Here is a 57,671-nt window from a genome sequence, read left to right on the forward strand (position 1 = left end):
GAGAATCACTAGGTTTCATCTCTCGCTCGTTCGACTTGCATGTGTTAGGCACGCCGCCAGCGTTCATCCTGAGCCAGGATCGAACTCTCATCTTATATCCGTGTTTCCGAAGGAAATTCGGATGCCGCCCAGCCGGCGAGGCTGGTTTCGGCTTTAGCCGAAATCAAACGAAAATGCCTGCGCAAAGCGCATTCAAATGGCATTTTCTCTGATTTCATGTTAAGAGATTTCTCTCTTTAAGTTCATCCCGTTCAGAACTCACTAGCTTAGCTTGTTCTGTCCGTTATTCTTTACTGCGAATAAATTCGCTTGACCTCTTTGGTCGTTTGCATTGAAGTCTTTCTCATATCACTACCGGAGGTCGCCATCCGGCTTGAGGCCGTCTGACGATCCTGCTTTCGCAGGATGGCGATTAGAAATCGCCACATATCGCTCCGAAGTTTTTCTTCAGAAAAACTTCTCCGCTCTGAAAATCTAATTCTTAGAATCTTCAGGGTCTGTGTATTAATCGATCTTTGATTTTCAAGGTTCTTTATGTGCTTTTCAGGAGAACTGTTGTTTAGCTCTCGCTGACAGCTTGTACACTATAGCAATTCAAAATTTGAATGTCAAACACTTTTTTGAAAAAAATTTCAGTCCACCTTCAGCATCCTGTAACCTATACCTATGTGTGTCTGGATATAATGCGGAGAATCCGGCATAATAATCTATCCTCAGCTTTCCGTTTGTGTAGACAGAACTGTCGGAAGAGGTATCGTTCTTCATCAAAGCAAGGCGCCTTACTGTAACGCGAAGTCTCGCAAGCAGCTCCTCCACCGAAAATGGTTTTGTCAGATAGTCGTCCGCACCTGCGTCCAATGCCTCTATCTTGTCGGCATCATCGCGTCTTGCGCTAATGAATATGACAGGCATGTTTGACCAGCCTCGTATCTGCTTTATGACTTCTATTCCGTCCATATCAGGGAGTCCCAGATCCGGAAAAACGACGTCAGGATTGTGTGATGATGTCATCATGACAGCCTCATTACCGTTCTTTGCTGTTAAAAATCTGTAATCATGAGTCTTTAATATGGACAGCCAGATCCTGCCAGATGAGGAAGCCGATTCCACCTATGATGATCAAAGAGGAGAACTGTAAGTAAAAAGGATGTGTCATGGAAATCCTGAGGCACATCCTTTTCCTGTACATATTTGATGTATTTATCAGTTTTCTGCGAGGCTCAGCTTCACCCTGAAGGATATCTGTCTTTCTGTAGGCATGTCATCGAACTTTATGGTGTAGGCATTCTTATCCATATCTATATCCTTTATGGTGCCGTCTCCGAAGGCTTTATGCCGGATCCTGTCTCCGATTCTGAAGAGATCAGAGTGAGCTGTAACCCGGAAGTGAGAATCCACGAGCTGTATATAGCTTCTGGTCTCGGACAGTAGTGAAGCCTTGGGAGCTTCAGTGTAGCTGAGAAGCTCCGGGTCTATATCCAGTATGAATCTGGAAGGGTACCTCGGTGATCCGTCGAAGTTCCGCCCCGCTGCTTCTGAAATGTAGAGTCCCTTTTCAGCTCGGCTCATGGCGACAAATGCGAGACGTCTCTCCTCTTCCATGCCTTCGAGAGTGTTGGTCTTCTTGGACGGGAATATACCCTCCGACATGCTGCAAAGGAAGACATATGGGAATTCAAGCCCCTTTGCGGTGTGGACTGTCATGAGACGGACCCTGTCAGTGGTATCCCGTACATCCATGTTGGAGAACATGGAAACATTTTTGAGGTAAGATTCAAGATCTGTCTCTTCACCTGCGCTGGTCTCAAATTCGAAAACCGACTGCTTTAATTCAGCCAGATTATCGAGACGTTCCTGCGAGCCTTCTGTACGGAGCATCTTTTCATAACCGGATTCGTTAAGGATGGAAATAAGCACCTCGGAGATGTTCTTCTCCTCATATGAGGAGGCGTATTTTTCAATGAGAGCTATGAACTTCTGAGCCTGAGTTCCCTTGAAGAGCTCATTATCCACATTCTTAAGAAGTGCTTCATAGAGAGTTCCTCCATGCTCCTGAGTATAGTCTTCGAGAAACTTCATGCGGCGGACACCGATGTTGCGCTTGGGAACATTGGCGATACGACGGAATGACAGGTCGTCCTTAAATACCACCATTCTGAGGTAGCAAAGGGCATCCTTTATCTCCATACGCCCGAAGAACTGAACTCCGGAATAAATGGTGTAAGGTATCTTTGATTTAAGGAACACTTCTTCTATGGTCCTCGTGACATAGTGGGCGCGGTAAAGACAGGTTATATCCTTATACTCCACTCCCATCTGGTGCAGGGTCTCAATGTTTTTCACTATCCATGTGGCTTCCTGCACAGAGTCGTCCGCCAGATGACAGACAACAGGAACTCCTGCCGGAAGGACCGGCTTCAGATCCTTGGACACTCGCTGCCTGTTCTTACTGATGAGAGAATTGCAGACCTTCAGGATCTCAGGTGTGGAACGATAGTTATCAAGCATCATGATGGTCTTTGTGCCGGGAAAATGCCTGTCAAAATCCAGGAGGTATTTAACATTGGCACCTCGCCAGGTGTAGATGGTCTGGTCAGGATCCCCAACTATGAAAAGATTCTTGTGATAGGCACAGAGAACCTCCATGAGACGGTACTGCAGAGGGTCAATATCCTGAAATTCGTCGATCTCTATGTACTCAAGCCTCTTTTGCCACTTAAGAGCTATGTCAGGGTGCTCCTGAAATATGTAGAGACTCAGTATGATGAGGTCGTTGTAATCCACAGCGAAGGTCTTACGCTGCTGGTAGAGGTAGCCATAGAAAAGGATGTCATTCACCTCAGTGGCGTCCATATACTTCTTGTGCAGCTGATCGATGGGAAGATTTATCATATCGAGAAAATATGAAGGCTCGGATATGCACTTTCGCATCTCGAACATGTCACGTGCGTTTCCGAAGGTCTTGTCCCGGAGGGTAAGCCCACGTTCCTCGTATATGATCTTCAGCATCTCGTCTATGTCGCCGTTATCCAGCACCATAAAGCTCTTCGGATAACCTATGGCATGGCTGTCCTCCTGCAGGATGTTCACGCAGAAACCATGGAAGGTATTGATATAGCCGGTGTCGTTGTCTCCGGTGAGCTTATGGATACGCTGGCGCATCTCATTGGCGGCCTTGTTCGTGAAGGTGACACACAAAATGTTCCCGGGGAGTACTCCGAGATCGTTTACGAGATATGCAAATCTGTGTGTAAGCGCCCGGGTCTTTCCGGAGCCTGCGCCTGCGATAACACGGACGAAGCCTTCTGTCGATGTGACTGCGTCAGTCTGTGCTTCATTTAATCCTGCCAGAATATCTTCCATATAACTTCTTCCCTAATAATGTATGGTTTTTGCTGCTATCATCAGACTGTTACCAGCGGAGACAGCTTGCCATCTGACAGAATGATGATCTTTTCTGTAGCTCTGGAGATGGCTGTGTACAGACGATGTCTGAAAAGCGGTCTGTCAGGATACTCTCCTGCTGTTACATCCGGGAGGATGACTGTGTCAAATTCGAGACCCTTTGCAAGCTTAAGCTCCATCATCACGACTCCGCTCTTAGGGAGCGCCTCGTAGGAACGGACTACGTGAGGAGTATCCTCTCCGAGACTTCTGGTGATGAGGTTGATGCCTGAACGATCCTCGCAGATGATGGCAGTGAGACCTTCCTCACGGGTATTCTCAGCGATGACGGCCTTCAGCTTATCCACATATTCGTCATGAGTCTCACAGGATATGATGGTCGGCTCTATTCCCTCTCTCTGAACAGAGTTTGTCTGTATGCGTATCTCCTTCGGAAGAAGTCCTGTGAACAGCTTCGTGATCTCCGGTGAAGAACGGTAGCTGGTCATAAGTGAAAGGTTCGTAACTTCCTTTCCCTGAGAAGTGAACCAGTTCTCGATATCCTTAAAGGTAGCTGTTCCGCTGTGGATAGACTGGAACTCATCTCCCAGCATCATGAAGTGGGCATTTTTAAAATATTTGGTCATGACCATGAGCTGTGCCTCGGTGTAATCCTGAACCTCATCCACGATGACATAGCGGGTATTATGGTCGCTGAAGCCTGTGAGTGACATCTTGAGGTAGGTGTACTCCGCAGGAGTCAGATCATCCTTTCCGAGTATATGCTTACCTATGGCCTGGATATCCAGCCAGTCGAGGCTTCTGATCTTCTCAGCCACGCCTCCGAACTGATTCTCGTCAGGATCCTGATCGTCGAAGCTAATGTCATCGGCCCCCAGCTCTTTGTTCTTACGTTCCATCTTTCTCGCGTTTTTACGGGCCAGTTCCTGAAGATCCTCAATTGCTGTCTGGATGATCCATGAGGTGGATGAAGAATTTCTGTATTTGCGAAGAACCCCTGCGATCTGCTTCTTATCGAGGACGCGGACACGCTTCAGGTTTATGTTGTGGAGGTAATGCTCATCCAGCTTAAAGCCCTTAAGTCCCTCGTCGATCTGATGAAGAGAATCAGCCTCGGTGATATCAGCCTCACCCAGACTGTCAACTCCCAGAGAATCAAGGAAGTCTGACCATGTCATGGTGGTAGGATTTGCCTCTCCCATCTCAGGAAGTACATGGTCTATATACTGCTGGAAAACCGGGTTAAGGGTTATGAGACATACCTGATTCGGACGGAGGTTTTTACGTCTTCTGTAGAACAGATAGGCTATTCTCTGCAGAAGCACTGAGGTCTTTCCACTGCCGGCGATTCCCTGAACCAGAAGAACAGGAACATCCGGGTGTCTGATGATGGCATTCTGCTCTTTCTGTATGGTCTCGGTGATGGACTGCATCTTGTCTGTACGTTTTCTGGTGAGAGAATGTATAAGGAGCGGGTCCTCCAGCGCGATCTTTGTATCGAAATAAGCCTTCAGAACATTTTGCTCTATATCGAACTGACGGCGGAGCTTCAGATCCACAGGGATCTTTCTGCCGTCAACCTCGTAAGAGGTCTCGCCCATCTGCTGATTGTAGTAAACCTCTGCAATAGGGCTTCTCCAGTCGATCACAACAGGCTCGTGATCTTCATTGGAAACAGAGGTGGTTCCTATATAATAGGACTCTTCCTCGGTTTCATCAGGGAACTGCACATCGATACGGGCAAAGTAAGGTCTCGGTAAAAGTCTGTTGACCTTGGACAGGGCTGTACTTACGGTACGGCTGCTGATATTAAGCTCTTCAACCGCACGGCTCATGGTCTCAAACTCAATGAGAGTCTCCTGAGACTCCTCGATACCGACGAAATCATACTGGAGATCATCACTTACGGTGTTCTTTTCCTCCTGAGCCTGGTTCTGGAGATCTATAAGCTCCGCCTCCATCTGAGATTTCATATTGGTGAGCTTGTTATAGAGCTCGTTCAAATGGTTCTGTTCTTCTGTAAAAATATTATCCTGCATATCCTCAAATCTTTCTGTTATACGGTGACTGCCCCGGGAAAAAATCCCGCTATTCTATTTTTATCGAGCTTTTCACCGATTATTATTAGTACATCTTCTGTATGATTAGCCATAGAGCTTAGGTTAATGCTCTCTTTTGTGGCATTGATCTCTAAAAATCCACTATCTGACAAGGCCATGAAGCCTTTGATCCTGATAATGTTTCCGGCGTCAGTATCCTGCAATAATTTACTGATACGATCCCGGATATCTGCTTCGTCTGTTCTGAAGCCAAAGTAAAAAAGGGACTGAAAGTCACTGTTATCAGAAAGCGGCAGCTTCACATGACTTGCATGCATGAAGCCTGCGTTCTTTATAGACTCAAAGTCCTGATCTGTAAATGTCTCCCAGTCCTTTGCTATTATGTCCTTTTCAACGGAAAATCTTCGTCTGCAATTATACTTTTCCAGTGTTTCGTTCAGGTGGTTTACTATCCTTCCGGAAACGCTGACCGTGTCTTCTGATTGCAGCTTGCTGATAATCAGTTTTCCGGCACAGGCGCTTTCAGACATGAGAAGATACTCAGCTTCCGGAGAAAGCAGTTCTTCCCGGCTTCCGTCAACTATGCTGATGACAGAGCCTATCTCATACCATCTGTCCAGTGGACTCTCGCAAAGAGTATCAAAGAACTCATCGATATCGTAAATGCCGCTTGGCTCAATGATGACTCTGGTGTAACCGAGCATCCCCATGCTGATGAGCTTGGTCCTGAATCTTCTCTGGTGGGCTTCATGTCCGTCGCCGCCAACCACCATCTCGAGCTCGCAGTTAGAACCAAGAAGATCGTTCAGCATGACCATGTCAATGTTTATGGCGCCGTAGTCGTTCTCAAGTATACAGATCCGCTCACCCTGGTCTATCAGATATTTTGCGTATTTTTTTATAAAGCTTGTTTTTCCGGAACCTAAAAATCCGGTAATCAGGTCAATTTTGATCAATGTGCTGGATATTCCTCCAAATAAGTTTAGGTTTCTGAATGCAGCCGCTTTCTGTCAGTTCAGCTCCTGACGAAGCTTTTTTAGTGCTCTTTGCTCTCTCTGACGGATGGCTTCGATGGAAACACTGTAAAGTCCCGCAATCTCCTTTAAGGTATGCTGCTTACCGTCATAAAGTCCGTAACGCAGTACCAGGGTGTCCCGCTCATCGTCGGAAAGAGTGTTCAGAGAACGATACAGCTCCTGATGAAGTTCCTGCTCTATTACGGTATCCTCTACATTTTCCTGAGACATCTCGAGGTCTCCGAGTTCAGAGGCATCATCCTCGTCTTTTCCTATCTTTCGATTCAGAGAAGTTGTTCCCAAAACTATATTGCTGAGGCGAAGACACCTCTCTACCTCTTCTTCTGAGAAACCGGTGTCCTGCATGATGGCGTGGACCATCTCCGTACCTTCGAGATGTTCGAGGTCATATTTTCTTACTACAGACTGAACCTTAAAGATTCTCTCAAGCTGATGGTTTGAAAGTCTGATTCCGAAGCCTGCATTGTATATCTCTTTTACTATACTGTCGCGGATCCAGTAGACCGCATAGGTGGAAAACTTGGTTCCGAAGGAAGGATCGTATTTTTTTGCAGCTCTGATGAGACCGATCTTTCCGACACTCTCCAGATCCTCTCCGCTAAGAGTGTGGTTTGAAATATTAACATAGTTTCGGACGATCTGCATGATGAGACCCTTGTTCCTGTTGCAAAGCTCAGCTTCCGCTTCGGATGCACCTGTACCATTCTGGATCGCTTCCACCAGTTCTCTATTCTCTTTTTCAAGTGCTTCGTAGTCGATGGTTGAGTTATCCAAAATAAGCCTCCGAAAAATGGAAAAATTTAGTTTTGTCCGAAATAATCTATCTATTGTAACATCACAAAAGTTACATGTGAAGTGGTCCGATACCGACTTTTGACAGTCACGTCAAAATATGGTCGTGTATCGTGGTACTTTTATAGAATAGCATATATAAATTAAAACCGAAAGAGTGTTCTTTTATATTCTTCGTTATAGCGATAGAACCGGCTATGATGTTATGACGAAGGAGAAAACGAGCAATAAAAAATGCAGTTCCGGATCTGTCCGGAACCGCATTAAAAAAAATCGGTTTAATCGTGATGCGGTGTCATATGCATCGCCATTCACTGATCATGCTCTGTACACAGCATGTACAATCCGCAATGGTTTATTTATTTCTTCTTGAGTTAAGGCTGATAACGTTTGAGCCTTCCTCTCCGTCTGTTCCGGCAGCAGGAGCTTCAGGTGCAGACTTTACAGGAGCCTGAGCCACTTCTACAAGCTGAGGAGCCTCACGGCGCTCGATGACCATGCCCTGTCCCTTAGGGTTGATGATGATACCGTTGTAGTTTCCGATAAATCTGTTAACTCCCTTAAAATCAGCGCGGATAGGCTTGAATGCTGAATCACCGAAGCTCTTTGAATACTCAAAGATATCAGTGAAAACAGGAAGCATGTTCTTGTTGTTAATGTTTATGACAGGAAGCTGAATGCGGTTGTTGTTCTTCTGTGCATCAGCTGCAGCTGCCTCTGCATCTTCTGTAGCCTGATTTGCAGCAGCTGTGTTCTCCGGAACATCTGAAGAAGCTGAATCATCATGCTCGTATGGGTTATCATCGTTAGTTGATGAAGCGTCCAGTGCGCGGAGCGGAATGATGAAGGTTGACTTAGGAACAAGCTGCATGATGCGGTTGAACTTGCCCTGAAGGATCTCCTGACGCTTTCCGTAATTTACAGGCCACTTGATCTCTGCAACATAGTCGATAAGAGCAAAGCTGAGTGCCGGATTGTATGGAGGGATCTTTTCAGGATCCTCATTGATATAGAACGGAGCTGAAATCTCGCTGCGGCGAAGGAAGCCCTTGTACCAGCCGTTGTCTACGATCACGTTCTCGAGACCAAGGAAGTACATGAAATCAAAGATCTTCAGCTGAACCTTTCCGTCAGGTCTCTCAGCATTGACAGACATACCTGGAACCTCGATGACACGAGTCATACGAAGCTGCTCGTCATAGAGCTTTGCTGCGATGTTTGCGTGCTCCTCGTCGAGGTACATCTGAGCGTAGCCTCCGTCCAGAAGTGGATAGCCGGTTCTTGCATCATAGATAACATAAAGCTTCTCAGCTGAACGAACGAGGTTCAGGAACTGATTACGGATCTTCTGATGATTCTGCTCGTAGTTGTCGAGAGCCTTCATTCTGTTGGCTGTAACCATAGCTACCTCAAGGAAAAGAACCTCCTGAAGTGAAAGCTCCTTAAGCATCTCAGGCTTTATCTCGGGCTCGAAGATGATCTTTCCGATCTCTGCCTTACGCTCCTCTGTGAGAGGGTCCTCGATGTTGGTTACAGGCATAACAGGCTGCTCGTTTGTTTCAGGTTGAGTCTCAGCCTGAGTCTCTGTCTGTGTAGCTGCTTCCGCTGTTGTCTCCTGAGTCTCTGCCGCCTCTTCGTTTCCTGCTGATCCGTTCACAACTGTGAGATGCGGCTTCTCCTCAGGCTTACGAACGAAAAGGTTTATAGGCATAAGACCGGGCCACTTAAGATCCTTATGCTCCTCTTCCTGACGCTTCACAGCCTGATCGTGCTGTTCCTGCTTCTGCTCCTCTATTTTCTGTTCAGCCTCAGCCTTTTTCTTGTTTCCACCAAAAAAGTCAAATAATGCCATTTTCTATGCTCCTGTAGATTTATTTTGCGGATGCCGTTGCTTATTTCGTAAGGTGCAAGCTCCTCATCCAGCATTTGTGCTGTGTGTAAAAGATTTACATACTTTCGAAGATTGCCTTTGTTAATCCACCAGTCATGCTGCTCCTTTTTCCCCTCACATTTCCCTAAACGAATGTACTCAAGCTGCAGCTTTCCGGCCCTAAGGCGAAGAGTTTCCAACTCCTGTTTCTTTCTTTCGTAATATTCTTTGGTCATTTTAACCCCACATGAGTGTTTATTATAACAAAAAAGCCGAAAGCTTGCATTAGTTTTAATGCAGGGCTTTCGGAAAAAATGATTACAGTTTTCTTTAAGCGTAAATAGTGTTTCCGGTATGGTCACACTGCATACCTGGTGGAGCTACGTGAGCTCGTGACTGTTCATATCATCACAGAAGCCCCAGTTCCTTCATGGCATATGCTATGCCGTCCTCTTCCACCCGTTTGGTTATAAAAGGGTCAAATGCCTCAAGCTCGGGAGCGTGCTTGCCCATAGCGATATTGTTGCCGCAGGCCTTGAACATCTCTATATCGTTAGTGCTGTCACCGAAACCGTAGGCTTCGTCTCTCGTGAGTCCGAGGTAGTTGAGCATGCGGTCTACAGCATTGCCCTTTCCGTGCCCTTTCGGGACATTCTCGTAGAACCCCTTTCCACGGTCTATGATATGGAACATACCTGAAAAATCCTTTATAAATCCCTCAACATCAGAGGGATTATGGCTTGCCCAAGACTCTCCCTTTTCGTTTCCCAGTCCATCATCCGAATGAACGCAGAACTTTGAGATCTCGTAATCACTGTCATAATCCGATGCATCAAGACCGTTTTCCGAGCGAATGAAGGCATCCATGTAGGTGTAATACTCCCTGAAGATGGGATGCCTGTCTAAAAGCTCCTGAGAAGGCTGACAATGCCATCCGTCCCTGCCTTCAAGGTAGAGAAGCATGCCGTATTTGTCTGAGACCTGTTTGAGCTGCTCCTTCATTTCTCTTGATAATTTATAGTAGTAGACCGGAGAGCCGTTATATATGAGCTCCGTTCCGCAGCCGCAGAGAAAACCGTCAACATCGACAAGCCCCTGTATCTTTTTCAACATGCCGCTGGTCCTGCCGGAATTTATGAAGACCTTGTTTCCAAGCTCTCTCGTTCTCCTGATGGCCGAAAGTGCGCTTTCCGGTATCCTGTGTGTTTTTTCGTCAAGTAATGTTCCGTCTACGTCAAAAAATAATGCTTTCATATACTGTGTCCTGAGATGTAATTTATATAGATTCGTCCTTTATTTCCACCACCTGTATGCAGCCGTTTCTTTCCTTCTTTGCACTGTAAAGAGCCTTGTCGGCATTCTGGAAAAATGCCCATTCACGGTCGTTTTCCGTAGGAGTTTTGATATAAAGACCCTGTGAAATGGTGACAGGATCCTTGAATTCGATGCCTGTCGAATCTATGTATTTCTTAAGGAGAGTCTTTATGGTCTCTGTGTATGAGATCATCTCCTCGGGATGCATACCGTAGTACAGAATGAAAAATTCGTCTCCGCCGAACCTGGATACTATGATCTCCGAATCCTCAAGAAGCTGTAAATGCTTCTGTACGGAATTCGTAGCGGCACTTTGAGCCTCGAACTTTTCAGCCTTGTGCTGCTGATGAATAAGTATCAGCTTTTTCAGAACCTTTCCCAGTGTTTTCAGGACAATGTCTCCTACCTGGTGGCCGTAGTTGTCATTTATCTCCTTGAAATGGTCGAAGTCAAGCATTTCCACTCCGAGAGGTCTCAGATTGTAGGAAGCCTCAAAATATTTTGTCAGCTTCTCTTCCATGACACGTCGGTTGGGGATCTCCGTAAGGGTATCCATGCGGACTTCTATCTCCAGATTCTTCTTCTCCTTACTGATCTTTGCGATCTCCTCCTTGGAGTCAAAATATGAAAGGAGCATCTTGCCACTGGCTTTTTCATCAAAATCATGAAACTTCCAGTAGCGCTTAAGCTCAGGCAAAAGCTTTTCTGTGTTGCCGGTCTCTTCGTAGTAGTTTATCCGCTTTCGGCTGATATCCTGCAGATGCCAGTAATAGTTCGTGTTCTTAAGTATCCCCTCGAACATGTCTGCCACTTTGAGCATATTGTCGTAATGCTTTATTTCAGAAAGACGGTTCAAAAAGTCGTTGATTATCAGGAGGTACTCTCCTGCATGGTCTGCTATCTCCAGACAGTTATCTATGGCCTGCTTCTCCACAAGTGCTGCGTCTGGAGCATTGGTCCAATACTTATAGAAAAACTTCGGAACGTAGTTATACGGCGATTTTTTGAACATGGGCTTCAGTTTCAGGATATTTTCAAAAGGCTCCAGGTAATATTCGACCTTATCGTACTGCTTAAGGGCAGTGAGGGTCATGATGAGAGTCGCATAATGTATGGGAAGTGAATCTGTCTGGTTGATGAATTCCGGATACTTCTTTACTATCAGGTCTGCCTTCAGGGAATATTTCAATGATTCTGCATACAGGTTTTTGAAGTAAAGGCACTGTGCGAAATGCATATAGCTTTTATAGATGGATAGCGGCAGGTTCTGCTGCTCTGCGATCTCCAGCTCCCTGGAATAAGCTTCGAGAGCGTTTGCGAGATTTCCCTGATTCATATATGATACGCCCAGCATGGAGATTACATGGCAGGCTGTGTCGTAGTCCTTGTAACTAAGTAAAAAATGACTGGCTGTGTTGAAATATCTCGTACAGTTGTCGGTGTCTGACAAAATAAAGTAGGCATAACCAAGGGAGTAGTAAAGCTCGCCGAGAACATCATACTCGTTTGCGGCGTTTGCTTCTCTCATGATCTCAGAAATAAGAGTTATACATTTTTGCGGGTCAGAACGGGAAATTTTTTTGATCTTAAGATATTTCTTTCTGAAGGTTTCAGAGTATTTTCCCAGGGTCATGGTTCACCTCTAGTAATGCGCAGATAATATAAAAATCGGGGTCTTAAACGTCCTTTTAAAAGGAAATAATAAAATCCAACTCCTTATACTTTACTATATTTTGAGCGAGGGCTCAATCCGATTTGATAAAATGACCGTACGTGCAGCCTGAGGCTGATGTCGATCCTTTATAGAAAGAGTAGATGATTCGGGATTGAAAAAGATCCGCGGAATGATTTATGGTCATTCCGCGGATCTTTATAAAGGAAAAGAATTAATGTGAAGGTACAGATTGATAAGGTACTTTGCTCAGATCCGGCCCGTTCCGGTATCTCAGACATCATCGATCAGAACAGCAGGTTCGGTATGAACAAAGTAAGGTTCGGGAAGTATGTGACTATAAAGAGCGCCACCAGAAGTGCCACGATAAACGCCATATCTTCCTTTACAAATTCAGGAATGGTGCACTTTGTGATGCTGCACACAGTGAACATCATGGAACCGAAAGGCGGTGTCAGACCACCGATCATGATATTTACGATGATGATGAGACCGAAATGAACGAGGTCAACACCCATAGTTGAAACTACAGGAATAAGGAGCGGTGCAAGGATGATCATAGCAGCTCCGCCCTCCATGAACATACCTACGATGAGAAGTATGCAGTTAATGATGAAGAGCATCAGGTACTTGTTTGATGTAATGCTGAGAAGTGCCTTGGAGATAAGTCCGGGGATTCCCTCCCATGTCATGTACTGGCCGAAAACATTGGCAGCTACGATGATGAGAACTACACCTGCCGTACCCTCTACAGTTTCTTTGAGGATAGGTGCGATGTGCTCAGGTTTTAATTCCTTGTATATAAATGAACCAACGATTATACAGTAAAGTACTGCTACTGCTCCGCACTCTGAAGGTGTGAAGATACCGATACGCATGCCGCCGATGATTCCGAAGGGGAAGAATATAGCCCAGATGGAATCGAGAGCCTGCCGTCCTATCTCCTTTGCTGTGGCTGGCTTCTCTCTCGTTGGCTTATAGCCTCTCTTTTTGGAAATGATGTGTACTGTCACCATAAGGCAAAGTGCCATGAAGATGCCGGGAATGTAACCTGCCATGAACATCTTTCCGACGGAGACATTGGCGATAAGAGCGTAAATGATGAGATTGATTCCTGGCGGGATGACCGGTGTTACTGCGGATGAAGCAGCTGTGATTGCTGCGGCAAAGCCTCTGTCATAGCCACGGCGTTCCATCTCTGGAACCAGCATCTTCGCTTCCATGGCAGCGTCTGCATTGGCTGAACCGGAAACACCTCCCATAAGCATGCTGAGAAGTACGTTTACCTGTGCAAGGGCACCCGGCATATGACCTGTCAGTACGTCCGCAAAGGACATGAGCTTCTTACTGATTCCGGCATAGTTCATAATGGAACCTGCCATTACGAAGAAAGGGATGGCAAGAAGTGAGAAGGACTGTGAGCTCGTGATGAACTTCTGAAGGATAAGATGTGAAGGTGATCCTGTGTTGGCAAATGCAAAATAGGTAAGGGTCGCGCCGAACAGTGCATAGGCGATGGGAATACCGGTGAAGTATAAGATCAACACGATAAAAAGCGGGGTTAATCCTGACATCGTTTAGACCTCCTTTTCTGTGTTTTTCGGGAAATCTTTGACCATCTTTACCAGATGAAGGATCGTGTAAAGAGTTGTAAGCCCGAAGCCTACGATAAGGGATGAGCTTACCCAGGCTGAAGAAATTCCGAGAACGGATGTAGCGATTTTGTGGGTCTTGTCAACGTAAATGCAGGCAAGGTAAAGAATATATGCATTTACGGCGAAAAGCACCAGCTGAACGATTATCTTCACGATCTTCTGTAGAGTCTTCGGCAGCATGTTCACCAGCATGTCGATGCCGAGCTGTGTACCATTCCGATATGCTCCGGCACTTCCGATGAAGATCGCCCATACAAAGCAGTTTGTGGCGACTTCTTCACTCCAATATATACCCTTGTTCAGAAAATATCGGAAAAATACATTTGTGAGGACCAAAACCGTCGTGATGACAATCAGGAGGGCTGCAATGGCTTCCTCTGGATTCTGTCGTATGAATTTTTTCATATGCGCTCATCTCCTGTTTTTAAAGCTATATAGAAAGTCACATCTCCACAAACGTGCAGGCACGTTGTGGAGAGTGACCTTTGGCACAGTTATTTCATGTTCTTGATGTACTCCTGGAACTTGTCATAGAGACCAGGTGTAACACCCTTGTTTGTCTCCATATCCTTGTAAAGAGGAGCGATCTTCTCCTGGAATGCAGCAGAATCAACTTCGTTAAATGTGATTCCCTGATCCTTCTCGAGAGCTGCCATCTGAGCTGCTTCGTTTTCAGTGATCTCCTTGACCATCTGAACTGCACCCTTGTCGAACTCCTCCTGAAGGATAGTTCTGTACTCTTCAGGAATGCTGTTGTAAACGTCAACGTTGATGTAAGCGCCGCAAACACCGAGGAGGTGCTTTGTAAGAGCCATCTTCTTTGCTACTTCTGCGGAACCGTTTGAACCGTAAGCGTCGATAGTACCCTCGAGACCGTCAACTACGCCCTGCTGTACAGCTGAGATAGTGTCTGCAAATCCCATAGGAGTTGCTGTAGCGCCCATAGCATTGATGGTGTTTACATAGAGCTCTGACTTAGGTGTACGGATCTTCATACCAACCAGATCGTCAGGAGTCTTGATTTCCTTGTTTGTCATCATGGAACGGAAACCGAAGATATATCCGAGGTTAAGGATCTTTATGCCCTGCTTCTCGAGCTGAGCTTCCATATCCTGTACTTCAGGTGTTGTGAGAAGGTACTGATACTGATCATAGCTTGTAACAAGCATAGGTCCTGCGAGTACGTTGAAATCCTTAACATAGTCTGCAAGGTAGCTTGGGTCCTCGACTGAAATGAAGTTTGCGCCCTGAGCAACCTGTGCTACACCGTCCTGATATACAGGAAGCTGTGACTGTGGGAAGCACTGGATGTCGATAGCACCGTTTGTCTTCTCTCTTACGTTGTCAGCGATCTTCTGCATGTTCTTGGTAAGTGCCTCATTTGGTGCGAATACGTGGCTTAATTTTAATTCAAGGTGGTAGTCGCTTGGCGCTGCCTCTGCCTGAGCGGCAGTTGTTGCAGCCTCTTCTTTCTTTGCTTCTGTAGCAGCTGCTTCAGTTTTAGCTGCCTCTGTTGTTCCACCTGCGTTTGATCCGCCGCATCCTGCGATGGTTGCTGCAGTCATAGCTGCTGCCATGATAACTGCAAGTGCCTTGTTCATTTTTCTCATAAATGACCTCCTTGTAAAAATGATTTATTGATAATGCTTATCCGCACATCTCTTTTCTGATGGCTGAGATCCTGTCAGGGAAATTTCCGATGATGGTGTCCACTCCTACATTTATCATCTCACGGATATCCTCTTCGTTGTTTACTGTCCAGGTGTTGATCTCTATACCCTCTTTTTTGATTCCCTCAACTATCTCCTTTGTATTACTGTAAAAGATAGGATGATAACACTCTACTCCGGCGTCCTTCACATACTTTCCGGGATTCAGTAACCATGATTCCGTAAGGAATCCGCACTTTATTTCAGGACAGATCTCCTTCGTACGCATAACGCTGTAGTGGTTGAAGGATGAAATGATGATCCTGTCTACCATGTCAAATTCACGAACCAGATCCAAGACCTTCTTTTCTATGCCTTCATAGACAAATATGCCGGTCTTCAGCTCTATGTTGGTAATGAGCTTCGTCGGCTCAAAGAGCTCCAGATACTCACGAAGAGTCATGATTTGCTGAGGCTCGATCTGACCTGCAAATCTGAATGAAAGGTCAGCCTTTTTCAGTTCATCAAGGGTGTAGTCCTTTACATATCCCTTCATATTCACACATGTACGATCCAGAAGTTCGTCATGAATGATGACAGGTTTTCCGTCCTTTGTGAGGTGGACATCCATCTCTATGCCGTCGCACCCCGGAGTTTCTATAGCTTTCTGAAAAGCAAGCCTGGTGTTTTCCGGATACTCGCCGGAGAAACCTCTATGACCGAAATTTTTGACCATTATATTTCCCTTCCGCTGTTTCACTTTTCCGCGTTTAAACTTCTTTGCAGATGAAGATTCGCCATTTAACAGCTATAAAAATACAGTGTGGTGTCTGCGATGACGTGAGTGTCAAAAGTATCTGCTCTTTTCAGCATGTAATACAGAAAAAGATTTGTCCTACAATCCGGAAGGACTGCAAAAAAATAACGTCAAATGTAAAAATCACCTGTTTATGCAAATGACCCTTCAGTTGAACGTCTCTTGTCTCCCACAACCGCAAAATATTTTCATGAGATAATCATAACTCATACAGAGGCTTTTAACAACACAAAATTGTGCTATGTGCACAATAAAAATAATGATTGTTAATAATTAGACATTAAAAATATACAATAATACTATGGCATTAAATGAGAAAGGTGAAAATAGATATAGCGGCATAGGCTTTAAGACTTAATAATTTGGCATGATTGACGATGTATAAATTGAAGTGGATTGCGATTGCGGTGGTTTTTTCTTAAATTCTCGCCGGAAAGGAGATTAAGTAATGATAAAAGTGTTCAAAAAGCGAATCGCCATTATCATGGCTATGACTATGCTGCTGGCTGCTCTCCCGTTTACGACGGCCTATGCTAAAACAAACAAAAAAACCGGAATTTCCGAAGGCTCTTCTGAAAATAGTTCATCGAGCTCCTATGTAGGAACTACTAAGGATAATGTTTATGAAAATGAATATATAGGTTACAGGGTCGCACTTCCAAAGGGATATTCTTATGCAGGCGCAAAGGCTCTTGCTGAAGAAAATGGATATTCGGTTGATTTTATTACTGACAGCGATGCGGTACTAAAAAAGATAAGAAATGGTGAAACAATTACTGTCGCATATGCTGAAAGTGATACAGACTATGGAAATATGAATATCGGCCTGGTGAAGGACGATACCGTGTATTCAAGTGAGAAGGAAGTCTTTGAGCTTGTTCGGGACGAGATAAAAGAAGGTCTTCAGGGAGCAGGAATGACTCTTCGTGATTCAAGTATCAATAAATCCTATATCGCCGGAGAAAAACGAAATGTCATTTATCTGCATTCGACTCTTGATGAGTATGATGTAGATATCCATCAAAAGATAGTTATGCTGTCAAAAGACGGGTACTGGATGATCATAACTGTTTCGGTTTTTGGTGATGAAGCGGCAGCGGATGAATTCTTGGACAAAATAGAAAAAATCGGCAATACGGCTTCATCTGAGAATATTGTTGGTACTGTAAAGAAGAACGTCTATATAAATGAGTATGTTGGATATAAAGTAACTCTTCCTGACGGATACAAGTTTGCAGACTCTGAGGAACTTGCCGAAATGAATGGAGTCACAACGGATGTTATGGATGATTATGATGAGATCATGAAGGTAATCAATTCAAACAATTCATTTGTTGCGGCCTATGCAATGAATGATGCTAAAGAGATTTTTGAATTAAGAGTATTGAAGTACGATGATCCGGCTTCTATAGACGATTATCTTTTTGGTGATGATATGCAGAATTATTACAGGCAGTTTTATAAAGATACCGGCTATACAGTTAAGGATATAAACATAAAAAAAGAAACTGTTGCCGGAGACAAACATAAGGTTATGTCCATACAGACTGTAAAGGGAGAAACAACATTTTGCGGAAAGAGCTTATATGTTGGAGAAAAGGATTATTTCCTATTCATCAGCACTTCGAACTACAGTAAGAACGGTGCAGATTCTATGCTGGGATCAATTGAAAAACTGTGAGATATTAAAGAGAAAGAGCCGAAACCGGGACTGGGCTGGTTTCGGCTCTGTTTAAATATAGTTTTATCCTGCGATTGAGATATTTCTTGTGGCAATTACAGAAACTCCTGTATCAGCCACGTTCTCGATAAGTATATCTCCGATGTTTATCGGAGCCTTGCATACTGCATGATTTATGTCATGCATAACGGAAAAAATCTTGTCCTTTGGGATATCGCTGGCGGTCTTACAGGAAACACGCTCCTTGTCGCCGTCCTTTACAGCTATGGTTGAGGTCACGATTCTGGTAGGATCAGTGACCTCTTTTCTTGCGTATATATCACCTCTCTTACAGGTGTTTCCGGAAACGGATACGACCTCGCCCTTTTCCATCTCGACTGTTACCTGGCAGCCCATCGGACAGCCGATACATGTTAAATGTCTCTGTTCCATATGATTATTCTCCTTCCGAAAATTCTGGAACTATTATAACTATCTATAACTCTGTTCTTGCTTGCTTTCCGGATCAAAACTTAAAAACAAGCCTCAGGAATTTACATAAATTAAGGATGATTCCAAATCCCCTCTGTTTTACTCTTTTTCTATCTTAATGGTTATGCTGTCCATATCAGGTCTTGCCAATAGATCTTCCTTCTTAACGATTACCTGTTCCATTTCGCCCGGCGCGAGGATCTGACGCTTTCTGTGCTGAACACGCTCCTCACCGTAGTAGACGCTTACATAGGAATCCTTGTAAACATCACCGACTCTGAAACGAACTGTGAGGTTATCATCCATACGGCCCGGATCGATGGTTGAAGGAACTGTATATCTTGCACCGTCTGTTGCAGCGAGCTTGATTATTTTACCTGAAGCGTTGCTGTCGAGAAGTCCGTTCACATATTTAACGGCATTGAGACCTGCACGGCCTGCCTCTTCAGAAACATAGTCAACGAGATCATGAACGTGGAGAACATTACCACAGGCGAAAACACCCGGGATGTTTGTCTCCAGACTCTCATTAACAACAGGACCAGAAGTGATGCGGCTCATCTCAACACCTGCTGACTGTGAAAGCTCATTCTCAGGAATGAGACCGCAGGAAAGAAGAAGTGTGTCGCAGGTGTAGCGCTCTTCTGTTCCCGGAACCGGCTTTCTGTCAGGACCCACCTCAGCGATGGTAACTGCAGTGATGTGCTCTCTTCCCTCGATATCTATAACTGTGTGTGAAAGCTTGAGAGGAATGCCGTAATCGTCAAGACACTGAACGATGTTTCTCTTGAGACCGCCGGAGTAAGGCATGAGCTCTGCCACTACCTTTACCTTTGCGCCTTCCAGTGTCATACGTCTTGCCATGATGAGGCCAATGTCTCCGGAACCGAGTATTACGACCTCTCTTCCAGGCATATATCCCTCGATGTTAACAAGTCTCTGAGCGGTACCTGCCGAGAAGATTCCTGCAGGTCTGTAGCCAGGGATATTGAGAGCTCCTCTCGGACGCTCGCGGCAGCCCATGGCGAGGATAACTGACTTCGCCTGGATCTGGAACATACCGTCTTCCTTGTTCATGGCGGTGATGACCTTTTCAGGTGATATGTCCATGACCATGGTATTTAACTTGTATTCGATTCCCAGCTCAAGCGCCTGTGTTATGAAACGTCCTGCGTACTCGGGACCTGTGAGCTCCTCCTTGAAGGTGTGGAGACCGAAACCGTTATGTATGCACTGATTGAGGATTCCTCCGAGCTCTGAGTCTCTTTCAAGGATCAGAATGCTGTCGCAGCCTGCATTCTTTGCGGCTACTGCTGCGGCAAGACCTGCGGGGCCGCCGCCTACTATTACGATGTCAATTGTATTCATTCTGCTACCTCCTTGGAGTGTTCAAGAACAATGTTTGATTTTCCGCCGCTCTTTGTGATCTCTGTGAGCGGAAGTCCCAGCTCTCTGGAAAGGATATCCATGACACGAGGGCTGCAGAAGCCTGACTGGCAGCGTCCCATGCCGGCACGGGTCCTTCTCTTTACGCCGTCAAGAGAACGGGCACCGAGAGGTCTGTGGATCGCATCAAGTATCTCACCCTCTGTAACTGACTCGCATCTGCAGATGATCTGTCCGTAGGCAGGTTCCTTTTTGATGAGCTCGTTTCTCTCTTCAAGTGTGAGCTTCTTTGGATCGAGGATATCTTTTCTTGTGCCTATCCAGTTTTCCTTCTTTGTGAGCCCCATCTTGTCACGAAGGAGATCTGCGATGTACTCTCCGATGGCAGGTGAGCTTGTGAGTCCAGGAGACTCGATACCTGCACAGTCGATAAAGCCCGGTGCATCCTTGACTTCTCCGAGGATGAACTCGTGATGATCTTCATGGGCACGAAGTCCTGAGAAGGATGTGATAACTGATCTTAAAGGCAGGTTCTTTACGTTCTCGGAAGCCTTTGCTGAGATCTCATTGAGACCGAACTGTGTAGTATTTGTGGCATCCTTGTCTTCCTGATCTATAGCTGTAGGACCTACCAGAAGGTTACCGTGTACTGTAGGTGCTACGAGGATTCCCTTACCGTACTTGGTAGGCTGCGGGAATATGGTATGACTTACGTGATCGCCGACTGTTCTGTCCAGGAGATAATACTCTCCGCGGCGCTCGATGATATTGATCTTTTCGGAGCTTACCATGTTGTGGAACACATCTGCGTAAACGCCGGCAGCATTGACAACATATTTTGCTGTGTACTCGCCGTTGTTGGTGCGGATATGCCAGAGACCGTCTTCCTTTCTCTCGAGCTTCTCAACACGGGTGTTGAAACGGAAGTCTACGCCGTTGACATTGGCGTTCTCAGCCATGGCGATGTTCAGCTTGAAAGGACATATGATACCGGCTGTTTCTGCGTAAAGAGCGCCCTTCACATCATCGGAGATGTTCGGCTCCATCTCGAGAGCCTCTTCTCTTGAAAGAAGCTTCATGCCCGGAACACCGTTCTTCACGCCTCTGTCATAGAGATCCTTAAGTCCCGGAAGCAGCTCCTCGTGGATGCATACAACGAGGGAACCGTTTCTCTTGAAAGGAATGTCCAGATCCTTGCATAACTGGTCCATCATCTCGTTTCCGCGGACATTCATCTTTGCCATATTGGAGCCAGGCTCACAGTCATATCCTGCATGGATGATGGCACTGTTTGCCTTGGAGGTTCCGCAGCATACATCTTCTTCTTTTTCAAGTACGCATACTTCGGTCTGATAGCGGGAAAGCTCTCTCGCCACAGCCGCGCCGGTTACGCCGGCACCGATAACGATTACATCATAAGTCATATTCTATCCTCCCTTTTAAGAACTTATGCCCATAATATTTTGCTTTGCAAAGGGCTGTCTAACTCAACAATTTTCTCTGTCCCATCCGAAGGTGGACTTCACTGCCTGATTCCATCCGCGGATCTCTTTTTCTCTGTCCACATCCCTCATATCGGAATTGAACTCTCTGTCTATCTGCCAATTCTTTTTGACATCTTCCTTGCTCTCCCAGAAGCCTGTTGCAAGACCTGCGAGGTACGCCGCACCCATGGCTGTTGTCTCAACGCACTTTGGTCTGTGTACAGGAGCGTTGATGATATCTGACTGGAACTGCATGAGGAAGTTGTTCTTGCAGGCTCCGCCGTCAACCTTAAGTGATGTGAGGTGAATGTCAGAATCCTTTTCCATGGCTCGAAGAACGTCGTTTGTCTGGAATGCCAGAGACTCAAGTGTTGCTCTGATGATGTGGTACTTGTTTACGCCTCTAGTAAGTCCTGTGATGACTCCTCTCGCGAACGGATCCCAGTAAGGTGCGCCGAGTCCTGTGAATGCAGGAACCACATAGCAGCCGTTGGTGTTCTTGACTCTCGTTGCGAAGTACTCGGAATCCGAGGAGCTATCGATGACACGAAGTTCATCACGAAGCCACTGTATAGCGGCACCAGCCACATATACGGAACCTTCCAGTGCGTAATTTACTTTACCGTCCAGTCCCCATGCTATGGTGGTGAGAAGACCGTTACTTGAGAAAACCGGCTTTTCTCCTGTGTTCATCAGCATGAAGCAGCCTGTACCGTAGGTGTTCTTGGCTTCTCCGGGTTCGAAACAGGTCTGACCGAAAAGTGCGCACTGCTGATCTCCGCCTGCTCCGGCGATCTTGATAGGACCTCCGAAGAATTCCGGATCGGATTCGCCGTAGATATAGCTTGATGGCTTGACTTCAGGAAGCATACATTTAGGAATGTTCAGCTTCTTCAGGATATCCTCATCCCACTCAAGTGTATTTATATTGAAAAGCATGGTTCTGGAAGCATTGGAATAATCGGTCACATGAACTCTGCCCTTTGTGAGCTTCCATATAAGCCAGCTGTCTACGGTTCCGAAAAGAAGTTCGCCCTTTTCTGCACGCTCCTGAGCGTTCGGCATGTGGCTGAGGATCCACTGGAGCTTGGTGGCTGAAAAATAAGGATCTATGATGAGACCGGTCTTTTTCTGGAATGTTTCCTCAAGACCTTCTGCCTTTAACTTCTCGGCTTCTTCAGCTGTTCTTCTGCACTGCCATACGATGGCGTGGCATACAGGCTGACCTGTTATCTTGTCCCATACGATGGTGGTCTCTCGCTGATTTGTGATTCCGATTGAAACGATGTCTTCGAAGGTAGCGCCTATCTTCTGCATCGCCTGACGGGCAACCGATAACTGTGACTGCCATATCTCTGTGGCGTCGTGCTCTACCCAGCCCGGCTGTGGGAAGAACTGTGTGAATTCCTTCTGTACTACTGAGCAGATATTTCCTGCCTTGTCGAAAAGTATGCAGCGGTTACTGGTTGTTCCCGCATCCAATGCCATTACATATTTAGCCATATCCTAGATGTCCTCCTGTTCTCGGATAGTTGATAATTTAGTTAGTGTTCTTTTTATATAGTATTTGCATATTCCGGACTCTTCCGTCAGTGCTTCGATATTTTCTTTATGAGATGAAGCTGTACTGAGATATCACCGGTGAAAAATCGTGAAGGGCTTTCATAGAGTGGGCCGCTTTACATTTCCCAGATAGACTGATTTGTGGTTGATATCGAAATAACGCCGTTGTTCAGGGCGTTTAGCACCTCTGTCTTGTTGGTGATGAGTCCGCTGGCCATAAGGCGAACTCTCGATATCTTTCTTATCTTCTCGAAAAATTCGGGAAGCAGTATGCCCGGAAGTACTTCGATGATGTCGGGCTGTACATCTGCATGGCTCTGTTTTTCCACGTTCTGAAGAGCTATACTGTCCAGCATGAAAAATCTCAGTATGGTGTTGAGCCCCAGCTCCTTGGCATGCTTTATGAGGTTTGGCTTTGTGGTGATGATACCGTCTGCCGCAGTGTAGTTTCTGATGAAATCAAGAGAAACTTCTTTTGAAGAAAGTCCGTTTATCAGGTCAACATGGATGACCACGGTCTTTCCTGCATTCTTGATGCGATCCACGATCTTCGGGATGCTGCAGACATCACCATAGAGAACGAATATGACGCCAATGTCTGTTTCCAGACACTTTTCAAGTCCGGCGTCATCCTTGATGGCTGCGATGATCGGATTGTTTTCAATTTGTTCGATGAATTCTTTTCTTTGCATAGATGATTCCTCAACATGTAAATTTTTCGCTGCTTGAACTGAACGTATCCGAATTTACGCACAAAAAAAGAGAGTATACGCAAGTAAGCAGCCTGTATAAACTGCTCACTGCCATACTCTCTACTCTCTACGGCAAAATATTTATGAACCTATTTTAGCACCTGAAGAAAGGCAATACAACATAAAACAGTTTAAAGATTAAAAAAAACTTCTATATGGTCGTAAATGACCTGCATAATCTGCCACAAGTCATATGATAGCTTATTTAAACTGTTCTTCCAAGAATCGAGTTAAATGATTTCCAAAGTCTCTATTCCCTCCATATTTTCGAAATCCTGAAAGAGGGAATCAAATTGAGCATTATCAACTTTTATGCTGTGAGATTCCAGATAGATAACAGCGGAACGCAGAGAAAAGTCACCTGTGTTCTCGCCTCGGCTGAGTTGGATGCTCTCGATACCTATCCCCTTCTCTCTCAGCATGGAGAAGACTTTGTCAAGGATGGTATCCGAGGAATACTCTATGTAAATGATCTTTTTTGGCATCCGTTTGGTGAGCCAGTATTCCAGTCTTGAGAAGACTAGCTCCGACAGGAGTATAAGAATGGTTGCCAGTATACCGCCCTCATAGAAGCCGCCTCCGAAGCAGAGACCTATGATGGCACAGGTCCAGAGTCCTGCTGATGTGGTGAGTCCGCGAACCTGATTTTTCGGGGTCATGATGATGGCACCGGCACCGATAAAACCTATACCCGCCACCACCTGGGCACCGAGACGGGACATATCCGTACTGTAGTGGAGATTTATGGAGAGATATTGTCCTGTAAGGCTTGTTATGCAGGCGCCAAGGCAGATCAGTATGTGGGTACGGAAACCTGCAGGACGGCGTTTGTATTCGCGTTCAATGCCTATGATCCCGCTGCAGATGACCGCCAGAAACATTCGGAAAAACACGGATGTAAAATTTATATCTCGAAAATAATATAACTCATTGATCATAGTTCTATACCTCATCAATCATGGAAATGCAGTCAAGCTCTGAAAGCTTTTTGATGATATCTGTGTGGTTCATCCTTTTGGGGAGCTGCATGAGAAGGACTGCGCTCGGATTGATACCGGTCTTCGGCTGTCCCCTGTCCACATCTACATCATATATCTTTATACCCAGACGTTTAATATAGAGAAGGATCTGTTTTAGATCCGTTCCGTAGGAATACTCTATGAATATATTGATATTTCTTGAGTTGGAAATGATACTTCGTGAGATGGTCCCGAAAAAGACATTGCATATGAGGATCATGAGGAAAGCGAAAAGCACACACTCGTAGAATCCGGCACCTATCACTATACCTGTACAGCCGGAAGCCCAGAGACTGGCTGCAGTGGTGAGTCCACGGACCTTCTGCTTTTTGTTGACGATAATTGTACCGGCGCTCAGGAAACCGATTCCGTTTATGACCTGGGCGGAATATCTGGATACATCAAGCTTTATGGAGTATGTGTTTATGATATCTGTCCAGTGTGAGTACATCATAAAAATTTCATACTGACTCAGGAGCATGGTGAGTGCTGCGCCGATGCAGACTATCATGTGCGTGCGCATGCCGGCGGCATTTCTGGTGCGTGTTCGTTCCATGCCGATAAAGGCACCCAGAAATAAGGCCAGTATAAGCCTCAGGGTGACAGAGAAAAAATTGAACTGGTGGATATAAATATAGAAATCACGTGCCATAAATAACAAAGAGAGACCCTGAATAAAAAATATACCAGCAGTCTCTAATCTCCTTACAATATACTATTCTCACGAACAAGTTAATGATTTAAGTATAGCACATAATAAAAACCCCTCAAGCTTAAGATATAGGGAGGACAAACTTGAGGGATTCTTACTGTAATCGATGCCATTGGATTGGTCACATCAATTTTTGTTTTTCTTTTGTGACTTAAGTATAGCAACATAAATGTCACAATAGTGTCACAAATTAAGTAAAACATTGCGATTTGTTTAAAAAAATTACAAATATTTTACTTTGCATTAAGTATATCGACAGAGGGATTCGGAGTATTAGCACAAAATGAAAAAGATTTTGAGTTTATTTGAGACCATGCATATGCGCATGGTCTCAAATGATTTAGCTGTATATGATTCAGTTCGCAGTATCTTCGTGCACTATAATTCCGTTGCAGATGATTCAGTTCGCAGTATCTTCGTACACTATAATTCCGCGGCAGATCGTGGTTTTTATCTTTCCGTACAGACTCATCCCGATGAAAGGAGAATTTGTGGCTTTCGAAGCGAACTTTTCGGGTACGGTCCACTGCTCTTCAGGGTCGAAAATGACCATATCGGCAGTAGCACCTTCCGAGAGGGTGCCTGCATTAAGCTTATAAAGCATTGCCGGATTTATGGTAAGAGCCTTTATGATCTGAGAAAGGGAAAGCTGTCCGGTTCGTACCGTGTGAGTGATTACGAGTCCGAGAGCGGTCTCCAGGCCTATCATTCCGCTTGGAGCCTCTGCTATGGGCTTTGACTTTTCTTCGATGCTGTGAGGTGCATGGTCAGTTGCTATCATGTCGATGGTTCCGTCTGCGAGTCCGCGGATCAGAGCCTGACGGTCCTCTTCTGTTCTGAGTGGAGGGTTCACCCTGGCAAGAGAGCCTCTTTCCAGAACCAGCTCTTCAGTTGCCGCAAGATGCTGGGGAGTTACCTCGCCATAGACCTTTATGCCCATCTTTTTTGCAGCCCTGAGAACGTCTACTGTAACTCCGCTTGATATGTGCTGTATGTCGAGCTTCGCCCCTATCTTTCTGTTGAGCATCACGTCTCTCGCTGCGAGAACATACTCTGCTTCATCCGGAGCACCTCCCAGACCCAGCCTGTCGGAGACTGTACCTTTGTTCACGCCGGCGCTCTTCATAAGAACCGGATCCTCCTCGTGAAGTGAGATGGGAACGTCCAGTTCTTTGCATTTTGCCAATGCTTCCACCATGAGCTTTTCGTCGGCAATAGGCACGCCGTCATCGGTGAATCCCACTGCGCCTGCAGAAAGCAGCGCATCCATATCAGTAAGTTCTCTGCCCTGCATGCCCATAGTGACATTGGCAGTCTGAAGTACATGGATAGGAAGCTGCTTCTCTCTTTTTACGAGCTCCGTAAGAATTTCGACAGAATCAACGGGTGGTTTTGTATTTGCCATACAGATGACTGTTGTGTAGCCTCCGGCAGCAGCTGCTGCAGCACCGGTCTGGATGTCTTCTTTGTAGGTTAACCCCGGGTCGCGGAAGTGGACGTGGACATCCACAAAACCGGGAGCTACCACCTTTCCATTTGCGTCTATCACCTCTTCGTAGGATGCTTCCGGATCCGAAGCTCCGACGCTTTTGATCTTTCCTGAATCGTCGATGACGATGTCGGTAATACAGTCAATATTGTTTGCAGGATCAATGACTCTGCCGCCTTTTATCAGTTTCATAATTGCCTCCCGGGATTTTCTTATATACAACAAAAAAGAGGTAAGCCATTGTATTGGTCACTTACCTCTATATTGCTGTAGGTTTCATTGGTCCCTACCTCCTACTTATCGTAGAATTTTGCTTAAATTTAGTATAGAGTATTGCAAGGACTTTTGCAAGATTTTCGTAAGATTTGCGCTATAAAAATTATATATGGCGAGCATATAAAAGTTAGATAAAAGATAAATCAGAAGTTCTTGACACCATATCTATGTGAAATCGGAATCAAGAACCCAATATACATTTTAGGTGACTGATGAGGGAAAAGCATGTAGAAAGGAAGTTAACATATAACAAAAATACGGTAACTGTGGGGATCACAGCTACCGTATTTTTGTTATATGTATGCTCTCAATGATTCTTTATTTTGCAGATGGACTGAGTCATTGTTCCCATAGGACAGAATGTACACCAGCTTCTTGGCTTGAAAAGGAGCATTACGATGATTCCTATGAGAGTCGATGTAAGCATCAGACTGTAAAATCCGAAGCTGAACTGGGCTATCCAGTCATAGGTCATGCCCTGAGTGTAGGTCCAGCCCCAAGGTACTTTGAAGGTCCAGAAAAGCTTGATGACCTCACGGAGATTTTCTGCGCCGGATGCCACCAGCCATGTCTGGAAGACGATATTACCGAACATTGTCAGGAAAAAGATGAGGAAGCCGTAGCGGAACCATTTTGAGACCATCCACTTTGGGGTCTTACGGTTGCGTGAACACTTCAGATCAGTGCCGATTTTGTTTAAAAGCTGTCCTCTTCCGCACATGTTGTTGCAGAAAAATTTGTTTCCGCCGAAGATAGCGAAAATGAGTGGCAGCATAAAGTCTATCATGCCCAGCCATGCGAAAAGAATGTTGAAAAATCCAAGTGCGAAATACACTATGGACCATATCCAAAGATAATCATACCATTGTTTCTTCATGATGCTCTCTCCTTTATAAGTATGCAGTCCGCCGGGCATGTTTTGGCGCATTTGCCACAACCGACGCACAGGTCTTCGTTAACAAAGGAAAAGCATCCGTTTATTACGGATATCGCCTGTCTCGGACATACTTTGGTGCATGCGCCGCAGGCAACACATATGTCCTTTGAGACTGATGCTACATTTTTTGATGCCATTGTACTCTCCTGAATAAAGTGATTTTATGGTTGATTTCGGACTTCTCCACACACTGGAGTGTATGGGAAATCAGTCCGCGTATACTCCTGATAAACAGGATGAATCGCAATAAAAAAACTGCCTATGGGGGGTGATCACAGGCAGCTTATACTTGTAAAATTCAAAAGTTAATGGTGGCTCAGATGAGCTTGTTAAGCTTCTCTTCGAGAGCTTCCTTTGAAATAGCGCCAACAATGTTTTCTACTACTTTACCATCCTTGATCAGGAAGAATGATGGAATGCTGCGTACCTGGAAAGATGTTGCGAGATCCATCTCTTCGTCGGAATTTACCTTACCGACCTTGATCTTTCCGTCATACTGCTCTGCAAGTGCCTCTACTACAGGGAACATCATCTTGCATGGTCCGCACCAGTCTGCGTAGAAATCAACCAGTACAGGAATGTCGCTCTCTAAAACTTCCTTCTGAAAATTATCCTTTGTGAACTTGTATTCCATATTTAATACCTCCGTTAATACTTAAACCATTACTGATATTACAGGGCTGTAATTGCCTTCCAACAGATCAACAGCACAATTAAGTTGTGCACTATTTAACTGTATAACATAAGTATACACAGAATCGAAAACTAATCAAGTACTAAGTTGAATTTTTTCCTGCCAATCTTTTGGTTTCCTTTCTGGCCATAACACTGAGCACTATACAAAATGCAAGGAAAAATAACGCTGTTGTAAGCATTACTGTTGCTGTATAGAGCCTGTCTCCTCCTTTTATTTTTTCGTAATTAAAGGCAATGGTCGTGATCACAGTGGCTATCGCTGATAGTATCGTTCCTAAAACTCCCGCTATAAGCACATTTTCAGCTGCTTCTTCATTATATTCAATGCTTTCTGACATCTTGTACATAATGAGCCATATAACAAAAAATACGGATGCCATGGCTCCAAACATAAATGTCTGTCTTGTCAGTTCTTTACTTCCATATAGCATCACATCAGAATTATCTTTTTTCCGCCAAGCAGTTTTACTATGTTAAACATTTTTTTCCTTCATAGATCCTGGAATATTTTTTCTTGTTTGTTTTTAAATTAAATAATTACAATCAAAATTTTACAACAGGCTCATACAAAATCCAATTGGTATTTAAATTACAGATTTGGTTAAAATTCCTTTCCACAATTTTTCCCCAAAATCACCTACGGAATTGTTCCGTAACTTCTATGGAATTATTCCGTGGATATTCCGTAGCAGGATTTTCCGGAAACAAAAAAGGCCACAACTGACGGAAAAACGTCATTTTGTGACCTAAAACATATTGAAAATACAGAAATAAAAAAAGCTGGTAACCGGAATCGGACCGGTGACCTCCGCACTACCAATGCGACGCACTACCGACTGTGCTATACCAGCAATATTCTCTCAGTGAGAACTTATTAAAGTTACCATATGAACAGCATAAAGTCAAATGGAATTTTTGTTTTGAAGGACAAGGGATTATTACTTCTTCACCGGCAGGGGCGAAAGAACCAGGCGGTTGTAGGTTGCGATAACTCGCCCTACTCCTATAAGTGACAATAATGTTCCTATCCCGATGCCAACGAGACTTCCTGAAAGCAAGAAGCTCATCACACAGGTAATGGAAACGCATACCGCATCCAGACAGTTCTTTACAAGACCTATATCCCTTTTTGTAAGGTCGGAAAACGCCTGTACCATGCCGTCTGCAGGATTTGGGATGATTCTTGCATTGAGCATCATTGCTGCCCCTACACCTGTGAGAACTATGCCTAAGCCGAGAAACAGGATGCGGCTTGGCATACTGCCCCAGACTGAACCGCCGAGATCAGTAAGGAAATCCGGGCATATATCCTTAAAGATATTTAAAAATCTTGTGAAAACAAGACTGAAGGCTATCTGAAAAAGATCAACTATGATATCCCGATGCTGCTTTAAATAGAGATGTATCAGGATCTCAATGAACACAAATATCACATATATGATCAAAGTCACATTTCCATAGTCTTTACCAAGTATAACTGAAAGACTGTAGGGCATCGACATCACGGGCGCTACTCCCAGATGTGTTTGGGCATTCAGCGTGAGTCCCATGGCAAGGACAATCATGCCAATGCAGTATGCGGTTATTCGTGAAATATTCTTTTTACACTTTATATTCATAATTATCCTATAAATGAACGTACCGTAATTTTGTTATATATTGATATTAATGCGCGGAAAGATTCTATATCAGATCATGACGTCAATATCAAATCTTAAAATACTTCTCTTTCACTATCTCCACCGGCATCTTCTGTCCTGTCCAGAGTTCGAAAGCGGCAGCCCCCTGATAGAGGAGCATATACATGCCGTTAAAAGCATTGAGACCGCACTCTTCTGCCATTTCAAGAAGCTTTGTCTTCCTTGGATTATAGATCACATCCGAAACGGCGAGGGGCTCAGTGATACCGGGCGCTCTCTCAGTGAGCCATGAGGCGTCCTTTATGAGATTACCCTCTGTATTTGGTGCCATGCCGACATTAGTAGCGTTAATAAGAAGTGCTGACTCTGAGATCTCCTTTTTGAGACTTGAATCATCATAGTCAAGGACATTTACTCTGCATGAAGTACGGGAATTCAGTTCGCTGACAACCTTTGCGGTACGGTCCTTAAAGCGGCTGCCTGCGCGTTCGAACACAGTGACCTCTCCTGCTCCGTCAAGGGCGAGCTGAACAAGTATGGCGATACCTGCTCCTCCTGTTCCAAGCAGTGTAACTTTCTTTCCTGCGAAATCCACACCGGACTGACGTGCTGACTCGGTAAATCCTATACCGTCAGTGGTGTGTCCTGTCACAGTTCCGTCCTCTTCTATGACAACAGTGTTTACGGTTCCGGCGATCTCCGCAGCGGTGCTCATTTTATCGCAGAGACTCACCATCTCTGTTTTCAAAGGCATGGTCAGGTTGAAACCTCTCACACCCATTCGCTTGAAGCTGTCCAGAACACCCTGAAGCTCCCCCTCTTTGATGTCGAAAGCGAGGTAGCTGTAATCGAGATTCAGTTGTTTGAAGCCTTCGTTATGCATGGCAGGTGAAAGGCTGTGGGCAACAGGGCTGCCGAGAAGGCAGATCATTTTGGTTCTTCCTGAAATTTCCATAAGGCAACTCTCCTTCAGATTATCATCAGATCAAACATCGTCATAGTCAGTTGAAACTGTCTCTGCTACACGGAATAAGGTGCGCAGGTTAAAAACTTCCCGGAACATAGCTATCAGTGTCCGTGGGGTGTAACGGCAAGCAGCTCTCTTTCGTAGGTTCTGTCAGCATAAAGCAGTTTTATAAATACAACGAAAAGTACTACCCCGGCACCCCAGATGGAATGATAACTCATGAATTTGCAGCCCAATGTTCCTGCCAGAACTCCTGTGGCAAAGATGAACATCATGCTTCCATGGAGCCTGCATTTCCTGCCGACCGAGCTGTTTTTACTGCGTAAGAACTGTACCATGTACGATCCGAACTGTCTTAAGTGGTTGGTACAGAAGGTCGTTGCCATACCTATTCCCTCAGCCTGTCTGAAGGTGTTGAACTGCATGGCGCAGATGAAATTAAGAGTCACCTGGCAGATCTGGTCCGGCCAGGATGCAGGCATAAGTCCTAACAAAATTACGGCAATAAGTTCTATGCCCACAAGGATGGTGTCCCAGCGAAGGAAATGATATTTTTTTATCTCCTTTGCGAGAACCTCAGAAATAACAGTTCCTCCAAGATATGCAGAGAAAGGAATCAGGTAATAGGCAGCCTGACGCCACTCTCCGTTGCCGAGATGCATGCTGAAGAGTACGATGTTTGCGGTCTGAGCATTACAGAAAACACCTCCCCTCAGACTGTAGGTATATGCACCATAAAATCCTCCGACGAAAATAAGAGCCCAGAAGACCCAGATCTTCTCGCATTCAAGAAATTCAGTCTTTTCAGATTTTTCTTCCATGATTTGATTCATTATTACCTCCATGGGTCATGCACGAATAGAGTTCACTCGAGTTTATATTTGCCCCACAAATTTATTTATACATATCATGTAAATGACCTTATATGCATCAGGAAAATGAGTTAAAAAGGTATCCTGATCAGCGTTAGGTATAAGGATACGACTTTTTTAAAAAAAAGAAAAGCCGGACGACATGCCCGGCTTTCATGTTTGCTATAAAATACTGTTTTCTGATAAAAAAACTTAATTCAGTCTCTGTCTTACGATTTCATACGCGAGGACACCGCAGGCAACGGAAGCATTGAGAGAATCAATGTCTCCGAACATAGGGATGGATGCCACCATATCACACTTCTCCTTTACGAGACGTGAAACTCCCTCGCCTTCGTTTCCTATAACGAGACCGATTGCGCCCTTAAGATTGAGGCGATACATGCTTTCTCCGCCCATATCGGCACATACGAACCAGAGACCTTCCTTTTTGAGTTCTTCGATGGTCTGTCCGATGTTTGTTACCTTTGCGACTCTTGTATGCTCGAGAGCTCCGGCAGAAGTCTTCGCAACAGTTGATGTGAGACCTACTGCACGTCTTTCGCGAATGACAACGCCATGAGCGCCTGCGAGATTTGCTGTACGTATCATGGCACCAAGGTTATGCGGGTCTTCTATACCGTCAAGTATGAAGATAAAAGGACTCTCGTTCTTTGAACGGGCATACTCCAGGATTTCCTCTACACTGCTGTAGTGGAACGCTGCGAGGTACGCTATAACGCCCTGATGAGAACCCTGTCCCGCTATCTCATCAAGTCTCTCTTTTTTTACGAATTCCGGCTTGATTCCGGCTTTCTTTGCTTCTCTTATGATGGTCGATACAGGACCGTCATGTATACCGTCCTGGAGGAACAGCCTGTCAACAGCTTTGCCTGCACGGAAAGCTTCAATGACGGGATTTCTTCCGATTATGGTAAATTGTTCGTCTCTCATTTTTACCTCTTACTTGTTTAATTCCTGCAAATGTTTAATTCCTGCAGCTTCGATCTCCAGTACTCTCTCGTACTGCCCCGTCAGATACAGGTATCCGATCAATGCTTCAAAGCCTGTGGCTCTGCGGTAATCCTGAATAGAGCTGTTCTTACTGTGTGTAGTAGACTTATGGTTCCTTCCGCGTCTGTACACAGACATCTCTTCCTCTGTCAGCATGTCGTTTCCGATGAGCCAGCCCATGATCTCAGCCTGGGCACTGGCGCAGACGAATTCGGTTTTCTTACGGTTGATGTCATTGACATTGCCGGGAAAATGAGTCAATACGTACTCACGTACTGCCATGTCATAGATGCAGTCGCCTATGTACGCAAAGACAAGCGGTGAAGTTGTCTGAACATCCACCGCTTTGAGATCCAGTTTCTCTTTGTAAAGTTCAAAAAAATTATCTGTCATAAAATACCGGCTTACGCTCTGCTCCACTTAACGCCTTCGCGGGTGTCCTTGAGAACGATACCCATCTCGAGAAGCTTGTCGCGGATTTCGTCAGCCTTTGCAAAATCCTTTGCCTTGCGGGCTGCCTGACGCTCTTCGATGAGCTTTTCAACAGCACTGTCAAGGTCATCCTTTTCTACTACTGTTCTGATACCGAGTACGCTCATGAGAAGCTCAAGCTTTTCGAGGACGTAATCTGTAAATGCCTTTGTGCTCTGTTCTGTGGCAGAGACATTGGCGATCTTCACGAGCTCGAATACTGCTGTGATGGCGTCTGCTGTGTTGAGATCGTCATCCATCTTCTGGTTGAACATCTCCTGCTGAGCATCAACGGACTTGATCATCTCCTGCTCATCAGCTGTCATCTCTGTTTCTGCAGCCTTTGCGCTCAGCTCTCTCAGACGCTCGATGGCTGTCTGGATACGCTCAAGTGAAGTCTTGGCACTGTCCATAAGGTCTCTTGAGAAGTTAAGCGGATTTCTGTAATGAGCGCTCAACATGTAGAAACGAAGCACGCGAGGGTCATACTGTGAAGTGATGTCACGTACTGTGAAGAAGTTTCCGAGAGACTTGGACATCTTCTGGTTGTTGATGTTGATGAATGCGTTGTGCATCCAGTAGTTGGCGAATTTCTCGTGGTGAGCCATCTCGTACTGGGCGATCTCATTCTCATGATGAGGGAAGATGAGGTCCTCGCCGCCTGCATGGATGTCGAGACGTCCGCCGCAGTACTTTGGAGCCATGACACAGCACTCTGTGTGCCAGCCCGGACGACCATCGCACCATGGAGACTCCCAATAAGGCTCTCCTTCCTTCTTTGGCTTCCAGAGAACGAAGTCTGTTGAAGTTCTCTTTCCGTCCTCTCCTGAAACCTTCAGGTCACGGAAACCTGACTGAAGCTCGTCGATGTTCTTGTGGCTGAGCTCACCGTAGTCCTTGAAGGAGGTGGTGTCAAAGTAAACTGTACCGTCCTTTGCCACGTAAGCTGCATCTCTGTCAACCAGATCCTTGATAAGGTCGATCATGCCCTGGATCTCTTCTGTTGCCTTTGGATGAACAGCTTCCTCGATGTTGAGGTCTGCCATATCCTTCTCAACTTCTGAGATGAACCTCTTTGTGATATCAGAGCATGGAACACCCTCTTCGATGGACTCCTTTATGATCTTATCATCTACGTCTGTGTAGTTTGAAACGTAGGTGACCTTGTAGCCCTGATACTCCATGTATCTTCTGAATGTATCAAAAACGATCATAGGACGAGCGTTGCCGATATGGATGAAATTGTAAACAGTAGGTCCGCATACATACATACGGATCTTTCCGGGTTCGATCGGCTGAAACTCTTCCTTCATTCGAGACATTGTATTGAAAATCTTCATAACTTTCTCCTTTGCCTTTGGGAGCCTTCATGCTATCCGTTCCTGAAACAGGCTTTTCTGTATAAAAGGTGCATGAAATGACCATATTCGCCAAGAATTGCGCGTCTCTCCGCAGGCTTACATGCCAATTATTGTAATATTTAAGCCACTATGAGTCAATAATAAGAAAAAGCGGACAAAAAAGACGCAGCGGAGTTTTACCGCTGCGCCTGTCAATATAATCGATTCAAAGGCGTTCTGATTTGCCGGCATCCGGTGCCTTATCTAAAAAGATAGGCTTATGATATGACTTGAGTCAAAAGTCGATATCGGTCGGATAAATCAGGATCATCTCTGATACTGGTTTATAAAATCCTGGAAAGCCTTCATGATGTCGTCTGCGCTAATGCTTCCGTCTCCACTCTTCTGACCATCCGAGCCGTTGTTTCCGGAATCACCGTTACCATTGTTTCCGTTGTTTCCGTTCTGTCCGTCAGGGTTGTAATCTCTTGAGAACGGGTCATTCTTTCCGCCGGAAGCACCGGATGAATTGGAATCGTCCTTTATAGTAGATGATGTCTCGGCTGTTCCGAGAATAACCTCTACATTAAGCTCATCATACTTGTCGCCGTTTGGACGCTGAACTGTCAGGCGAACCTTCTCTCCGGCTTTATATCTGGAAAGAATATCTGCGAGCTCGTTGAAGTTAGTTACACTCTGATCTTCGATGGCGGTTATGATGTCCTTCTCGTGAAGATCTTCATTCTTTGCATCGGAACCCTCTGTATGCTTGTAAACGAATATACCTTGAGGCATATCAAAGCTTGCTGCTGTCTGCTCGTCGATGGTTTTTACAGATACACCGAGATAACCGCGCTCTTCCTTGGAAACCTCTGCACGGGTCTCAAGCTTGGAAAGCTTTTCCACTACCCTCTTGGCTACAGAAGAAGGAATCGAATAGCACATTCCCTCGATATCTGTTGAAGCGGACTTCGCAACATTGATACCGATGACCTCTCCCTTCATATTGAGAAGTGCGCCGCCGGAGTTGCCGGGATTGATAGCTGCATCTGTCTGGATAAGACCGGTCCTTGACCCCTTGTTTGTAGCGATGTCTCTGTCCTTCGCAGAGATGATACCTGTGGTCACTGACTGTCCATAGCCGAGAGCATTACCGATGGCAACTACCTGTTCTCCGATCTCTGCTGCGTCGCTGTCACCGAATGTGGCGATGGAGATAGCCTCCATAGTCTTGGTCGGGATGTTCTCAAGCTTGATTGAAAGAAGCGCGATATCTGCTGAGACATCGGTTCCCTTGATCTCTGCCTCTAGAGTTTCGTCATCCACGAAGGTCACAGAAAGAGACTCTGAAGATGTGATTACATGGTTGTTTGTAACTATGAGAAGCTCTGTATCATTCTTACCGATGATCACACCGGAACCGCTGGCCGGGATCTCTGTCTCATAGCTCTGGAAATCTCCGAAAATAGAGAAACCGTTCTGACGGTACTTCACCATATTTGTTATGGAAACAACTGACGGCATGGTGTTTTTGACTACATCTGTCACGCTGCCGGAGATGTTTGAACCTGCAGCTGATTTTATGACTGTAGTGTTGCTGCCGGTGCTGCTGTTGTCGGCAGGGGCAGTGTTCTCAGGCTGTGCTGCGGCTGTCTCCTGCTGTGGCTTTGTTTCAGCTATTACGTTTGCAGTCTGCTGATATGCTATACCTGCTCTCTGAGCGGCAACATTGACACCTACCATAGAAGCGCCGGCAACTGCGCCGAAAAGGATCGCTCCCCCGATTATTCCTGCTACTCGTTTCATTCTATATTACCCTCCTGAAACTGATCAATTCACATTCTGATTTTGCTTGTATGATACCTATATTCTGTGTTCAATTTGTGTTTTCAAAAATAAAATTTTCATATAGTGAAAAAGGGCAATTTTTGATTTATTTTTATACTTATTTTAGAAAAAATCCGGTGGTTCGATGCTATACTCTGTGTGTGTCATTACTGGAGGTTCAATGTATTATTTCATCGTAAATCCGCATGCGTCTGAAGGCAGAGGACGTAAAATCTGGGATAAGGTTCTCAGATATCTGAGTAAGACTCAAAATGCCGAAAACTTTGAGGCTTATATAACCGAAAAGAGCGGAGACGCAAGGGAATTTGCCCGTCAGCTGTCTGATAAGTGTCAGTTTGAGAAAACCATCACTGTCATCGGAGGAGAAGGAACCTTCAACGAGGTGGTGGACGGGATAAATATGGATTGTAACAGGATATCCATTGCTTATATTCCTACGAAGTCTGACAACGACATCGCCCGCTCCTTCCGAAGAAAATACAATTTAAAGGCCCAGCTCAAGAGACTGTTCAGTGATTCCGATGAGATACTTCTGGATTACGGAGTGCTTAACTGTTCTGCTCTGAACCGGCGTTTCGCCATATGTTCGGGGATAGGTCTCGATGCTGCCATATTTGATGATATCTATGCAGTGAAGTGTACCTGTGAGAATCAGCCGAAGAAACTGAATCATTATAAAAAACTGAGATACCTGAAGACCATGATCAGGGAGTTCTTCAAGCTGAAACCCACTAAAGGTTATGTGATCCTGGATGGAGAAAAGAGACACGAGTTCAACAACATCATGTTTATCTCTGCCCATGTACATCCCTATGAGGGTGGTTATCTGATCTGTCCAAATGCCAGCGGCGTTGACGGAAAGCTGGATATCTGCATAGTCAGCACCAGACATAAGTGGCGCTTACTGTGGATCATGCTTTCCAGTGTTTTCGGGACTCATGTTACCCGTACAGGATTTCATCTATACAGATGTAAGGAGGCGGAGATCCATACTTCAAATCCTCTTCCGGTTCATGTGGATGGAGAAGTCGTGGGAAAGAACTGTGATTTCACTCTGAATTGTATTCCGAAGAAGCTTAGATTGAAGATATGAGCGATAAGTCCTGTATCAGGTGGCTGCGAAAGCGAAGCAATGCGGTGGACTTATCAATTATCATTATAAAAAAAGTAGTGGGAAACGTTTCCCGCTACTTTTTTCGTATTACACCAGTAATGCAACAGCCTGTGAGCTGATGCCCTCTCCTCTTCCTGTGAAGCCGAGGCGTTCCTCTGTTGTGGCCTTTATGGAAACCTGACTTATATCGATGCCGAGGGCGTCTGCGACGTTCTTGCGCATCTCAGGGAGATAGCTCATGAGCTTTGGCTTCTGGGCTATGATGGTGGAATCGATATTTCCAACCTGATAGCCCTCTTTCGCCAGGATGTTCCCCACCTCTTTTAAGAGGCTGATGGAATCGGCACCCTCGTATTTCGGATCATTGTCAGGAAAATGCTGACCTATATCACCCAGCGCAGCAGCTCCGAGGAGTGCGTCCATGATGGCGTGGGTGATGACATCTGCATCACTGTGACCTAAAAGTCCCAGCTCATAAGGAATCGTAACGCCTCCCAGGATGAGCTTACGATCCGTCACTAATTTATGTACGTCATAACCTGTTCCTATTCTCATAGCAGTCCTTTCTGAAAATATATGTGCTTTATTACACTTATATCACATCATAACTTATTTTTAAATTTGACAGTTTCAAAAATCAGCGGATATTTTCGATCAGTACCTCTACTGCCTTCTGCATCTGCCTGTCGTCTTTTAGTTCCACCATATAATCCTCGGCATTGCTTCCGAGACTGACTTCAACATCCGGTTTGATACCTACCTTGTGAATGTTTAGACCGGATGGAATATAGTAGTAATGTGTAGTGAACTCCACTGCAGATCCATCCTTAAGTGATGTAATGGTCTGGACTATGCCCTTTCCATAGGAGACGGTACCTACTATAGAGGCACGGTCATAATCCTTGAGACAGCCTGAGAAAAGTTCGGCAGCAGAAGCAGAATTCTGATTTTGGAGGATAACTATAGGCAGGTCGATCTCATGTCCGTCATCGGCATACCATTCACTGCCCTTTCCGTTTTTGTCTCTGGTATATAGCAACAGAGTCTTTCCCTGAGCAAATTCTGTCTTGCCTTCCGTATACATCGTGAGATCGTCGGGCAGTATGTAGTCGATAAGTGATGTAGCTACTTCTATATTTCCGCCGCTGTTTCCTCTCATGTCAATGATCAGCGCCTTTATCTTTGCAGTGTCCACAAGTGTGTCCAGAGCCTGCTTTGTCTGACGTTCCTCGGCATCATGAAAGGCTGAAAAAGCTATGTAGCCGATATCCTTTGCTGAAAGCGATGAATCGGAGGCAGAAGCGTTGGCAGAAAGAGTTTTTAACTGTTCGTCGGTTAATTCGATTTCAAACTCATCCAGAGTTCCGTAACGTACACGAGGTATCTCCACAGTTCCTCGTGATATACGCATGGAAACTTCTTTACCATAACGCTTTACGGTGCAGTCAAAGGAGGTTCCGTCTTCACCCTGGATCAGGTTCTCAACCACATAGGAAACGGACATCTTTGTAATGTCTATTCCGTCGATCTTGTAGAAAATGTCTCCAACCTGAAGACCTGCCTCATCAGCGGGACTTCCTTCGTAGACCTTTGTGACTACTATCTCATTGCTGCCCTCAAGTTGCCGGACCAGAGCTCCTATGCCGTGGAAGGAAGACTGCTTGCTGGCGTTGATTTCCTGCATCTCCTCAACACTGTAGTAGTGAGCGTAAGGATCCTCGGCAGTCAGTGAAGCAAGGAGTCCCTTATAGATGTAGGTTGCTGCCTTGTCCGGATCCTCGGGGAAAAGGTAGTTCTGATCGATGAGCCCCTGAATCATGCCGAGTTTCCTGGAGATAGCCGCCATATTGAGAGAGCCTGTCACCAACCCGTTGGAGTTTTCTGATGCAGATTCTACTGCCGATGTATAGCCCCTGTCTCCTGACTGAAGCTCTGAGGCGCTCGCCAGAGTCATGGAAGCATTGCCCGCACCGCGACTGACGAGGAGGTCGTTGATAAATGGCGGTATACCGAAGAAGTATACGTAAAATGTGCTTCCGCCGACTATAAACATGACCGCAAGTCCCAAAAGGAAACCGTAGACGAAGTCGAAGTTTCCAAAAATCGGCTTCTTCTTATTCGTTGTCGGAGCATCGGTTTCGATATTTTCTGTTTCTTTGTTTAAATTTAAATCTTTGTCTTGCATACCCATCATTATATGTCTCTTTTTTCTATAATGCCAAAGGAATTTTTCTTAAGGTGTTCAATAGAAAAAGCGACAGATCTGAAGTCTGGTTTCAGATCTGTCGCCTGTGATCACAGGTAGCTTTCCGGGTCTACATATGAGCCGTTCTTTCGGATGCCGAAATGAAGGTGTGGGCCTGTAGAGTATCCTGTTGATCCTACGGCGCCGATGGTGTCCCCCTGGGAAACCTCGGTTCCCTCTGAGACATTGAGACTGGACATATGCATGTAGACGGTGTAGGTACCGCTACCGTGGCTTATCATGATATAGTTTCCGGCACTTGCGGAATATGTGGCGATGACTATCTTTCCGGACGCGGCCGCGATGACCCTGGAGCCGGTAGAGGCTGCGATGTCAATGCCTTTGTGATAGGAGCTTGCACCCTCCGTCGGTGATTCGCGGGAACCGAAGTGACTTGAGATGGTGCCACTTGAAGGGCATGGCCACTTGAAGCCTCCTGTCATGGTTCTTTCCTTATATTCGGAACCGTTTTTCTCGGCCTTCTTTCGCGCCTCTTCCTCCTGACGGGCAATCTCTCTTTCCATGGCTTCGATATTGGCCTCCTGAGCTTTGATGGCTGCCTTCAGATCATCTATGCTGTTCTGCTGCTCCTCGATTTCATTCTCAGCATGCGCGATCTTTTTCGAATAGGAAGCAAGCTCCTTATTTTTTTGATCGAGTAGAGTCTGTATGCTCTGCTGCTTTGCCTGAGCCTGAGTCTGTAGTTCTGTGAGCTGTGCGTTCTCAGCCTGAAGCTGGATTCCGGTGTCCTCCACCAGCTTTCTTGTCTCTTCAAATTCGTTGAGCTTTTCTCTGTCGTATCGGGTGATCCTGGATATGTACTCAGCCTTGTTCAGAAGCTCTGACCAGCTTTTTGCGTTCAGGATCATGTCGATGAAGCTGGTATCGCCCTTTTCGTACATAAACTTGATACGGAGCTTCATGCTGGCATACTGATCTGATGAAGTCTGGGTTGCTTTAGCCAGCTGTTCCTGAGTGAACCTGATGTCCTGCTGCTTCTTTTCGATGGCGTCGTTGATGGACATGAGCTCAGTGGTGATATCCGTCATGCTCTGGTCGAGAGCCTTTATATAGGCTGCGGTATCGGCTTTGAGATCCTTCAGTTCATCTATCTTTTTGTTGACCTTTTTCTGCTCTGCTTTTAGGGTGTCTATCTTTTCCTTGCTGTCACTGATTATCTGTTTTGAGTCCTTGATGGACTGCTGTTCCTTCTCTGCCGCAGTGACAGGCATGGAGGTACAGAGAAGTGACATGAGGGCCATCACAGCGAATAATTTTAGTTTTTTGATCTTATATTTCTTCATAATCAAACTCTAAGGGATTTCCGTATGGTGAAAAATGATACTACAAATCCTACACCTACGCCGAGCCCCATTGCCGCTGCCACCATCAGAGGGAAAACTGTTCCGATGGGAATAGGTGCAAAGAGGGTGCTGATGCCGAGGAAGTGATCATTGACATAGGTTACAGCTCGCTCATATATAAGGTAAATGCCTACGAGCGGAATAACTGCGCCTGCAAATCCCAGTACCACACCCTCCACAAGGAAAGGAAGGCGTATCATGAAGTTGGTGGCGCCTATCATCTTCATGATTTCATTTTCCTTGCGCCTGAACTGAGCCGCAACGGAAATGGTGTTGGAAATGAGAAAAACGGAAACCGCCAGAAGTACGCTTATTATGACAGCGCTCAGTGAGGAGATCAGATGCTCTAAGGAGCTGAGACCCTCTATGGCGGCGCTTGAGTAGTTGATCTGCCTTACTGCGTCAAAGCTGTAGAGCCAGTCAACTATCTCCTGTTGATCCGCGATGTTGTTGAGGAATATTTCGTAGCTCTGGGAGCCGGCAAGAGGATTGTCCTCAGCAAAGGCTCTGGCCATCAGTTCATTGTCATGAAAGTAGTCTGATTTAAACTCTTTCCATGCATCCTCCGCAGAGGTATAGTTCCAGCTTTTGATCTCGTCTCTTGTTTCGATTTCATGACCTATGGTCTTTATTTCTTCTTCCGTTGCGTCATCATCGAAGAAAACGGTGATGCCTACGGTAGTTTCTGCGGTTTTTGCCATGTTCTGGACATTGGTCAGTATCGCAAAGAAAAGGCAGAAAAGAAAAATGCAGGCCGAAATGGTGGCTGTGGATGCAGCCGAAAAAAGCTTGTTATGGAAAATGTTTTTGAAGCCGGAACGTATACAGTAGATCCATGCATTGGCCTTCATCATTTCGTGCCCTCCTTTGCTGATTTATGGTGTGGGCGATGGGCGCCCCTAAGGCCGCGGGTCGGCTTTTTTTCACTGTATACCGGAGAGTCAAATTCATCATCCAGCCAGTCCTCTTCTTCGTCCCAGTCTTCTTCCCAATCCTCTGTCCAGTCTGTTTTTTCTTCTGAGTCGATAGCTTCTTCAGGAGTTTCAGCCATAAATGGCTTGCGAACCGACAGCTCAGGCTTCTCAAAAGGCAGCAATATGGACTTTTTGGCTGAGTCTTCAGTATAAGTAGCAGAGCCGGAAGCGGTTCCCGGAATACGGTCAGAAATGATCTCTCCCATGGACATGGAAACCGTGCGTCTGTTCATGCGGTTTACCATTTCTCTGTCATGGGTGATGACGATTACGGTGGTGCCCTGAGCATTGATCCTTTCCAGAAGTTTCATTATTTCTTCGGCATTTTCGTGATCGAGGTTACCTGTAGGCTCGTCGGCGATAAGGATCTCCGGACGATTGACCAGAGCTCTGGCTATGGCTGTGCGCTGCTGCTCTCCGCCGCTTAACTGGCGTGGATAGGAATCTGCCTTGGAGCTGAGTCCTGTGAGTCCGAGTATCTTAGTGACATTTTCAAAGATCTCGGCATCGGATTTTCCTATGATAAGCTGGGCAAATGCTATATTTTCGTAAACCGTTCTGTCCTCAAGCAGTCTGAAATCCTGAAAAACCACCCCCAGACGTCTTCTGTAGGCGGGAACTCTGCTCCTTCTTAGCTTTCTTAGGTCAGTGTCATTGACGATTATACTTCCGCTGTCTGTATCAAGCTCCTTTGTAAGAAGACGTACCAGCGTTGATTTGCCGGAACCGCTTTTCCCCACAATAAAGCAGAACTCCCCATCGCTGATGGTGAGATTTATGTTACGAAGTGCTTTTACTCCGGTGCGATATGTCTTTGAGACATCCTTGAGTTCGATCATAAGGTAATTCTTTCTTTTGGTGTGGAATGGTATAAGTAATCATGAAAGTACGGATTTCTTCGCGCTGGCGCGCTCACGAAATCCTGGATGTATATTCGGAAATCGCTTCGCTCATTATATTCGCGCAGCTTTTTTCCTCATATACGACACTTTCATGATAGAAAAAGCCGGTTACGGTGTAAACACCCATAACCGACTTTTATATTTCAATTATCTTAATAATGTGAAGATCAATAATCGATGGACTCCATATACTTCATATACTTCACTACCATAAGAGCGATCTTGAATGTGATGGCGTCATCAAATACTCTGAGGTCAAGACCGGTTGATCTCTGAAGCTTATCCAGTCTGTAAACAAGTGTGTTTCTGTGGATGTAAAGCTGTCTTGATGTCTCGGATACGTTGAGGTTGTTCTCAAAGAACTTGTTAATGGTTGTAAGTGTTTCCTCATCGAACTCATCAGGAGAAATAGTTGTGAAGATCTCCTTGATGAACATCTTGCAGAGTGGAAGCGGAAGCTGATAGATCAGACGTCCGATACCGAGGCGGTTATAAGCGATGATGTTTCTGTCCTCGTAGAAGATCTTTCCTACTTCGAGAGCCATCTTTGCTTCCTTGTATGACTTGGAAACATCCTTGATCTCGTTTACTACTGTACCGAAGCTTACGCGTGCGTGGATCATAGCCTCTGTCTCCAGCATGTCGAGAATGGTCTCACCCACATGGTAAAGCTCCTCTGCTGTCTCGTTTGGCTTAACTTCCTTAACGACGATAACATTCTTCTCATCAACAGCTGTAACAAAGTCCTTTGTCTTTGTTGCGAAAAGTGTCTTGAGTGCATCCAAAGCACCTGAGTCGTTAGAACCCTTATCAGTCTCGATGATATAAACAACACGCTTTACGCCAATGTCTATGTGGAGCTTCTTTGCGCGGTTGTAGATATCAACAAGAAGCAGGTTGTCGAGAAGAAGGTTCTTTATGAAATTGTCCTTATCGAACTTCTCTTTATACGCTACAAGAAGAGTCTGGATCTGGAATGAAGCAAGCTTTCCGACCATGTAAACATCGTCGGTGTCGCCCTTTGCGATGAGAACGTACTCAAGCTGGTGCTCATCGAAGATCTTGAAAAACTGATATCCGCCTACTGCCTGACTGTCTGCCTGAGAATCTGCAAAGGAAGATACCATAGACTCTGTGTACTGCTCGTCTGAAAATGTAGAAGAAAGAATCTTGCCGTCGATATCGGCGATAGCAATATCGACTCTTGTAATGCCTTTCAGCGAGTCAATGGTGCTCTGTAAAACCTGATTTGAAATCATATGTTCTCCTATCTTAACGGAAAAAAGAAAAATGTCCGCTGTTACCCATAATTAATTGTATTTTACTAAAATCAACATTTAAGTTCAAGGTTTCTTTATAGAATAGAATAATTGACAAAAAGATTCAAGTGACAATCTGCTTTTTGTTAAAGACAAATTGCCTATTCTGTTATTCGACATGAAGAGACTTTTCCATAAATTAAGAAGCCGGAACGTGTTACAAAAAAAGAACCGAAGCACTACTGCTCCGGTTCTTTGAAAAATCTTAGTTTGTGATGGTCTTCTCTGTCTCTTTGTCGAATACGTGGATCTTTGACTCGTCGATCGCAAATGTAACATTGGAACCTGTACGAGCTGCTGTCTTAGGGTTAACTCTTGCAACCCATGAAGCATCTCCGAGATCGAAGTAAAGAAGTGTTTCTGCACCGAGCATCTCGTAAACCTTGATCTCTGCCTGAACTGTCTGCTTTGGATGAGCTGCTACGAAATCAGCCTCATCATGAATGTGCTCAGGTCTGATACCGAGAGTTACGGTCTTGCCTACATATCCGCCATCCTTAAGCTTTGCAGCCTTCTCCTTGCTGAGTGTAATTGTGTGATCTGCGAAAGTAAGTGTTACCTCGCCATTTACCTCTGCGCACTCTGCGTCGATCATGTTCATCTGAGGTGAACCGATGAATCCTGCAACGAACTTGTTGCAAGGTGTATCGTAAAGGTTCTCAGGTGAATCTACCTGCTGGATGATACCATCCTTGAGAACGACGATTCTTGTTCCGAGTGTCATAGCCTCTGTCTGGTCATGAGTAACGTAGATGATTGTTGTCTCAAGAGACTTATGAAGCTTTGCGATCTCTACACGCATCTGAGCTCTCAGCTTTGCATCGAGGTTTGAAAGAGGCTCGTCCATAAGGAATACCTTAGGTCTGCGGACGATAGCACGTCCCATGGCAACACGCTGTCTCTGTCCACCTGAAAGAGCCTTTGGCTTTCTGTCGAGAAGGTGCTCAAGGTCAAGGATTCTTGCGGCCTCATGTACCTTCTGATCGATCTCATCCTTAGGTACCTTACGAAGCTTAAGACCGAATGCCATGTTATCATATACTGTCATATGAGGATACAGAGCGTAGTTCTGGAATACCATCGCGATATCTCTGTCCTTTGGTTCTACATCATTCATTCTCTTTCCGTCGATCATGAGATCACCGCTTGAGATATCCTCAAGTCCTGCGATCATACGAAGAGTTGTGGACTTACCACATCCAGATGGTCCTACGAAAATGATAAACTCCTGATCCTTTACATCAAGATTGAACTCCTTAACGGCAACGAATCCGTTAGGATACTTTTTTGTGACGTCTTTAAGAACTACACTTGCCATAATTGTTTGTCTCCTTATCAGCTATACATCTAGTACTATCAGCGGTATCTCCTCCGCTTTTTTTGAACTATCCGTATAATACTCTAATAAAAATTCAATCTCTAGGGCAGAGCTTCCCAAAAAGGAACGTCAAATTTTAGACAAAGTGTCGGTAGGAAAACCGGTTTTGTTAATAAAGACAAAAAATCGAAGTTTTTGTAATCTTAATCTTCCCTTCTTTCAGCAATTTGCCTACTGCACGCTTAAATGCGGCCTTTGACATGCCGAAATCACGCTGAATTTCGTCAGGTTGTACAGTTTTATCGGTGTATGGTACATGTCCATCGAACTTTTCTTTCAAAATGGTGAGTACCTCATCGGCATTTTGCTCATAAAAATAGGTCTTGATTTTGTCATTTTTAATAACTGTCGCGTCTTCATGCTTCTTTGTGTACATGGTTGCGGCAAGGCGCTGAGAGTGATCCACATAAAGATAAACCTCGATGGTGTCACCCTTTTTGAGCTCGTAACGCATCTCGTGATAAGGAAGGAGTACATCTCTCTCAAGTCCGATATCAACGAAAGCACCGATGTTGGTAACATCCTTTACCAGTACCTTTGCTATCTCGCCCACTGAGATAAGGGGCTTCTTTGTAGTTGCTATAAGACGATCGCGGGAATCCTTATATACGAAAACCTCTATATCGTCTCCTATATTCTTTCCGTTTGGAACCTGCTTTTTCGGAAGAAGTACGGATGCGCCTTCCTCGTCTGCGAGATATACACCGAAATCCTTTTCACGTGCTATCTTAAGTGTCTGAATCTTTCCTAATTCGATCATTTGGTTTCCTTTCTATGATTGTGTCTGGATTTATGAAAATTCTATATTGCAGTATACTTCTCCGGATTCATTCTGGAGACTGACTACCACGCTTCCGCTATCGGTCTGTCCGTATTTCGGGATCATGATGTCTCCGAGAACTGCTGCCTTCCTGTACTCTGCCCTGATACGACCGGAGGTGAAATGCACCTTTCCTTCCGTGGCAGCTGTCAGGACGTCGTCTGCAATCTGGATGTACTGAGCATTGTTCACATGATGATTTGTGTCAATGTGATGCTGCTCTACCTTTATGGCCTCACCGGTAGTGAGCTCCTCCGGTGCTGTAACTCTCCTGTCGCTTGCAGGCAGGTTAAGAACATTGTCTATTTCGCCGAAAGGCTCGATCATGTTTTCTTCTATCTTTACAGGACGCATGCGTTCTGTGTCGAAGTTGAACCAGAGACTGTCGGCTTTCAGAAGATAGTTTCCGTCGTTATCCTTTACCCAGAAATTTCTGTGGGCAAGAACACCTCTGAATTCGTGAGGGCTTGTTCCGATAGATATATTTTCATACAAACGGGGCATACGTTCAATATAAATATCCCAGTAGCTGAGGAGCCATGCCCTGTGGATCTCGCTCAGGTGATCCACTGTGAGGCCTACGTCCGCTGAATGAAAGGTGCTGCAGTCCTGAAGATAATTTACAAGCGCTGTAATAGTGATGTTCTGTGTCTCGTCTGTTTCTGAATAACGTACTCTTGCGTCAAACTCGTACATGGTGCTCCTTTCATCTGGTAAAGGTGTATATGTGTACAATAAAAGCAGGTTCAACGTTTCCGCGAAACCTGCTTTGATGCTGTGTTCTAAGGTGTTTCGTCCGTTTCGCGTATCTGCCGTCTCATACAACAGAGGTATCTCAGCGTATATCCGCTGAAAGTAATACCGGTATCTTAATCGCATTCATAAATAAAAGCAACAGATATTTTACTTTTGAACAATCTTCTGAGAAGCAAATATTTCAACATCTGCCGGATCGAAACAGGCTTATGTAATACCGGTTATGCGTTCAGCTCTGCTGCGTCGATCTTGAAGCCTTCAAGCTTTGATGTGCAGTTAGGACATCTTGTAGCCTCGATCTTGATCTCAGACTTGCAGTATGGACACTCCTTTGTGGCAGGAACAGCAGGTGCCTCTGCTTCCTGTTTTCTCAGCTTGTTCATTCCCTTCACGAAAAGGAAAACTACAAATGCCATGATAAGGAAAGAAATAGCCTGAGTTATGAACTTTCCATAACCGAAAACCGCACCCTCTGCCACTGCGTCGGCGTAGACCTTTGTTGTCTGACCTGCCAGAGGGATGAACATGTTGTTGAAGTCGATCTTTCCTGTAAAGATGGAAAGGATAGGCATAACGAGATCGTCAACCACGCTCTTTACGAGAGCTGTGAATGCAGAACCGATGATCATGCCGACTGCAAGATCGATCATGTTTCCTTTTACTGCAAACTCTTTAAATTCCTTGATAAAATCTTTCATCGATATGCTCCTATTCTGCCCGGGACTATAAAAGATGCCTGTGCCAATGCTTAGATCATTCAGCTCACCGGATATAAGGTGGAGCCGTAGGCTTGAGGGCGACACCGAAACATCAAAAAAGATCCGGAGCCATGATTTTTTAATAAAACCATTTTACTCCGGATCATGTGAAAATTCTATTTTATTCTGCTGTTTTTAATTTTTATATTCTGTTTCTCTCCACTTCAGGAACTCGGAAAGATCCATATCTATATAACTCATTTTATTATCGGTTCCGAGGTGAGGTGTGACTGTGACCTCGCAGTATTTACTGATCTCCTTAAGATCCGCTTCTGAAAGAGGATGTGCTCCGTCATAGTCGTACTGCTGGAATTCCATGCCTTTTTCGAGATCCGCCTTGTTGTAGACCCTGAACATAATGTAGGTACTGTTCTCCTTGCCGGAGTTATAGAATTTGGCTCTGGACTGTCTGCGATAGTCTTCGAGTTTTTCTATCATAGCGTTGTAACGTTCTTTTTTCTCTTTTGGTATCACCATGGTGAATTCCACATTTGCCTCATGTGTCTCTGTATCTTCGCCACTCTCGAGAATGGTTCCGAGATCCTCTATGGATACAAATGCATCATAGGAATAACAGAGGTACCTTTGGCTGAACAGGTCGTAAGGGAGCTTGCTGAGACCGAAACCTTCTGTGGCCCATCCTGCCTTTGCGAAGCATAGGGAAGCCACGGTGGCAAAGACGAAATAGGCTATGGGGCGCCATGTGATCTTCAGAGTTCTCTTGTAGACGAAGGATGCCACTATGTATATGAAGAACAGAAGGAGGTAGAAGAACTCCATGTTGTCCCATCCGTCGGAAACTATAGACCATGCCATATCAAGAAGGATAAGGGCGAGGTAAATGTTTATGATGAAAGGATATGAAAGTATATCGTCGGAGATTTGTCCGGCTCTCTCTGCCTTTCTCTTTATGAAATGATATCTCAAAAGTACGATCGCGATAACGGCGTACAAAAACTGCAGCAGCACATAGCGGACACTGAAGATGGAAAGCTGTGCGTACTCGGGCTCAAGGATGAACTCGAGATTTGAGGCAAGCATACCTGCAGGCGAAAGCATTACCGCAATATCGTATATGAAGCTGTCTGGCGGAAGATTTCTGCCGGCTATCATGCACTGCATGAAGATCATTATGGAGATCCCGACAACTCCGGGAAGTGTTGAGTAGGCTCCTATCATCACTATTCCGTCGAAGATGGAGTTTGCCAATGTATAGACCGCGGTGTTCACAAGTATCAGTACCAGCAGTGAATAGGCTTCATAACCCTGAAGGAGCAGAAATCTGTGTACGGGTACTGCGTGAAATGCCTTGGTGATCCACACGATGGCGGTGCCCAGTAAGAAGCTTCCGTAGGCCATGAGCCATGTTAAAAGTATGTTCGTCAGAAGCTGTTCCTTTCTGGAAACAGGGAGTGACAGGAACATGTCCACACTGTTCTTTCTGTGAATGTATGAAAAAAGAAGTACAGGTACAGCGGCACTGAGAAGTATGGAAAGAATATTTCCTATGTTGGCGCAGGCTGTAAAGGTATCCTCCGGATGCAGGTGGTCATAACCGGTGAAGGAAATAAGCTGAAAGGCCACTGAGATAAGCAGGAAGAAAAGTATCGAGATCCTGCGGCTCTTTATCAGCCATTTGAAGTAGTTTTTATTCATGATCGTGCCTCTCTTTCAAGTTCATATATGAAAAGCTCTTCGAAATTGACCGGAAGTATGTTCAGAAGGATCGGATCCATGGCTCTTAACTGATCTTCCACCTGATCCGCGTCTCCCCGGATGACCAGCTTGTATACCTGACCTTCCTTTTCGAACTGGAGGATGTCGAGGTCATGGAAGTCATCTTTTGTACGATCTTCCCTGAAGGCCAGCTGATACTTGTTAATGTTTGCCTTGGACTCTGAGAGATCTCCTCCGCTGAGTATCCTGCCGTCTTCCAGCATGGCGAAGCTGTCACAGATATCTTCAAGCTCCTTCAGGCTGTGGGACGATATGATGACGGAAACGTCTTCGTCTTCGAGAAGGTCCGTCAATGCATTTTTGAAGTGGAGCCTTGCTATAGGTTCAAGTCCGTCATAGGCCTCGTCCAGGAGCATTAGCTTAGGGTGTATGGCGAGGGCGAACAAAAGTGATACTCTTCGCTTCATACCCTTTGAAAAGGTGGCGATGGAAGCCTTCGGATCAAGCTCGAACATCTTTAGATATTTCTGATAGGCCTCCGGATCAAAATCGTACATGCACTCATAGAACAGCTTGAGGCTTTCTATGGTGGAGCCTAAGGGGAAGTACGCCTCGTCGCTTACGAAGGCTATCTTCTTCTTTGTGCTCATGTCGTAATATGTGCTTTTTCCATCGAGGGTTATACTGCCCGTTTCCGGTGCGTATACTCCGGCAATGGAACGAAGCAGGGTCGATTTTCCGGCGCCGTTTATACCTACGAGACCGACTATGGATTTTGTGTTGACTGTAAGGTTCAGGTCTTTAAGAACTTCTTTTTTGCCGAAGTTTTTTGACAAGTGTTCTATCTTAAGCATGGTTATCCTCCCCATATACCTTGTTCACGGCCGCGAGGACCTCTTCTTTTGTGATGCCGTTGTCCTTGAGCGGCTTAAGCAATGATGTTATCTGAAGCATTTTTGAATTTTCCATACTGATATTCGCTACATAGACCCCTTTCTTTGGCAGATTGTATACGTATCCCTTCTGCTCCAGCTGGGCGTATGCCTTGGCAACGGTGTTAGGGTTAATGCCGTTTTCCGTTGCCAGCTGTCTTACAGAAGGGAGCTTGTCGCCGGATTTCAGGACTCCGGCTTCTATGAAGCTCAGTATCTGAGTCTGTATCTGCTCAAATATGGGCTCCTTGCTCTGAAGGTTGACAAGGAACATATTTCACCTCCGAATCTGTCAGTATAAGTGTCAAAACTCTATCTCACCCTTGTGTATGCACAGATATGCGGGATAGACTTAATGACACTCATGACATCTGTATTAATTGTACTAGCTGTATTAACTGTACTACTATTCCGGTGAAATGCAACAGGGGTGTATGATTATTCAAAAAAAGTTAATGGAATGAATGGGGATGAAATAAAAAATAAAGAATTTAGTGAAAAACAGGGAAGGGAAAGCAAAAAAGGCGGCAGATATGATTGGGGCGGCATCCCACATTCCTTCGGAATATGGGATATATACGAGGAGAAAATGCCATTAGATGGCGCTAAAGCGCCGGGCATTTTCGTTTGATTTTGCCTTACGGCAAAACCAGCCTCGCCGCCTGGGCGGCATCCCACATTCCTTCGTAATATGGGATATATACAAAAAAACTCAGAGCCAAAGCTCTGAGTTCTGAAAGCAGCGCTACCAGGATTCGAACCTGGGAATGACGGAATCAGAATCCGTTGCCTTACCACTTGGCGACAGCGCTATATGAGTGTCGCTTCAAGCGACTTGTATATACTACACTAAGGTATAGGTTATGTCAACAATAAAATAAATTTTTATAATTAATGCCCGCAGAAAATATCTGCGGGCATCAGATCACTCTTTCGTTATTTCTGAAAATCCGTCAGTGAACTCCTGAGTTCCGTCGGCTTCGATCCACATGGCGTCGATCCTGCCTACTCTATCGCTCTTTCCAAGAACGCTGGTACCATCTGAAACAGATTTGATGAGGGCCTTTCCGTCTTCGACACTCATGCAGAAAAGAGCTGTTGAAAGTGCATCCGCAAGAGCTGAGTCATGAGTCAGGATGGTAACACTGCGGTGATACTTCGCAGGATATAAGGTGTCAGGGTCAATGATGTGATGATATCGCTCTCCGTCTACCACATAGTAGCGCTCGTAGTCCCCGGATGTAACGAGGGAAGCATCCTCGAGATAAGTAACTACAGCGTACTGATCCCCGGTCTGGTTGTCGCGGAAGGTAGGGTTCTCAACAGGACATACCCATTTCTCGGTATTATTTTTGAGACCGATGGCACGGAGATTTCCGCCCAGATTCAGCATGAAGCTGTCTGATCCGGCACCCTCTATGAGCTTTGCGGCATCCTCTGTAGCGTAGCCCTTTGCTATGCCTCCCACATCAAGACTCATTTCAGGATCCTTCAGGAACACGGTTCCTGCCTCTTCGTCAATGATCACATCATCGATGTTGGTGTGCTTTGCAGCCTCTCTGAGAGCCTCTTCATCAGGAAGCTCACCCTTCGAAGGATCTGCCATGCCTATCTCACGCTTGTCGTGCCAGAGACGAAGCACCGCACCGTAAGCGATATTCAGCTTTCCGTCAGTGAGGGTATACACTTCCTTGCCCCACTTCAGGAGCTCTATAAGCTTTTCGTCAACCTTCACAGGCTCCTTGCCCGCATTGTCGTTGATGGTCTTAATGTTGTTTACGCCTTCGTAATCGTTATAAATATCGAAGAGCTGGTGCTCCTTCAGAAGCAGGTCATGAGAATCCTTGTATCTGGATTTAAAAGTCTCTTCGTCCGGCTCGTATCCTATCTCCATGGAGACGGTGTCGAAAACATCCAGGAACTGGGCGTTGTATCGTGTTTTCTCGACAGGCTTCTTTGCGCAACCGGTTGCTGTTATTGCCAATGCTGCCGCCGAAAGGATAGCGGCTGCAGCTGAAAATCTTCTTTTAAATAAAATCTTTTTCAATGCATACCTCCATATATAAAACTCAGCCATTATAGCATATGCGGCGGGATTTTGCCGAAAACAATGCAGGTATTTATATAAAAGTAAGACTCTGTTGATCTTAACTGATTTGCTATTTGACTTTGTGAGGGTGGTGTATTATATTTTTTTAGTACGATTTTTTGGAGATGTACCCAAGAGGCCGAAGGGGGCGCACTCGAAATGCGCTAGGTCGGAAACGGCGCCAGGGTTCAAATCCCTGCATCTCCGCGAAAAGTAAAAGGCTTAAAACCGTGATGATCTCATAACATCATCGGTTTTAAGCCTTTTTTGTTGCTGTGTCATACCACCTTAGTGGTCCACTTGGTGCAGTCCCATATGTCTGTTGCTATGTCCTGATAGAACTCAGGCTCGTGGCAGACCATAAGGATGCTGCCCTTGTATTCGAGAAGTGCTCTCTTCAGTTCATCCTTTGCATCCGGGTCCAGATGGTTCGTAGGCTCGTCCAGAACCAGGATGTTTGAAGGGCGGTTCAGAAGCTTGCAGAGACGGACTTTTGCCTGCTCTCCTCCTGAAAGAACACGAATCTTACTTTCTATGTGCTGACTGGTGAGTCCGCATTTTGCCAGAGCTGCACGGACTTCAGACTGGTTAAGTCCCGGGAACTCATTCCAGATCTCCTGAAGACTGGTGTTGTCATTGTCACCGGCAGTCTCCTGCTCGAAGTAGCCTATATCGAGATTGTCTCCGAGCTCAACCTTTCCAGAGATAGGATCGATAAGTCCGAGAAGGCTCTTCAGAAGAGTTGTCTTTCCTATACCGTTTGCACCGGTCATAACGATGCGGCTGCCTCGCTCCATCTCGAGGTTTAGCGGCGCTGAAAGCGGTTCGTCATATCCTATTACGAGATCCTTTGTGGAGATAAGGTACTTGCCCGGAGTCTTTGAGTAGAGGAAGGTGAAGCTTGGCTTCGGCTTCTCTCTCACCTTATCGATTCTCTCCATCTTATCCAGCTTCTTCTGACGGGACATGGCCATGTTTCTCGTTGATACACGGGCCTTGTTTCTGGCAACGAAATCCTCGAGATCCGCGATCTCCTGCTGCTGACGCTTGTAAGCGGCGTCCTGCTGTGCCTTCTGGGCGGCATAGACTTCTTCAAAATGGTGATAGTCTCCCACATATCTTGAAAGCTGCCTGTTATTCATGTGGTAGATAATGTTTATGACGCTGTTCAGGAAAGGGATGTCATGTGATATCAGGATGAAGGCATTCTCATAGTCCTGAAGATACTTTTTGAGCCATGCTATATGCTCCTCGTCAAGGTAGTTGGTGGGCTCGTCAAGAAGCAGTATCTCAGGCTTCTCCAGAAGAAGCTTCGCAAGCAGTACCTTGGTTCTCTGACCGCCGGAAAGCTCTGTGACATCCCTGTCGAGACCGAGATCCAGAAGACCAAGGGCACGGGCAACTTCATTGACCTTTGCATCAATAAGGTAAAAGTCATGGGCGCTCAGGAGCTCCTGAAGAGTGCCTGCTTCTTCCATGTACTCGTTCATTTCCTCTTCCGAGGCCGTAGCCATGAGACCGTAAAGCTCATTACACCGCTCGTCCATCTTGTAGAGCTCGTCAAATGCACTTGAAAGTACGGTTCCAATGGTCATGCCGGGCTGAAGCACGGCATGCTGGTCAAGATAGCCGACCTTTACGTGCTTTGACCACTCAACCTTTCCTTCATCAGGCTGAAGCTTTCCTGTGATAATGCTCATGAAGGTGGACTTTCCCTCTCCGTTGGCACCTATTAGACCGATATGCTCTCCCTTCAGTAGACGGAAGGATACGTCGTCAAAGATGGCGCGGTCGCCGAAACCGTGGGTCAGGTGTTCAACATTTAAAATACTCATAAAACAAATACTCCGTTCTGCCGGGGATCCGGCATGTGCAGGGGTTAAATAACAGCTTAACTAATGATTTAGTGTCAAAAGTTGATCATTCCGTACAGAGTGTAACTGTGAGATAAACTTAAGGCACTTATGGTATATTTTTATATAAAAGAAAACCAGTATCAAGTTTCCTTGAATACTGGTTTTATGCCGGTAGCCGGGGTCGAACCGGCACGCCCATCACTGGGCACGGGATTTTAAGTCCCGAGCGTCTGCCTATTCCGCCATACCGGCAGCACCAAATTATAATATAAGATATTTCGGCGCTTGTCAATAAGAAGATTTACAGTGTCGTCACACAGCTCCGGGACCTGCAGAAGGTCCTGCAGTATCACCCTCTGTTAAACCTCCGGGACCTGCGGAGGGACCGTCAGACGGTCCTGAATTGTCTCCCGGATGAGAAGGCGCATTATCCTGCTGTTGATCTGAGTTGTCCGGTTTGTCAGAGCTGTTCTTCTCAGACTCCGTTTCCTTGTTCTCTTTGGTCTCTTCTTTAGATTCTTTTGTTTCTTTTTTGGTCTCCTCTTCCTTCTTGGATTCGGTTTCCTTTTCTGTTTCTATATCCTCTATGGTATCAGAGGTCTCCGCTTCTGTTTCGGCCTTTGCTGTAGTCTCCGCTTCAGTAGTTTCCTGAGCCTTTGTTTCTTCGGTCTTTGTTTCTGCCGCCTTTGTTTCTGTTTCTTTCTTCGTTTCCGCAGCAGTCTCATCCGCCGCCTTAGTGATTCCGGTTCCGCCACCTATCTTCGGGATATCGGCATTCTTGAGCTCCCCTATTCCGGTTTTTTCCTGAATGTGTGCGGAGATCTTCTTTACTGTGTCGTTCAGCGTAAAGTTCGCTGCATCATCACCGTACAGGAAAGGATGAAGCTGCAGTACGTTTGAAGCAAGTGTTGCAGGAACTACAACGTCCATCTTGCCAACCAGAGTTGTGTCTCTTGAAAACGGGAAGCCTACGGCATTCTGTATGTTATAGTTCTTGACGTTCTTTGCCATATCCAGTACATCATCAAGTCCGATGCTGGTCTTTATCTCTGACATTACCGTCATGGCTGTTGCTGCCAATGTCTTCTTATCCGCTGTCTTCGCCTTCTCCATAGCCAGCTGTAAAACCTTACGTTGTCTTGCGGTACGGTTGAAGTCCGTATCCATGAGACGAAGTCTTCCGTAGGCAACAGCCTGAACTCCGTCAAGATGGTTCATTCCGCTGTGCTCGAGCTGGACAGAACCGAGCCCCGTGGAGTTTACAGTCTCAGTGATGAAGGCATTGATATACTTGAACTCCGAGTCGCTGATGTCGAGATCGATGCCGCCCAACATGGTGATTCCTTCGGCGACCGCCTTCCAGTTGAAGGTTACATAATCGTCGATACTGAGCTGGAGATTCCTTTCGAGAGCCGCTATTGCCTGTTCGTAACCGCCTTTGAAATAAGCCTCGTTTATCTTGTGATAGTTACCCTCATCATCGATCTGGAGGTAAGAATCACGGTATACGGAGGTGAGATTCACATCTCCTGTTCTTCTGTTGATACTTGCCACCATGATGACATCACTGAGGGCTCCGGCACCCAGGTTTCCGTCACGTGAATCTACGCCGAAGACAGCTACTGTCCAGTATTTCGGCTTCATGAGATTCTTCACCTGACTCCATGCGAAGAAGCCGCCGACAATTAAAAGTACGAATATAAGAAGTGTTGCAAGTATGCGCTTTACAGGATTTTTGCCCCTTCTTCCCGGGCGTACAGATGAAGCTGCGCCTGCACTCACGCCACGTGCTGCGGAGCTCTCTCTTCCGATGCCTGATCTTTCGGCATAGGTTCTTCCGGAATTACGTCTTCCCTGAGCCTGTGCTGAGCGTCTGACTCTGTCGGATGCATATTCCGAGTCGTAATCATAACCGGTATCATATGTTCCGGCGCTGTCTCTTTCGTAGCGCTCGTTTTCAAAGGCCTCCTGCTCAAGCTCGGCGAGATTCCGGTTCACTGCACGGCTTTTATAGACATTGCTCCCTGATCTGTCAGGATTCATTCTTCTGCCGGAATAATCCTCATCGTATCTTCCGTCATGGCTGTCTTCGAATCTGTTTCCGGATGGTCTCCTGTTACTGTGATTGGGGACATCTAAGTAATCATCCTCGTATGAAGCTTTGTATCTCTCCGAGCGGGCACGCATTTCAGAAAGACGTTCTTCGGATCCCTTTGACCTTGCGGTCCTGCGTGGACGAGGAGAAAAATCGTCGTAATCTGTATTTTTCATAATATCTCTACTCCTGATAAAAATCACATGGATTTTATTTTCTATTCTAAAGCAGAGGGATTATAACAAAGGGTAAATGGGAATTAAAGCATTTTAACAGTATCGTCAGCGGAAATTAAAGAATTCACAGAATTTTGACCGGGGAACCATCTGACCGTCTTACCACAAAAAAGAGCTCCGCGTCGCCGCGGAGCCCTGTGGTAAACATTATTCTGATCGAATGATCGATTACTTGATTGTTGCTGTATTGAGAAGCAGCATGCAGAATACCAGTGCGAAAAGAGCAACTGTCTCGATGACACCGATTACTACGAAGTAGTTTGCGGTACCCTTTCCTGTAGCACCAAG

At 45.5% G+C, this 57,671-nt stretch carries 50 protein-coding genes, 4 tRNA genes, 1 rRNA gene and 2 pseudogenes (1 of these 57 running past the window's edge); 4 read left to right on the forward strand and 53 right to left on the reverse strand.

What is annotated here, in order from left to right; genetic code table 11:
• The 14 genes and pseudogenes from BXO88_RS16720 to BXO88_RS10220 form a co-directional block, all read right to left on the reverse strand.
• Window positions 1–95 (reverse strand): 16S ribosomal RNA (locus BXO88_RS16720); the annotation flags it as partial.
• Window positions 96–681: 586 nt separating this feature from the next.
• Window positions 682–1,110, reverse strand: a pseudogene (locus BXO88_RS10160) (response regulator); the annotation flags it as partial.
• A 93-nt stretch (window positions 1,111–1,203) separates the two neighbouring features.
• Window positions 1,204–3,363 (reverse strand): ATP-dependent helicase, encoded by a 2,160-nt coding sequence (locus BXO88_RS10165; RefSeq protein ID WP_078037627.1) that lies wholly within the window; start codon window positions 3,361–3,363, stop codon window positions 1,204–1,206.
• 41 nt (window positions 3,364–3,404) lie between these two features.
• Window positions 3,405–5,444, reverse strand: coding sequence for a HelD family protein (locus tag BXO88_RS10170; RefSeq protein ID WP_078037628.1), 2,040 nt, complete (start codon window positions 5,442–5,444; stop codon window positions 3,405–3,407).
• Window positions 5,445–5,461: 17 nt separating this feature from the next.
• Entirely contained in the window at window positions 5,462–6,421 is a 960-nt protein-coding gene (locus tag BXO88_RS10175) for a GTP-binding protein (RefSeq protein WP_078037629.1), read from the reverse strand.
• Between the two features lie 54 nt (window positions 6,422–6,475).
• A complete protein-coding gene (locus tag BXO88_RS10180) occupies window positions 6,476–7,276 on the reverse strand; it encodes a sigma-70 family RNA polymerase sigma factor (protein ID WP_078037630.1) in 801 nt (266 codons plus the stop codon).
• A gap of 373 nt (window positions 7,277–7,649) precedes the next feature.
• On the reverse strand, window positions 7,650–9,146 hold the full coding sequence (locus BXO88_RS10185; protein WP_078037631.1) for an SseB family protein: 1,497 nt from the start codon (window positions 9,144–9,146) through the stop codon (window positions 7,650–7,652).
• Complete coding sequence (locus BXO88_RS16545; protein ID WP_078037632.1) at window positions 9,086–9,400, reverse strand: hypothetical protein; 315 nt, start codon at window positions 9,398–9,400, stop codon at window positions 9,086–9,088. Before BXO88_RS16545 ends, BXO88_RS10185 begins: the two co-directional genes overlap by 61 nt.
• 172 nt (window positions 9,401–9,572) lie before the next feature.
• Window positions 9,573–10,418 carry an HAD family hydrolase gene (locus BXO88_RS10195; protein WP_078037633.1) on the reverse strand — a complete coding sequence of 282 codons (846 nt, stop codon included), beginning with the start codon at window positions 10,416–10,418 and terminating at the stop codon, window positions 9,573–9,575.
• A 22-nt stretch (window positions 10,419–10,440) separates the two neighbouring features.
• Entirely contained in the window at window positions 10,441–12,111 is a 1,671-nt protein-coding gene (locus BXO88_RS10200) for a diguanylate cyclase domain-containing protein (protein WP_078037634.1), read from the reverse strand.
• A gap of 326 nt (window positions 12,112–12,437) precedes the next feature.
• On the reverse strand, window positions 12,438–13,724 hold the full coding sequence (locus BXO88_RS10205) for a TRAP transporter large permease (protein ID WP_078037635.1): 1,287 nt from the start codon (window positions 13,722–13,724) through the stop codon (window positions 12,438–12,440).
• Window positions 13,725–13,727: 3 nt separating this feature from the next.
• Window positions 13,728–14,210 (reverse strand): TRAP transporter small permease, encoded by a 483-nt coding sequence (locus BXO88_RS10210; RefSeq protein ID WP_078037636.1) that lies wholly within the window; start codon window positions 14,208–14,210, stop codon window positions 13,728–13,730.
• 89 nt (window positions 14,211–14,299) lie between these two features.
• Complete coding sequence (locus tag BXO88_RS10215; protein ID WP_242945196.1) at window positions 14,300–15,415, reverse strand: C4-dicarboxylate TRAP transporter substrate-binding protein; 1,116 nt, start codon at window positions 15,413–15,415, stop codon at window positions 14,300–14,302.
• 37 nt (window positions 15,416–15,452) lie between these two features.
• The gene (locus BXO88_RS10220; RefSeq protein ID WP_078037637.1) at window positions 15,453–16,190 is read right to left on the reverse strand and encodes a glycerophosphodiester phosphodiesterase; all 738 of its coding nucleotides are present in this window, start codon (window positions 16,188–16,190) and stop codon (window positions 15,453–15,455) included.
• A 529-nt stretch (window positions 16,191–16,719) separates the two neighbouring features.
• Here BXO88_RS10220 and BXO88_RS10225 point away from each other — a divergent pair.
• Window positions 16,720–17,952, forward strand: coding sequence for a hypothetical protein (locus BXO88_RS10225; protein WP_078037638.1), 1,233 nt, complete (start codon window positions 16,720–16,722; stop codon window positions 17,950–17,952).
• Window positions 17,953–18,015: 63 nt separating this feature from the next.
• Here the strand turns inward: BXO88_RS10225 and BXO88_RS10230 are convergent, their stop codons facing one another.
• From BXO88_RS10230 to BXO88_RS10325, 20 genes are all read right to left on the reverse strand, one after another.
• Window positions 18,016–18,384 (reverse strand): DUF1667 domain-containing protein, encoded by a 369-nt coding sequence (locus BXO88_RS10230; RefSeq protein ID WP_078037639.1) that lies wholly within the window; start codon window positions 18,382–18,384, stop codon window positions 18,016–18,018.
• 138 nt (window positions 18,385–18,522) lie between these two features.
• A complete protein-coding gene (locus BXO88_RS10235) occupies window positions 18,523–19,791 on the reverse strand; it encodes an NAD(P)/FAD-dependent oxidoreductase (RefSeq protein WP_078037640.1) in 1,269 nt (422 codons plus the stop codon).
• Entirely contained in the window at window positions 19,788–21,233 is a 1,446-nt protein-coding gene (locus BXO88_RS10240; protein ID WP_078037641.1) for an NAD(P)/FAD-dependent oxidoreductase, read from the reverse strand. Before BXO88_RS10240 ends, BXO88_RS10235 begins: the two co-directional genes overlap by 4 nt.
• 63 nt (window positions 21,234–21,296) lie before the next feature.
• Window positions 21,297–22,796 carry a glycerol kinase GlpK gene (gene glpK, locus BXO88_RS10245; RefSeq protein ID WP_078037642.1) on the reverse strand — a complete coding sequence of 500 codons (1,500 nt, stop codon included), beginning with the start codon at window positions 22,794–22,796 and terminating at the stop codon, window positions 21,297–21,299.
• Window positions 22,797–22,972: 176 nt separating this feature from the next.
• Window positions 22,973–23,548 carry a glycerol-3-phosphate responsive antiterminator gene (locus tag BXO88_RS10250; RefSeq protein WP_078037643.1) on the reverse strand — a complete coding sequence of 192 codons (576 nt, stop codon included), beginning with the start codon at window positions 23,546–23,548 and terminating at the stop codon, window positions 22,973–22,975.
• A gap of 290 nt (window positions 23,549–23,838) precedes the next feature.
• On the reverse strand, window positions 23,839–24,546 hold the full coding sequence (locus tag BXO88_RS10255; protein WP_168171681.1) for an MgtC/SapB family protein: 708 nt from the start codon (window positions 24,544–24,546) through the stop codon (window positions 23,839–23,841).
• A 4-nt stretch (window positions 24,547–24,550) separates the two neighbouring features.
• The gene (locus BXO88_RS10260) at window positions 24,551–25,183 is read right to left on the reverse strand and encodes an MgtC/SapB family protein (RefSeq protein WP_168171682.1); all 633 of its coding nucleotides are present in this window, start codon (window positions 25,181–25,183) and stop codon (window positions 24,551–24,553) included.
• A gap of 556 nt (window positions 25,184–25,739) precedes the next feature.
• Window positions 25,740–27,020: a dihydroorotase gene (locus BXO88_RS10265; RefSeq protein ID WP_078037646.1), complete on the reverse strand. Its 1,281-nt coding sequence runs from the start codon at window positions 27,018–27,020 to the stop codon at window positions 25,740–25,742.
• A gap of 391 nt (window positions 27,021–27,411) precedes the next feature.
• Window positions 27,412–27,981 (reverse strand): 4Fe-4S binding protein, encoded by a 570-nt coding sequence (locus tag BXO88_RS10270; protein WP_330395141.1) that lies wholly within the window; start codon window positions 27,979–27,981, stop codon window positions 27,412–27,414.
• Window positions 27,978–28,178, reverse strand: coding sequence for a 4Fe-4S binding protein (locus BXO88_RS10275; RefSeq protein WP_078037647.1), 201 nt, complete (start codon window positions 28,176–28,178; stop codon window positions 27,978–27,980). The genes BXO88_RS10270 and BXO88_RS10275 overlap by 4 nt, the downstream gene beginning before the upstream one ends.
• A 179-nt stretch (window positions 28,179–28,357) precedes the next feature.
• The gene (gene trxA / locus BXO88_RS10280) at window positions 28,358–28,675 is read right to left on the reverse strand and encodes a thioredoxin (RefSeq protein WP_078037648.1); all 318 of its coding nucleotides are present in this window, start codon (window positions 28,673–28,675) and stop codon (window positions 28,358–28,360) included.
• Window positions 28,676–28,817: 142 nt separating this feature from the next.
• Window positions 28,818–29,129 carry a hypothetical protein gene (locus tag BXO88_RS10285; protein ID WP_139355570.1) on the reverse strand — a complete coding sequence of 104 codons (312 nt, stop codon included), beginning with the start codon at window positions 29,127–29,129 and terminating at the stop codon, window positions 28,818–28,820.
• Between the two features lie 386 nt (window positions 29,130–29,515).
• A tRNA-Thr gene (locus BXO88_RS10290) sits at window positions 29,516–29,588 on the reverse strand.
• 87 nt (window positions 29,589–29,675) lie between these two features.
• Entirely contained in the window at window positions 29,676–30,356 is a 681-nt protein-coding gene (locus BXO88_RS10295) for a YczE/YyaS/YitT family protein (RefSeq protein ID WP_139355571.1), read from the reverse strand.
• A gap of 88 nt (window positions 30,357–30,444) precedes the next feature.
• The gene (aroE, locus tag BXO88_RS10300; protein WP_078037651.1) at window positions 30,445–31,332 is read right to left on the reverse strand and encodes a shikimate dehydrogenase; all 888 of its coding nucleotides are present in this window, start codon (window positions 31,330–31,332) and stop codon (window positions 30,445–30,447) included.
• Window positions 31,333–31,445: 113 nt separating this feature from the next.
• Window positions 31,446–32,177 (reverse strand): YoaK family protein, encoded by a 732-nt coding sequence (locus BXO88_RS10305; RefSeq protein ID WP_242945198.1) that lies wholly within the window; start codon window positions 32,175–32,177, stop codon window positions 31,446–31,448.
• 231 nt (window positions 32,178–32,408) lie between these two features.
• Window positions 32,409–33,149, reverse strand: a complete 741-nt coding sequence (gene rlmB / locus BXO88_RS10310) for a 23S rRNA (guanosine(2251)-2'-O)-methyltransferase RlmB (RefSeq protein ID WP_078037652.1) — start codon at window positions 33,147–33,149, stop codon at window positions 32,409–32,411.
• 9 nt (window positions 33,150–33,158) lie between these two features.
• The gene (locus BXO88_RS10315) at window positions 33,159–33,602 is read right to left on the reverse strand and encodes a Mini-ribonuclease 3 (RefSeq protein ID WP_078037653.1); all 444 of its coding nucleotides are present in this window, start codon (window positions 33,600–33,602) and stop codon (window positions 33,159–33,161) included.
• An 11-nt stretch (window positions 33,603–33,613) separates the two neighbouring features.
• Window positions 33,614–35,020, reverse strand: a complete 1,407-nt coding sequence (gene cysS, locus BXO88_RS10320) for a cysteine--tRNA ligase (protein WP_078037654.1) — start codon at window positions 35,018–35,020, stop codon at window positions 33,614–33,616.
• A gap of 327 nt (window positions 35,021–35,347) precedes the next feature.
• Window positions 35,348–36,826 carry a S1C family serine protease gene (locus tag BXO88_RS10325; protein WP_078037655.1) on the reverse strand — a complete coding sequence of 493 codons (1,479 nt, stop codon included), beginning with the start codon at window positions 36,824–36,826 and terminating at the stop codon, window positions 35,348–35,350.
• A 202-nt stretch (window positions 36,827–37,028) separates the two neighbouring features.
• Here BXO88_RS10325 and BXO88_RS10330 point away from each other — a divergent pair, with 202 nt between their 5' ends.
• On the forward strand, window positions 37,029–37,961 hold the full coding sequence (locus BXO88_RS10330; protein ID WP_168171683.1) for a diacylglycerol/lipid kinase family protein: 933 nt from the start codon (window positions 37,029–37,031) through the stop codon (window positions 37,959–37,961).
• A gap of 108 nt (window positions 37,962–38,069) precedes the next feature.
• Here BXO88_RS10330 and ispF read toward each other — a convergent pair whose 3' ends face one another.
• The 13 genes and pseudogenes from ispF to BXO88_RS10395 form a co-directional block, all read right to left on the reverse strand.
• Complete coding sequence (gene ispF / locus BXO88_RS10335) at window positions 38,070–38,537, reverse strand: 2-C-methyl-D-erythritol 2,4-cyclodiphosphate synthase (protein WP_078037657.1); 468 nt, start codon at window positions 38,535–38,537, stop codon at window positions 38,070–38,072.
• Between the two features lie 82 nt (window positions 38,538–38,619).
• Entirely contained in the window at window positions 38,620–40,176 is a 1,557-nt protein-coding gene (locus tag BXO88_RS10340; RefSeq protein WP_078037658.1) for a S41 family peptidase, read from the reverse strand.
• 101 nt (window positions 40,177–40,277) lie between these two features.
• On the reverse strand, window positions 40,278–41,531 hold the full coding sequence (locus tag BXO88_RS10345) for a murein hydrolase activator EnvC family protein (protein ID WP_078037659.1): 1,254 nt from the start codon (window positions 41,529–41,531) through the stop codon (window positions 40,278–40,280).
• Window positions 41,532–41,533: 2 nt separating this feature from the next.
• A complete protein-coding gene (locus tag BXO88_RS10350; RefSeq protein WP_078037705.1) occupies window positions 41,534–42,442 on the reverse strand; it encodes a cell division protein FtsX in 909 nt (302 codons plus the stop codon).
• A 308-nt stretch (window positions 42,443–42,750) separates the two neighbouring features.
• A pseudogene (ftsE, locus tag BXO88_RS10355) lies at window positions 42,751–43,404 on the reverse strand (cell division ATP-binding protein FtsE); the annotation flags it as partial.
• Between the two features lie 230 nt (window positions 43,405–43,634).
• Window positions 43,635–44,726: a PucR family transcriptional regulator gene (locus BXO88_RS10360; protein WP_078037661.1), complete on the reverse strand. Its 1,092-nt coding sequence runs from the start codon at window positions 44,724–44,726 to the stop codon at window positions 43,635–43,637.
• Window positions 44,727–44,991: 265 nt separating this feature from the next.
• On the reverse strand, window positions 44,992–46,104 hold the full coding sequence (locus BXO88_RS10365; RefSeq protein ID WP_078037662.1) for an ABC transporter ATP-binding protein: 1,113 nt from the start codon (window positions 46,102–46,104) through the stop codon (window positions 44,992–44,994).
• Between the two features lie 169 nt (window positions 46,105–46,273).
• Complete coding sequence (locus BXO88_RS10370) at window positions 46,274–46,924, reverse strand: S1-like domain-containing RNA-binding protein (protein WP_078037663.1); 651 nt, start codon at window positions 46,922–46,924, stop codon at window positions 46,274–46,276.
• Between the two features lie 30 nt (window positions 46,925–46,954).
• A complete protein-coding gene (locus BXO88_RS10375) occupies window positions 46,955–47,680 on the reverse strand; it encodes an acyl-[acyl-carrier-protein] thioesterase (RefSeq protein WP_078037664.1) in 726 nt (241 codons plus the stop codon).
• Window positions 47,681–47,961: 281 nt separating this feature from the next.
• Window positions 47,962–48,438, reverse strand: a complete 477-nt coding sequence (gene mscL / locus BXO88_RS10380; RefSeq protein WP_078037665.1) for a large conductance mechanosensitive channel protein MscL — start codon at window positions 48,436–48,438, stop codon at window positions 47,962–47,964.
• Between the two features lie 195 nt (window positions 48,439–48,633).
• A complete protein-coding gene (locus BXO88_RS10385) occupies window positions 48,634–50,154 on the reverse strand; it encodes a hypothetical protein (RefSeq protein WP_078037666.1) in 1,521 nt (506 codons plus the stop codon).
• Window positions 50,151–51,029 (reverse strand): ABC transporter ATP-binding protein, encoded by an 879-nt coding sequence (locus tag BXO88_RS10390; RefSeq protein WP_168171684.1) that lies wholly within the window; start codon window positions 51,027–51,029, stop codon window positions 50,151–50,153. The genes BXO88_RS10385 and BXO88_RS10390 overlap by 4 nt, the downstream gene beginning before the upstream one ends.
• Window positions 51,022–51,381, reverse strand: a complete 360-nt coding sequence (locus BXO88_RS10395) for a GntR family transcriptional regulator (protein WP_044994612.1) — start codon at window positions 51,379–51,381, stop codon at window positions 51,022–51,024. Before BXO88_RS10395 ends, BXO88_RS10390 begins: the two co-directional genes overlap by 8 nt.
• A 156-nt stretch (window positions 51,382–51,537) precedes the next feature.
• On the opposite strand from BXO88_RS10395, the gene BXO88_RS16325 reads away from it, so the two are divergent.
• Window positions 51,538–51,738, forward strand: coding sequence for a hypothetical protein (locus tag BXO88_RS16325; protein WP_139355572.1), 201 nt, complete (start codon window positions 51,538–51,540; stop codon window positions 51,736–51,738).
• Window positions 51,739–51,847: 109 nt separating this feature from the next.
• Here BXO88_RS16325 and BXO88_RS10400 read toward each other — a convergent pair.
• Window positions 51,848–51,919, reverse strand: a tRNA-Gln gene (locus BXO88_RS10400).
• Window positions 51,920–52,032: 113 nt separating this feature from the next.
• Complete coding sequence (locus BXO88_RS10405; protein ID WP_242945199.1) at window positions 52,033–53,154, reverse strand: FAD:protein FMN transferase; 1,122 nt, start codon at window positions 53,152–53,154, stop codon at window positions 52,033–52,035.
• A gap of 163 nt (window positions 53,155–53,317) precedes the next feature.
• Between BXO88_RS10405 and BXO88_RS10410 the strand changes: the two genes are divergently transcribed.
• Window positions 53,318–53,403, forward strand: a tRNA-Ser gene (locus tag BXO88_RS10410).
• A 71-nt stretch (window positions 53,404–53,474) separates the two neighbouring features.
• Here the strand turns inward: BXO88_RS10410 and BXO88_RS10415 are convergent.
• From BXO88_RS10415 to BXO88_RS10430, 4 genes are all read right to left on the reverse strand, one after another.
• Window positions 53,475–55,031: an ABC-F family ATP-binding cassette domain-containing protein gene (locus BXO88_RS10415; protein ID WP_078037669.1), complete on the reverse strand. Its 1,557-nt coding sequence runs from the start codon at window positions 55,029–55,031 to the stop codon at window positions 53,475–53,477.
• Between the two features lie 187 nt (window positions 55,032–55,218).
• Window positions 55,219–55,304 (reverse strand) — tRNA-Leu (locus tag BXO88_RS10420).
• A gap of 60 nt (window positions 55,305–55,364) precedes the next feature.
• On the reverse strand, window positions 55,365–57,323 hold the full coding sequence (locus BXO88_RS10425; protein WP_078037670.1) for an LCP family protein: 1,959 nt from the start codon (window positions 57,321–57,323) through the stop codon (window positions 55,365–55,367).
• Window positions 57,324–57,551: 228 nt separating this feature from the next.
• Window positions 57,552–57,671 carry the 3' end of an ATP synthase subunit K gene (locus BXO88_RS10430; RefSeq protein ID WP_036610178.1) on the reverse strand. Its footprint extends 333 nt past the window's final position, so the window shows 120 of its 453 coding nt (coding positions 334–453); the start codon falls outside the window, past its right edge — the gene reads right to left on this strand; it ends in the stop codon at window positions 57,552–57,554.

The sequence above is a fragment of the Oribacterium sp. C9 genome (genome assembly GCF_002007235.1).
In the GTDB taxonomy this organism is placed as follows: Bacteria; Bacillota; Clostridia; order Lachnospirales; family Lachnospiraceae; genus Oribacterium.

Coding starts and splice junctions, on each gene's coding strand:
- BXO88_RS10165 (WP_078037627.1), bottom strand. CDS start 3,363: ATGGAAGATATTCTGGCAGGATTAAATGAAGCACAGACTGACGCAGTC.
- BXO88_RS10170 (WP_078037628.1), bottom strand. CDS start 5,444: ATGCAGGATAATATTTTTACAGAAGAACAGAACCATTTGAACGAGCTC.
- BXO88_RS10185 (WP_078037631.1), bottom strand. CDS start 9,146: ATGGCATTATTTGACTTTTTTGGTGGAAACAAGAAAAAGGCTGAGGCT.
- BXO88_RS16545 (WP_078037632.1), bottom strand. CDS start 9,400: ATGACCAAAGAATATTACGAAAGAAAGAAACAGGAGTTGGAAACTCTT.
- BXO88_RS10195 (WP_078037633.1), bottom strand. CDS start 10,418: ATGAAAGCATTATTTTTTGACGTAGACGGAACATTACTTGACGAAAAA.
- BXO88_RS10200 (WP_078037634.1), bottom strand. CDS start 12,111: ATGACCCTGGGAAAATACTCTGAAACCTTCAGAAAGAAATATCTTAAG.
- BXO88_RS10205 (WP_078037635.1), bottom strand. CDS start 13,724: ATGTCAGGATTAACCCCGCTTTTTATCGTGTTGATCTTATACTTCACC.
- BXO88_RS10210 (WP_078037636.1), bottom strand. CDS start 14,210: ATGAAAAAATTCATACGACAGAATCCAGAGGAAGCCATTGCAGCCCTC.
- BXO88_RS10215 (WP_242945196.1), bottom strand. CDS start 15,415: ATGAGAAAAATGAACAAGGCACTTGCAGTTATCATGGCAGCAGCTATG.
- BXO88_RS10220 (WP_078037637.1), bottom strand. CDS start 16,190: ATGGTCAAAAATTTCGGTCATAGAGGTTTCTCCGGCGAGTATCCGGAA.
- BXO88_RS10225 (WP_078037638.1), top strand. CDS start 16,720: ATGATAAAAGTGTTCAAAAAGCGAATCGCCATTATCATGGCTATGACT.
- BXO88_RS10230 (WP_078037639.1), bottom strand. CDS start 18,384: ATGGAACAGAGACATTTAACATGTATCGGCTGTCCGATGGGCTGCCAG.
- BXO88_RS10235 (WP_078037640.1), bottom strand. CDS start 19,791: ATGAATACAATTGACATCGTAATAGTAGGCGGCGGCCCCGCAGGTCTT.
- BXO88_RS10240 (WP_078037641.1), bottom strand. CDS start 21,233: ATGACTTATGATGTAATCGTTATCGGTGCCGGCGTAACCGGCGCGGCT.
- glpK (WP_078037642.1), bottom strand. CDS start 22,796: ATGGCTAAATATGTAATGGCATTGGATGCGGGAACAACCAGTAACCGC.
- BXO88_RS10250 (WP_078037643.1), bottom strand. CDS start 23,548: ATGCAAAGAAAAGAATTCATCGAACAAATTGAAAACAATCCGATCATC.
- BXO88_RS10255 (WP_168171681.1), bottom strand. CDS start 24,546: ATGATCAATGAGTTATATTATTTTCGAGATATAAATTTTACATCCGTG.
- BXO88_RS10260 (WP_168171682.1), bottom strand. CDS start 25,183: ATGGAACGAACACGCACCAGAAATGCCGCCGGCATGCGCACGCACATG.
- BXO88_RS10265 (WP_078037646.1), bottom strand. CDS start 27,020: ATGAAACTGATAAAAGGCGGCAGAGTCATTGATCCTGCAAACAATATT.
- BXO88_RS10270 (WP_330395141.1), bottom strand. CDS start 27,981: ATGAAGAAACAATGGTATGATTATCTTTGGATATGGTCCATAGTGTAT.
- BXO88_RS10275 (WP_078037647.1), bottom strand. CDS start 28,178: ATGGCATCAAAAAATGTAGCATCAGTCTCAAAGGACATATGTGTTGCC.
- trxA (WP_078037648.1), bottom strand. CDS start 28,675: ATGGAATACAAGTTCACAAAGGATAATTTTCAGAAGGAAGTTTTAGAG.
- BXO88_RS10285 (WP_139355570.1), bottom strand. CDS start 29,129: ATGTTTGGAGCCATGGCATCCGTATTTTTTGTTATATGGCTCATTATG.
- BXO88_RS10295 (WP_139355571.1), bottom strand. CDS start 30,356: ATGAATATAAAGTGTAAAAAGAATATTTCACGAATAACCGCATACTGC.
- aroE (WP_078037651.1), bottom strand. CDS start 31,332: ATGGAAATTTCAGGAAGAACCAAAATGATCTGCCTTCTCGGCAGCCCT.
- BXO88_RS10305 (WP_242945198.1), bottom strand. CDS start 32,177: ATGAATCAAATCATGGAAGAAAAATCTGAAAAGACTGAATTTCTTGAA.
- rlmB (WP_078037652.1), bottom strand. CDS start 33,149: ATGAGAGACGAACAATTTACCATAATCGGAAGAAATCCCGTCATTGAA.
- BXO88_RS10315 (WP_078037653.1), bottom strand. CDS start 33,602: ATGACAGATAATTTTTTTGAACTTTACAAAGAGAAACTGGATCTCAAA.
- cysS (WP_078037654.1), bottom strand. CDS start 35,020: ATGAAGATTTTCAATACAATGTCTCGAATGAAGGAAGAGTTTCAGCCG.
- BXO88_RS10325 (WP_078037655.1), bottom strand. CDS start 36,826: ATGAAACGAGTAGCAGGAATAATCGGGGGAGCGATCCTTTTCGGCGCA.
- BXO88_RS10330 (WP_168171683.1), top strand. CDS start 37,029: ATGTATTATTTCATCGTAAATCCGCATGCGTCTGAAGGCAGAGGACGT.
- ispF (WP_078037657.1), bottom strand. CDS start 38,537: ATGAGAATAGGAACAGGTTATGACGTACATAAATTAGTGACGGATCGT.
- BXO88_RS10340 (WP_078037658.1), bottom strand. CDS start 40,176: ATGATGGGTATGCAAGACAAAGATTTAAATTTAAACAAAGAAACAGAA.
- BXO88_RS10345 (WP_078037659.1), bottom strand. CDS start 41,531: ATGAAGAAATATAAGATCAAAAAACTAAAATTATTCGCTGTGATGGCC.
- BXO88_RS10350 (WP_078037705.1), bottom strand. CDS start 42,442: ATGAAGGCCAATGCATGGATCTACTGTATACGTTCCGGCTTCAAAAAC.
- BXO88_RS10360 (WP_078037661.1), bottom strand. CDS start 44,726: ATGATTTCAAATCAGGTTTTACAGAGCACCATTGACTCGCTGAAAGGC.
- BXO88_RS10365 (WP_078037662.1), bottom strand. CDS start 46,104: ATGGCAAGTGTAGTTCTTAAAGACGTCACAAAAAAGTATCCTAACGGA.
- BXO88_RS10370 (WP_078037663.1), bottom strand. CDS start 46,924: ATGATCGAATTAGGAAAGATTCAGACACTTAAGATAGCACGTGAAAAG.
- BXO88_RS10375 (WP_078037664.1), bottom strand. CDS start 47,680: ATGTACGAGTTTGACGCAAGAGTACGTTATTCAGAAACAGACGAGACA.
- mscL (WP_078037665.1), bottom strand. CDS start 48,438: ATGAAAGATTTTATCAAGGAATTTAAAGAGTTTGCAGTAAAAGGAAAC.
- BXO88_RS10385 (WP_078037666.1), bottom strand. CDS start 50,154: ATGAATAAAAACTACTTCAAATGGCTGATAAAGAGCCGCAGGATCTCG.
- BXO88_RS10390 (WP_168171684.1), bottom strand. CDS start 51,029: ATGCTTAAGATAGAACACTTGTCAAAAAACTTCGGCAAAAAAGAAGTT.
- BXO88_RS10395 (WP_044994612.1), bottom strand. CDS start 51,381: ATGTTCCTTGTCAACCTTCAGAGCAAGGAGCCCATATTTGAGCAGATA.
- BXO88_RS10415 (WP_078037669.1), bottom strand. CDS start 55,031: ATGAGTATTTTAAATGTTGAACACCTGACCCACGGTTTCGGCGACCGC.
- BXO88_RS10425 (WP_078037670.1), bottom strand. CDS start 57,323: ATGAAAAATACAGATTACGACGATTTTTCTCCTCGTCCACGCAGGACC.